The organism is Paenibacillus sp. TSA_86.1, from assembly GCF_052691815.1.
Window position 1 is genome coordinate 1 of record NZ_JBQZGE010000024.1, and the last position, 49104, is coordinate 49104.

The 49104-nt window shown below is 46.2% G+C and carries 46 protein-coding genes, 1 tRNA gene, 1 other RNA gene and 1 riboswitch; of the genes, 12 read left to right on the top strand and 36 right to left on the bottom strand.

Annotated elements, in window-relative coordinates; translation table 11 throughout:
* Positions 1 to 356: 356 nt before the first annotated feature.
* From ACUTVW_RS25945 to rpoE, 14 genes are all read right to left on the bottom strand, one after another.
* Complete coding sequence (locus ACUTVW_RS25945; protein WP_445648371.1) at positions 357 to 626, bottom strand: pro-sigmaK processing inhibitor BofA family protein; 270 nt, start codon at positions 624 to 626, stop codon at positions 357 to 359.
* Between the two features lie 48 nt (positions 627 to 674).
* The gene (locus tag ACUTVW_RS25950) at positions 675 to 950 is read right to left on the bottom strand and encodes a DUF2508 family protein (protein WP_445648372.1); all 276 of its coding nucleotides are present in this window, start codon (positions 948 to 950) and stop codon (positions 675 to 677) included.
* 197 nt (positions 951 to 1147) lie between these two features.
* Positions 1148 to 1747, bottom strand: coding sequence for a recombination mediator RecR (gene recR, locus ACUTVW_RS25955; protein WP_434748544.1), 600 nt, complete (start codon positions 1745 to 1747; stop codon positions 1148 to 1150).
* 35 nt (positions 1748 to 1782) lie between these two features.
* On the bottom strand, positions 1783 to 2094 hold the full coding sequence (locus ACUTVW_RS25960) for a YbaB/EbfC family nucleoid-associated protein (RefSeq protein ID WP_366291911.1): 312 nt from the start codon (positions 2092 to 2094) through the stop codon (positions 1783 to 1785).
* Between the two features lie 61 nt (positions 2095 to 2155).
* The gene (gene dnaX, locus ACUTVW_RS25965) at positions 2156 to 3901 is read right to left on the bottom strand and encodes a DNA polymerase III subunit gamma/tau (protein WP_445648373.1); all 1746 of its coding nucleotides are present in this window, start codon (positions 3899 to 3901) and stop codon (positions 2156 to 2158) included.
* Positions 3902 to 4077: 176 nt separating this feature from the next.
* Positions 4078 to 4345, bottom strand: an RNA gene (ffs, locus tag ACUTVW_RS25970) — signal recognition particle sRNA large type.
* Between the two features lie 151 nt (positions 4346 to 4496).
* Positions 4497 to 4694: a 50S ribosomal protein L31 gene (rpmE, locus tag ACUTVW_RS25975; protein WP_017691286.1), complete on the bottom strand. Its 198-nt coding sequence runs from the start codon at positions 4692 to 4694 to the stop codon at positions 4497 to 4499.
* A gap of 103 nt (positions 4695 to 4797) precedes the next feature.
* Positions 4798 to 6072, bottom strand: a complete 1275-nt coding sequence (locus tag ACUTVW_RS25980) for a radical SAM protein (protein ID WP_445648374.1) — start codon at positions 6070 to 6072, stop codon at positions 4798 to 4800.
* 133 nt (positions 6073 to 6205) lie between these two features.
* Complete coding sequence (rho, locus tag ACUTVW_RS25985) at positions 6206 to 7531, bottom strand: transcription termination factor Rho (RefSeq protein ID WP_434748547.1); 1326 nt, start codon at positions 7529 to 7531, stop codon at positions 6206 to 6208.
* 497 nt (positions 7532 to 8028) lie between these two features.
* On the bottom strand, positions 8029 to 9282 hold the full coding sequence (locus ACUTVW_RS25990; RefSeq protein WP_445648375.1) for a UDP-N-acetylglucosamine 1-carboxyvinyltransferase: 1254 nt from the start codon (positions 9280 to 9282) through the stop codon (positions 8029 to 8031).
* A gap of 147 nt (positions 9283 to 9429) precedes the next feature.
* On the bottom strand, positions 9430 to 10284 hold the full coding sequence (fba, locus tag ACUTVW_RS25995) for a class II fructose-1,6-bisphosphate aldolase (protein WP_434748549.1): 855 nt from the start codon (positions 10282 to 10284) through the stop codon (positions 9430 to 9432).
* Positions 10285 to 10545: 261 nt separating this feature from the next.
* A complete protein-coding gene (locus tag ACUTVW_RS26000; RefSeq protein WP_090924863.1) occupies positions 10546 to 10932 on the bottom strand; it encodes a response regulator in 387 nt (128 codons plus the stop codon).
* A 225-nt stretch (positions 10933 to 11157) separates the two neighbouring features.
* The gene (locus ACUTVW_RS26005; protein WP_445648376.1) at positions 11158 to 12762 is read right to left on the bottom strand and encodes a CTP synthase; all 1605 of its coding nucleotides are present in this window, start codon (positions 12760 to 12762) and stop codon (positions 11158 to 11160) included.
* A 492-nt stretch (positions 12763 to 13254) separates the two neighbouring features.
* Complete coding sequence (gene rpoE / locus ACUTVW_RS26010) at positions 13255 to 13827, bottom strand: DNA-directed RNA polymerase subunit delta (RefSeq protein WP_445648377.1); 573 nt, start codon at positions 13825 to 13827, stop codon at positions 13255 to 13257.
* Between the two features lie 479 nt (positions 13828 to 14306).
* Here rpoE and ACUTVW_RS26015 point away from each other — a divergent pair, with 479 nt between their 5' ends.
* The gene (locus ACUTVW_RS26015; protein WP_445648378.1) at positions 14307 to 15461 is read left to right on the top strand and encodes a S8 family peptidase; all 1155 of its coding nucleotides are present in this window, start codon (positions 14307 to 14309) and stop codon (positions 15459 to 15461) included.
* Positions 15462 to 15652: 191 nt separating this feature from the next.
* On the opposite strand, the gene argS is transcribed toward ACUTVW_RS26015, so the two are convergent.
* From argS to ACUTVW_RS26040, 5 genes are all read right to left on the bottom strand, one after another.
* The gene (gene argS, locus ACUTVW_RS26020) at positions 15653 to 17332 is read right to left on the bottom strand and encodes an arginine--tRNA ligase (RefSeq protein WP_445648379.1); all 1680 of its coding nucleotides are present in this window, start codon (positions 17330 to 17332) and stop codon (positions 15653 to 15655) included.
* A complete protein-coding gene (locus tag ACUTVW_RS26025; protein ID WP_445648380.1) occupies positions 17329 to 17754 on the bottom strand; it encodes a DUF1934 domain-containing protein in 426 nt (141 codons plus the stop codon). The genes argS and ACUTVW_RS26025 overlap by 4 nt, the downstream gene beginning before the upstream one ends.
* A gap of 401 nt (positions 17755 to 18155) precedes the next feature.
* Positions 18156 to 18458 (bottom strand): DUF6171 family protein, encoded by a 303-nt coding sequence (locus ACUTVW_RS26030; protein WP_445648381.1) that lies wholly within the window; start codon positions 18456 to 18458, stop codon positions 18156 to 18158.
* A 3-nt stretch (positions 18459 to 18461) separates the two neighbouring features.
* The gene (locus tag ACUTVW_RS26035; RefSeq protein ID WP_445648382.1) at positions 18462 to 19943 is read right to left on the bottom strand and encodes an alpha-N-arabinofuranosidase; all 1482 of its coding nucleotides are present in this window, start codon (positions 19941 to 19943) and stop codon (positions 18462 to 18464) included.
* A gap of 215 nt (positions 19944 to 20158) precedes the next feature.
* Positions 20159 to 21361, bottom strand: coding sequence for a WD40/YVTN/BNR-like repeat-containing protein (locus tag ACUTVW_RS26040; protein ID WP_445648383.1), 1203 nt, complete (start codon positions 21359 to 21361; stop codon positions 20159 to 20161).
* 325 nt (positions 21362 to 21686) lie between these two features.
* On the opposite strand from ACUTVW_RS26040, the gene ACUTVW_RS26045 reads away from it, so the two are divergent.
* Positions 21687 to 21818, top strand: a complete 132-nt coding sequence (locus tag ACUTVW_RS26045) for a hypothetical protein (protein ID WP_445648384.1) — start codon at positions 21687 to 21689, stop codon at positions 21816 to 21818.
* A gap of 391 nt (positions 21819 to 22209) precedes the next feature.
* Here ACUTVW_RS26045 and speB read toward each other — a convergent pair whose 3' ends face one another.
* Together speB and speE are read right to left on the bottom strand one after the other, a co-directional pair.
* Positions 22210 to 23079, bottom strand: coding sequence for an agmatinase (gene speB / locus ACUTVW_RS26050; protein WP_434748559.1), 870 nt, complete (start codon positions 23077 to 23079; stop codon positions 22210 to 22212).
* Positions 23080 to 23093: 14 nt separating this feature from the next.
* The gene (gene speE, locus ACUTVW_RS26055; RefSeq protein WP_445648385.1) at positions 23094 to 23921 is read right to left on the bottom strand and encodes a polyamine aminopropyltransferase; all 828 of its coding nucleotides are present in this window, start codon (positions 23919 to 23921) and stop codon (positions 23094 to 23096) included.
* A gap of 259 nt (positions 23922 to 24180) precedes the next feature.
* On the opposite strand from speE, the gene ACUTVW_RS26060 reads away from it, so the two are divergent.
* On the top strand, positions 24181 to 26259 hold the full coding sequence (locus tag ACUTVW_RS26060) for a transglycosylase domain-containing protein (protein ID WP_445648386.1): 2079 nt from the start codon (positions 24181 to 24183) through the stop codon (positions 26257 to 26259).
* Between the two features lie 188 nt (positions 26260 to 26447).
* Here ACUTVW_RS26060 and ACUTVW_RS26065 read toward each other — a convergent pair whose 3' ends face one another.
* A complete protein-coding gene (locus tag ACUTVW_RS26065) occupies positions 26448 to 26951 on the bottom strand; it encodes a YwhD family protein (protein WP_445648387.1) in 504 nt (167 codons plus the stop codon).
* A 101-nt stretch (positions 26952 to 27052) separates the two neighbouring features.
* Between ACUTVW_RS26065 and ACUTVW_RS26070 the strand changes: the two genes are divergently transcribed.
* From ACUTVW_RS26070 to ACUTVW_RS26090, 5 genes are all read left to right on the top strand, one after another.
* Positions 27053 to 29044, top strand: a complete 1992-nt coding sequence (locus tag ACUTVW_RS26070) for a M1 family metallopeptidase (protein WP_445648388.1) — start codon at positions 27053 to 27055, stop codon at positions 29042 to 29044.
* Positions 29045 to 29054: 10 nt separating this feature from the next.
* Positions 29055 to 29909: a hypothetical protein gene (locus ACUTVW_RS26075; protein ID WP_445648389.1), complete on the top strand. Its 855-nt coding sequence runs from the start codon at positions 29055 to 29057 to the stop codon at positions 29907 to 29909.
* 283 nt (positions 29910 to 30192) lie between these two features.
* Positions 30193 to 30330: riboswitch (cyclic di-AMP (ydaO/yuaA leader) on the top strand.
* A 3-nt stretch (positions 30331 to 30333) separates the two neighbouring features.
* On the top strand, positions 30334 to 30804 hold the full coding sequence (locus ACUTVW_RS26080) for a C40 family peptidase (protein WP_445648390.1): 471 nt from the start codon (positions 30334 to 30336) through the stop codon (positions 30802 to 30804).
* A gap of 369 nt (positions 30805 to 31173) precedes the next feature.
* Complete coding sequence (locus tag ACUTVW_RS26085) at positions 31174 to 31671, top strand: GNAT family N-acetyltransferase (RefSeq protein ID WP_445648391.1); 498 nt, start codon at positions 31174 to 31176, stop codon at positions 31669 to 31671.
* A gap of 148 nt (positions 31672 to 31819) precedes the next feature.
* Positions 31820 to 32176 carry a c-type cytochrome gene (locus ACUTVW_RS26090; RefSeq protein WP_445648392.1) on the top strand — a complete coding sequence of 119 codons (357 nt, stop codon included), beginning with the start codon at positions 31820 to 31822 and terminating at the stop codon, positions 32174 to 32176.
* A gap of 110 nt (positions 32177 to 32286) precedes the next feature.
* Here ACUTVW_RS26090 and ACUTVW_RS26095 read toward each other — a convergent pair whose 3' ends face one another.
* On the bottom strand, positions 32287 to 32583 hold the full coding sequence (locus ACUTVW_RS26095; RefSeq protein WP_445648393.1) for a 4a-hydroxytetrahydrobiopterin dehydratase: 297 nt from the start codon (positions 32581 to 32583) through the stop codon (positions 32287 to 32289).
* A gap of 215 nt (positions 32584 to 32798) precedes the next feature.
* The gene (locus ACUTVW_RS26100) at positions 32799 to 33092 is read right to left on the bottom strand and encodes a hypothetical protein (protein ID WP_445648394.1); all 294 of its coding nucleotides are present in this window, start codon (positions 33090 to 33092) and stop codon (positions 32799 to 32801) included.
* Between the two features lie 234 nt (positions 33093 to 33326).
* On the opposite strand from ACUTVW_RS26100, the gene motA reads away from it, so the two are divergent.
* Together motA and motB are read left to right on the top strand one after the other, a co-directional pair.
* Positions 33327 to 34127: a flagellar motor stator protein MotA gene (motA, locus tag ACUTVW_RS26105; RefSeq protein ID WP_445648407.1), complete on the top strand. Its 801-nt coding sequence runs from the start codon at positions 33327 to 33329 to the stop codon at positions 34125 to 34127.
* On the top strand, positions 34114 to 34932 hold the full coding sequence (gene motB / locus ACUTVW_RS26110; protein WP_445648395.1) for a flagellar motor protein MotB: 819 nt from the start codon (positions 34114 to 34116) through the stop codon (positions 34930 to 34932). The genes motA and motB overlap by 14 nt, the downstream gene beginning before the upstream one ends.
* Before the next feature lie 195 nt (positions 34933 to 35127).
* Here the strand turns inward: motB and rluF are convergent, their stop codons facing one another.
* Both rluF and ACUTVW_RS26120 read right to left on the bottom strand, forming a co-directional pair.
* The gene (rluF, locus tag ACUTVW_RS26115; protein ID WP_445648396.1) at positions 35128 to 35829 is read right to left on the bottom strand and encodes a 23S rRNA pseudouridine(2604) synthase RluF; all 702 of its coding nucleotides are present in this window, start codon (positions 35827 to 35829) and stop codon (positions 35128 to 35130) included.
* An 18-nt stretch (positions 35830 to 35847) separates the two neighbouring features.
* Positions 35848 to 38193 (bottom strand): PAS domain S-box protein, encoded by a 2346-nt coding sequence (locus ACUTVW_RS26120; RefSeq protein WP_445648397.1) that lies wholly within the window; start codon positions 38191 to 38193, stop codon positions 35848 to 35850.
* Positions 38194 to 38524: 331 nt separating this feature from the next.
* Here ACUTVW_RS26120 and tadA point away from each other — a divergent pair, with 331 nt between their 5' ends.
* Entirely contained in the window at positions 38525 to 39025 is a 501-nt protein-coding gene (tadA, locus tag ACUTVW_RS26125; RefSeq protein ID WP_445648398.1) for a tRNA adenosine(34) deaminase TadA, read from the top strand.
* A gap of 59 nt (positions 39026 to 39084) precedes the next feature.
* Positions 39085 to 39657: a GNAT family N-acetyltransferase gene (locus ACUTVW_RS26130; protein ID WP_445648399.1), complete on the top strand. Its 573-nt coding sequence runs from the start codon at positions 39085 to 39087 to the stop codon at positions 39655 to 39657.
* Positions 39658 to 39770: 113 nt separating this feature from the next.
* Here the strand turns inward: ACUTVW_RS26130 and ACUTVW_RS26135 are convergent, their stop codons facing one another.
* The 10 genes from ACUTVW_RS26135 to guaB form a co-directional block, all read right to left on the bottom strand.
* Positions 39771 to 40865 (bottom strand): hypothetical protein, encoded by a 1095-nt coding sequence (locus ACUTVW_RS26135; protein WP_445648400.1) that lies wholly within the window; start codon positions 40863 to 40865, stop codon positions 39771 to 39773.
* 267 nt (positions 40866 to 41132) lie between these two features.
* A complete protein-coding gene (locus tag ACUTVW_RS26140) occupies positions 41133 to 41285 on the bottom strand; it encodes a small acid-soluble spore protein P (RefSeq protein ID WP_445648401.1) in 153 nt (50 codons plus the stop codon).
* 24 nt (positions 41286 to 41309) lie between these two features.
* Positions 41310 to 41486, bottom strand: a complete 177-nt coding sequence (locus tag ACUTVW_RS26145) for a hypothetical protein (protein ID WP_445648402.1) — start codon at positions 41484 to 41486, stop codon at positions 41310 to 41312.
* Positions 41487 to 41509: 23 nt separating this feature from the next.
* Positions 41510 to 41851, bottom strand: a complete 342-nt coding sequence (locus tag ACUTVW_RS26150; RefSeq protein ID WP_434748577.1) for a hypothetical protein — start codon at positions 41849 to 41851, stop codon at positions 41510 to 41512.
* Positions 41852 to 41989: 138 nt separating this feature from the next.
* A tRNA-Ser gene (locus ACUTVW_RS26155) sits at positions 41990 to 42078 on the bottom strand.
* 204 nt (positions 42079 to 42282) lie between these two features.
* Positions 42283 to 43566 carry a serine--tRNA ligase gene (gene serS, locus ACUTVW_RS26160; protein WP_445648403.1) on the bottom strand — a complete coding sequence of 428 codons (1284 nt, stop codon included), beginning with the start codon at positions 43564 to 43566 and terminating at the stop codon, positions 42283 to 42285.
* Between the two features lie 278 nt (positions 43567 to 43844).
* Positions 43845 to 44435, bottom strand: a complete 591-nt coding sequence (pdxT, locus tag ACUTVW_RS26165) for a pyridoxal 5'-phosphate synthase glutaminase subunit PdxT (RefSeq protein ID WP_445648404.1) — start codon at positions 44433 to 44435, stop codon at positions 43845 to 43847.
* 18 nt (positions 44436 to 44453) lie between these two features.
* Positions 44454 to 45335: a pyridoxal 5'-phosphate synthase lyase subunit PdxS gene (gene pdxS / locus ACUTVW_RS26170; RefSeq protein ID WP_062329598.1), complete on the bottom strand. Its 882-nt coding sequence runs from the start codon at positions 45333 to 45335 to the stop codon at positions 44454 to 44456.
* A 182-nt stretch (positions 45336 to 45517) separates the two neighbouring features.
* On the bottom strand, positions 45518 to 46909 hold the full coding sequence (locus ACUTVW_RS26175) for a D-alanyl-D-alanine carboxypeptidase family protein (protein ID WP_445648405.1): 1392 nt from the start codon (positions 46907 to 46909) through the stop codon (positions 45518 to 45520).
* Positions 46910 to 47324: 415 nt separating this feature from the next.
* Positions 47325 to 48782, bottom strand: a complete 1458-nt coding sequence (gene guaB, locus ACUTVW_RS26180; protein WP_445648406.1) for an IMP dehydrogenase — start codon at positions 48780 to 48782, stop codon at positions 47325 to 47327.
* Positions 48783 to 49104 lie beyond the last annotated feature (322 nt).

Sequence of the window (49104 nt, forward strand, 5' to 3'; positions counted from 1 at the left end):
CTCCAATAAAGTATTGAAAAGAGCGATAAGCTCATTTTGAATCTGACGAGATAAAAAATCTCTTTTGTGCTCTAGTCGATCCAAGCCAAGGCTTGTCTCATACTTTCGCGTTCATTCTGCAAGCAGAATGCTTACTCACTCGTTGTTCAGTTTTCAAAGATCAAACTTGTTTTTTGTCACCATTTTGTCTCAGCGGCGACTTTTATAATATATCATACTCTGTTTGTTTCGGTCAAGATTTTTTTGAAATTATTTTTCAAAATTCGCAGTGAACTTTGTTCGTTTCAAGTAAAGCCTGTAACCAAGCAAGCAAAGCAACGAGATATAATGTACCATATATGTTTCCCAATAGTCAACTACCCAAACAAAGAAAACTTCAACCCTAACAATAGACCCACGCCAGGTAGACCTAAAACAGTTACCGTACCTACCGTTACAGGGTTTAATGGGATATACAATCCCGTTACCCAACCAGAGTAATTTACAATGTAGATTCCGGCAGCAGCCAATACCAGATGAATTCCGATCGATGTAAAGATGGATAATCCTATTCGTTTTCTAAACAAAACAATGACTAGCGCCAACAAAGATGCCACCAATATACTTCCCAGAACAATGCTCTTCATAATCATCACCTCCAACTGTAAAATGAAACACCCTTTATACACACCGCACTAAATGCTAACCCCTTGCTTCGTAGTAGCCATATCCAGCCCAATTAACCTTTTCGCCCGTTTTAAGTGAATTTGATATTTCCTCTCTGCCGCTTCAAGCACATAGATGGCATAATCAATCTCGTCCTCTCCCAGCGCGTCTTCAAACTGTCTCATCGCGCGTTCCCACTCCTGCTTAGCCTTCTGTACATCAACATAAATCTGCTCCGCCTCCAAATCCGCTAACTCTCTTTCCCGTTTCTCCCCCAGCCTTTGCGTTTTACGCCACATCAACATAAATCCCCCTCCTTTTCTTCCACACAGCACATTCTCATACATATCAAGAAGGGGACAAACTTAGAACTCGGACTTCTGTTTTTAACGCAAAAAAAAGAGAGAGCTCGCGGCTCTCCCCTTTAGTTACAATCGATTTGCACATTTAGTTTTTTCAAAAGAAATTACATCCTTATCACGCTGAAAGACAACAATGACCTTTAGCGCATTTCCCTGCGACCTTCCAACGCTTTCGAGAGTGTAACCTCATCCGCATACTCCAGATCTCCGCCCACAGGCAGTCCATGGGCAATACGGGTCACACTAATCTCAAATGGACGCACAAGACGGGAAATGTACATCGCTGTAGCCTCACCCTCAATATTCGGGTTCGTCGCCAGAATCAATTCTTTAACCCGTTCATCGCTCAAACGCGTCAACAGTTCTTTCAAACGTATATCATCCGGACCGACTCCCTCCATCGGAGAGATTGCCCCCTGCAATACATGATAGTATCCATCGAATTCCTTGGTGCGTTCCATAGCCACCAAATCTTTCGAATCTTGAACTACACAGATGACAGAACCGTCTCTCGACTTATCCTGACAAATCCGGCAAGGGTCCGTATCCGTAATATTACAACACACAGAACAATAATGAAGATTACGCTTCACACTGACGAGTGCTTTGGCAAAATCAATAACGTCATCTTCCTTCATGTTAAGCACATGAAAAGCTAAACGCGCCGCCGTCTTTGGGCCCACCCCCGGAAGACGGGTGAAGGCATCAATCAGCTTGGCTATCGGTTCAGGATAATACAATCGGTTGTGTCTCCTTTGGACAGGATCAAGTTAAATTAAAATAACCCCGGAATATTCATGCCGCCTGTAAATTTGCCCATATCCTTATTAGCAATCTCATCTGCTTTGGCCATAGCATCATTAACGGCGGTCATCACAAGATCTTGAAGCATTTCAACATCTTCTGGGTCTACCGCTTCAGGCTTGATGGTAATGGAGAGCAGTTTTTTATGTCCATTTACTTCAGCTGTTACAACTCCACCGCCAGAAGTCCCTTGGACTGTTTTGTCCGCAAGCTCCTCCTGCGCTTTCAACATCTGCTCCTGCATTTTCTTCACTTGTTTCATCATTTGGTTCATGTTATTCATATCCGTCATCTCCTTTATTGTGGTTATCTCAACTTATACACACTACATTTATTTCATTACACTACTCTTTAATGACTACAAGATCCTCGCCAAATAACTGAATAGCTTCATCAATCCAAGGCTGCTTATCGCCTGAAGCACCATCTTCATGCTCAGGTTCAAGCTTAAAATCCTCCTTTGGCGTCTCAGAAGCTCCTTCCATCGCGCCAGTCCAATCTCTGAGCATCATCGTCACAAGTCGCGCCTGACGCCCGAGCTGTTCGGAAAGCACCCGCTCAATGACATCACGATTCGCCTGCTTCTCTGTTGTTTCACGATGGATGTTGTTTTTGAAAGCGACCAGTACATTGTCTTCGAGCAGCGAAACCGGCTCTCCATCCATAAACCAGGCATGAACCGTAACCTTCTCTTCTTTAACACGCTGAAGAATCTGGCTCCACTTTTTGCTGATCTCCGCGAACTCCGGAGACCCTTTGCGCGCAATATATTGATCCAAATTTGCCGGCAGCTTCACCGGGGTGTTAGCCCTGGACATTGGTGCGCGTGTTGCTGGTCGAGCAGGAGCACTTGAAGCCCCCTCTCCACCCGGCAAACCGCTTTTGAGCGCCCGGTCAAGCTTCTTCTCGAGCTCGGTTAGCTGTTGCTTCAGCCGATTGATCTCTCCGGCATCAGCTTGTGCTGATGAAGATGTTGCCCCAACTGATACAGCCGCTCCACCTGAAGCCGGGATACTACACAGTTTAAGCAGAGCCACCTCAAATAATGTCTGCGGTTGAACTGCATATTTCATCTCACTCTGGTACCGATTCAGCGTATCGATCATCTGGAACAACTGTTCCTTCGTGAAAGATTCCGCCATATCTCGAAACGATTCCGGATTCAGCACTCGATCCGTCAGCTTGTCCGCATCCGGTACCATCTTAATCATCAGCAGATCCCGGAAGTAATAGAGCAGATTCTCCATGCACTTGTCCGCACTTTTACCCTCATGCATAAAGCCTTCAATCATCTGTAAAATATGACCGACATCTCCTTTGAGCAAGGAGGCCGCGAGCTTGGCAAATTGCTCCGAGGCAATACCACCGGTCATATCCATAACCTGCTGATACGTTACTCGCCCATCGGTAAATGAAGAGATTTGATCCAGAACGCTGAGCGCATCCCTCATCCCCCCATCAGATAAACGGGCAATGTACTGTAATGCATCGTGATCCGCTTCCATACCTTCCTGTTCACAGATCAAAGTCAGTCTAGCTGTCTGCTCCTCCAGGGATACTCGGCGAAAGTCAAATCGCTGACAGCGCGATATAATGGTAGCCGGCAAACGATGTGGTTCTGTCGTTGCCAAAATAAACATCACATGCGGCGGCGGTTCCTCCAATGTTTTGAGTAAAGCATTGAACGCCTCTGTCGTCAACATGTGTACTTCATCAATAATATAAACCTTCTGCCGGACTTCGGTTGGGGCATATTTCACCTTTTCCCGAAGATCACGGATCTCCTCGACGCCCCGATTGGAGGCAGCATCAATCTCCTGCACATCCATGACAGCGCCGTTCGTAATTCGGCGGCAAGCCTCACATTCGTTACAGGGCTCAGTTGCAGGTCCGCGTTCACAGTTTACAGCTTTGGCCAATATTTTGGCCGCGCTTGTCTTCCCCGTCCCTCGGGGCCCGCTAAACAAATAGGCATGGGAAGTCCGCTGCTCACGAATCGCGTTCTGCAAGGTCTGAATAATATGTTGTTGTCCCACCATATCCTGAAACGACTGAGGACGCCACGCCCGGTATAACGCGATATGCTCCATGATGCGTTACCTTCCTTCCACTTCGCATTCGAGTCCGTTGTCGTCACCCCATTATACTATATTCCAGGATGAATCCAAACTTTATCTGACACATTTCATGCGCTGTTTTTTAACATATCAAAAAAGACCCCTGCACTCATACTGCTGCAAAGGTCTCTACATTTTAAAAGATTAAGCCGTGCACCTGCTATCGATATTTGCGATCCAAGCGGCACCCCTGAACAATAGCTCGGGCTAGGCAACCCTCCGGCACAAGAGTGATCTCACTTATGGCTGCTTCCTTCCGGACCTGACCAGGTTCATGAGTACTCATTGCGGAGGACCCAACCGTCAACACCACGTTCAGGGACCAAACCTCACATCGACAAAACCTCTAACAGGAATTCAACCTCGCTATAGCGGATTGCGAGTTACAGGGCACCGCTACCTCCCCGTCTAGCACGGTAAGAAATAGTATAACGTAAGGCAGTCCAAAATGCAACCGGCCGGAACCTGGAAATGATACACCTCTCTGTATAAGTAACTAAAAACCCCTGCCGAAATAGCAGGGGTGATTGAGATACAATAATTAGACAATCCACAAGAAATTGTGCTATTAGATTCCGTATTTCTTTTTGAAACGATCTACACGGCCGCCAACATCGATAAACTTCTGTTTACCTGTGAAGAACGGGTGGCACGCGGAGCAAATCTCTACACGAAGTCCGTCTTTAACCGAACCAGTCTCAAAAGTATTACCGCATGCGCAGGATACTTGACCAATCGTGTAATTAGGATGAATTGCTTCTTTCATTACCTTTCACCTCTTTCCGCCCTGAGCCTCAAGCGGACCCAGAGTAAATGGCACAACACAGCAGATTATAACACGGCCTAAACCCTGTTGCAATCTAATTCATTCAAGAGGTGATCAGCTTTTTGGGACGAGCCATCCCTGCCGGTGGAACATGAGTATATGACCCAATGACAACATCAGGCAGCTCTTCAGCAAAGATCTCCAGCATCTGTTTCATACCCAGAATATCACCCTGTGCCGGGGGAATCAATCCAAGATAACTCTCGGGGTCAATATTCAAATTGCGCATCTGGATCAAACGAAGATTTGTACGGCGGGCAAACTCAACCATTGCCTCAATCTCTTCCTCACGATCGGTTACACCCGGGAAGATTAGATAGTTGATGGATGTGTATACGCCCTGCTCCGCAGCATACTTCATGGATTTCTCTACATTAGCCAGAGTGTATCCACGTGGTTTGTAATATGCGTTGTAATGATCATCCAGTGCACTGATCGTACTTACACGCATCAGATCAAGGCCTGCGTCCACAATGCCGCGGATATGATCATTCAAACCAGCATTAGTGTTGATGTTGATATACCCCATATCCGTAATGGAGCGCACTTCCCGAATAGCCTCGATAATCAGCTTGGCCTGTGTGGAAGGCTCTCCTTCACATCCCTGTCCGAAACTAATAATGGATTCCGGTGTTTTGAGATGCTCCAGCATTACTTCAACGATCTCATCCACACGTGGGCGGAAATTCATCCGTGTCTGCGGTGATACAAAACCACTGTCATCCGGCTGTTCGGAGATACAACCGAAACAGCCAGCATTACAAGAATACGATACAGGAACGCCGCCTTCCCAGCGGTTCAAGAACGTGTTGGAAGAAGTAAGACACTCATATCCAAGTGCACAATTGGACAGGTGGGTGTACAAACGATTTTCCGGGTACTTTTCGGTAAACCGTTTCACACCGGAACGTACATCGTCACGATCACAGTTCATCGGGTTCCATTTCTCGGGAATATCGGATTGAGAAGCGGTAACGTAGAATCCCCCATCTTTCCATACGACGGCCGAATAACCGAACAAAGGCAGCTTGTATTCCTTATCTGTTTTCACGTAACCGGGCAAACACAGGCGTGTGAATCCTTGCGGCAACAATGCGCCTACGGCCTGTGTATCACTTGGCAGCGGTAGCATCTCGCCCGTATCCGGGTCCATACCAATCGGCCGGGTACTCGGAAGCCCAACCAATGTTGCGCCTTCCGGCAGAGGAATCAACTCATCCTCCATAATCTCCACGATCATATCTCCACTGCGGGCAAGCCCGTAAAGGGAAGGATGATCAAATACATTACCTTTTTCATCTGCGTATACTAAATACATGATGTTCTCCTCACATATATTGGGTTAAACCTAACGACGATTGTATTATCATGCGGCTACATTGCAGGTCAGCCGCGAGTGGTATTACAAATTATCCATGGTCCCATGTGGTAACGGGATGCAAAGAAAAACGTTAATTCGACGTTCCCGATGTAGCCGTTTGTCTCGGGGAGCGACGAGTAGTTGTTGTTCCTGCATTGCTGGAAGGACTGTTACCAGCCGCATCAAACGCAGCCAGGAACTCGGCATTCGTTTTACTGTTCCGCAGTTTCTTCAGGAAACCTTCAACGAAGTCATGCGAATCATTCATATTTTTACGAATGGCCCAGATCGTATCCAGCTCTTCTTTGCTAAGCAGTACCTCTTCACGGCGTGTACCGGAACGGCGAATATCGATGGCAGGGAAAATACGGCGTTCAGCCAATTTGCGATCCAGATGAAGCTCCATGTTTCCCGTACCTTTAAATTCTTCATAAATGATGTCATCCATACGTGATCCGGTATCAATCAGCGCAGTCGCCAAAATGGTCAAGCTGCCGCCTTCCTCCACATTACGAGCAGAACCGAAAAAACGCTTCGGACGATGGAATGCCGCCGGATCAATACCACCGCTTAATGTACGTCCAGATGGCGGAATCACCAGGTTATATGCCCGAGCCAGACGTGTAATGCTGTCCAGCAGAATAACGACATCCTTTTTGGCCTCAACCAAACGCAGGGCACGCTCTAGTACCAGTTCTGCTACCTTGATATGGTTTTCTGGCAACTCATCAAACGTGGAAGCCACAACTTCCCCTTTTACCGAACGAGACATATCCGTTACTTCCTCTGGACGTTCATCAATCAACAGGACAAAAAGTTCAATTTCGGGATTGTTAGTTGAGATGCTGTTGGCAATTTCTTTGAGGAGAAGGGTTTTACCGGCTTTGGGAGGTGCTACGATCAATCCACGCTGTCCCAAACCTACCGGGGCAAGCACATCCATGATACGTGTGGATAAATGGCTCGGGGATGTTTCAAGAACCAGTTTTTTCTGCGGGTACAGTGGTGTTAATGCCGGGAAGTGAAGTCTCTCTGCAGCCGCCGATGGATTCTCACCATTCACAGCGTTGACTTGCAACAAACCGAAATATCTTTCATTTTCCTTTGGCGTCCGGCATTTACCCGACACAAGGTCACCCGTTCTTAGATCAAACTTGCGAATCTGCGAGGCCGAAATATAGATATCTTCTGTACTTGGCAGATAGTTAATTGGCCTCAAGAAGCCGTAACCTTCTGGCAAAATCTCAAGCACACCTTGCATAAACATTAAACCACTTTGTTCCGCTTGTGCACGGAGTATAGCAAATATTAATTCTTTCTTTTTAAGGGTCCCGTAATAAGGAATCTGGTATTTTTTCGCCAGCTTATATAGGTCCGTTAATTTCATTTCTTCTAAATCGGCAATCTGTAGATCCATATAATAACCACCTATTCAATTAATGAGTCCGTGAAATGGATAGTTTCGTTAGCTATACAAGCTATAGAGCGCAGTTCATACCCACAATCTCTTCTGTCCATTGTACGGAATGTAACCGTTAAAATGCAAATACTTGTCTTGGTGTGTAAGTTTCCGGGTGGAATGGCCATAACATGGCATGATCCGCTAATGAGTGAACTCCTAACATGGGGCGATCGATCCGGGAAGACCGGCTATGGCGCGCAGGTTCAAACAAATCCGGGGATTGGAGAAAGGGAATGATTTTCAAAAAAAATATACGGAATGATGTTCATAAAGCCTTATGATGTTTATTTCAAAAAAAGACCCTCCGGAACAAGAACTTGTTACAGTCCATCATATCCGGAAGAGACTTTAAAATCCATTAGAATAGTTTACCCAATTCTATTAAAGGATATGCAGCACCATTATAAACACGCTTCAAGCGAGATGTATACGATGCTGCTCCCATGAAACTGTTATTCGGTTTCCCGCCACACGTCCGCACCAAGCAAACGCAGATTGGTCACCAAGTGATCGTAACCACGATCAATAAATTCAACACCCGTCACCTCGGTAACACCCTCACTGACGGTAAGCCCAGCAATGACCAATGCCGCGCCGGCACGAAGATCAGATGCTTTCACTTTAGCAGCATTCAGTGCACTGCCTTCAATAATGGCTGATCGGCCTTCTACACGAATCTTGGCACCCATACGAACCAGCTCAGGCACATGTTTGAACCGATTGCTGTATACAAAATCGCTGAGTACACTCACACCCGTTGCCTGAGTTAAGACACTAGTCATTGGTGACTGAAGGTCGGTTGGGAATCCTGGGTATACCAGTGCTTTCACATCAACATGACTGTACTTCGGCTGTCCAATAACACGAATGCTTTCGTCCAGTTCCTCGATACTCACTCCCATCTCCAGCAACTTGGCTGTTAAAGCCTCGAGATGTTTAGGAATGACATTATCAATGAGTACATCCCCGCGCGTCGCCGCTGCGGCGATCATATACGTACCCGCCTGAATTCGGTCGGGAATGATGGAGTGACGACAGCCCTTAAGCTCCGAAACCCCTTCGATTCGGATCGTTTCCGTACCCGCACCCTTGATGCTGGCACCCATGGAATTCAAAAGTGTTGCTACATCTATAATCTCAGGCTCTTTAGCCGCATTTTCAATAATTGTAGAGCCTTTGGCACGAGTGGCCGCCAGCATAATGTTGATGGTTGCACCAACACTGCTTACATCAAGATATATTTTAGCTCCGCGCAGCTCTTTGGCATGCAGATGGATGGAGCCATGTTCATTGGTTACTGTCGCGCCAAGCGCTTCGAACCCTTTGATATGTTGATCAATCGGACGAGGCTCAAAATTACAACCTCCAGGTAAACCTATTGTTGCTTCTTTAAAACGTCCAAGCAGTGCCCCCATCATATAATACGAAGCACGAAGCTTCTTCACGGGACCGTTCGGCATGGGAATTGATTTAATATTGGAAGGATCGATTTTCATCTGACTGCCTTCCCAAGTTACACGCGCTCCAAGTTCCTCCAAAATTTCCGCATAAACTGCCACGTCACTGAGTAACGGCAAGTTATCCAACACGACCTCTGACTCGGCAAGCAATGCTGCAGGAATAAGTGCAATGGCGCTGTTTTTGGCGCCGCTTATAGTTACAGTTCCCTGTAACGGACGTCCGCCGCTAATCATCAATTTTTCCATAAAGCTTAATGTCCCCCTACGTGTTTTGCAGCCGATGAACGGCAATACGTGCTGATGGCTAACGATGTAGAAATAAGGTGTGAAAATGGAAAGACACCGGCTAGGCGGTGTTCTTCCATTTCACAGTATGGAACTCGTAAAGATAAATTACGCTTTGTTGTTGGAACCGAACTCACGAATCTTACCTTTAACCGTTTCTTTAATTGCTTCGCGGCCTGGTACGATGAATGTACGTGGATCGTAAGCATCCGGTTTAGCAGCAAGCACTTCACGAACTACTTTTGCAAAAGCAATTTGGTTCTCAGTGTTTACGTTAATTTTGGATGTTCCCAGGGAGATTGCTTTATCGATATCGTGTTTAGGAATACCTGTACCACCGTGCAATACGAGTGGAACTTGTACCGCGTCACGAACTTCTTCCATTTCTTTGAAGCCCAGGTTAGGCTCACCATGGTAAGGACCATGTACGGAACCAAGAGCTGGTGCCAATGTGTCGATACCCGTTTCTTTAACGATACGGATACACTCGTTCAGGTCAGCATACATGATACCGCCAATAACGTCGTCTTCTTGTCCGCCTACAGTACCTACTTCAGCTTCTACAGAAACGCCTTTAGCGTGAGCATATTCAACTACTTTTTTAGTCATTTCGATGTTCTCATCGATAGAATGATGCGAACCGTCGATCATAACGGATGTAAATCCAGCATCGATCGCTTCTTTACATTTGTCGAAGCTTGAACCGTGATCCAGGTGGATCGCAACAGGTACGGAAATTTTCATGTCGTGAATGAGTCCTTCTACCATCTTAACTACAGTGTAGAAGCCACCGATATGACGCGCTGCACCTTCGGATACACCCAGGATTACTGGGGATTTTTCTTCTTCAGCGGCAGCAAGAATCGCTTGAGTCCACTCAAGGTTATTGATGTTGTATTGACCAACTGCATATTTTCCTTCAAGTGCTTTGTTCAACATGTCTGTCATAGATACTAATGGCATGGTTTCAATCCTCCTAGGGGTTTGGGTTGTGTCTATGGTTTTTAGCCGAAATCACATACGGGCTTATTATACCACATCCCATATCAAATACTAAACAAGCATTTGCAAAAATGCTGTGCTTTGCAGCACAGTTTTCAGAGATACGGCATGATGACGTCACCATTTTCAATATTCCCTACAGAAACAGGTGAAATACCCCATTTTCTCATGATTACACACAGACTGGTGAATGACTAAAAAAAAATCCTGTGTCTACAGGATTTAGCTGCACTTGTTCGCTGCACCATTGCGGAGTTGCATATTAACAGCCACACGCATCTCATCAATATCAAACGGTTTCGTAAAATGCATAAGCGCACCAAGATCGGTAGCTTCCTTAATCATGTCAAGTTCTCCATACGCCGTCATCATAATTACCTTGATATCCGGGTCAATCTCCTTGATATGCTTCAGTATTTCAAGCCCATCCATCCCCGGAATTTTCATGTCCAGCAAAACCAGATCCGGCTTATCCTTATTGACGATTTCGAGCGCAATTTTGCCGTTCGCCGCCTGAAATGTGTTATACCCTTCGCTGCTGAATACTTCCATCAGTAGAATCCGAATACCATTTTGGTCATCGACAATCAGAACTTTTTTCTCTTCCACGCTGTAACCTCCTAGAATTAGGAAAGCATATACACATTGTATCTGGATAACTATCCCATAGTCGTCATGATAAGTATTCTACCTCTTCCATTTAAATCCTCCTGTGATCTCAAATTGACAAAATATAATTCAGTCCACTTTTTTCCAAAATAAAAGGATGTTTCAGCCGCTTACCAGCAGCTAGAAACACCCTTCAATGCTTAATTTTTGAACAAACGGATTACTTTATTTCTCTGCATTCTCCAGAGAAGCTTTTACGAACTCACGGAACAATGGCTGCGGACGATTTGGACGGGAAGTGAATTCCGGGTGGAACTGCACTGCCAGGAACCAAGGGTGTCCCGGAAGTTCCACAATCTCAACCAGACGTCCGTCCGGTGAAGTACCGGAAATGACAAGACCCGCTTTTTCAATCGCTTCACGATATTCGTTATTGAACTCGTACCGGTGACGATGTCTTTCATATACCAATTCATCATCATAACAAGCCATCGCCAAAGAACCTTCCTGAAGCTTACAAGGGTACAGCCCCAGACGCATGGTTCCGCCCAGATTTTCGATATCTTTCTGTTCAGGCAACAGATCGATAACCGGGAATTCAGTAGCCGGGTTGATCTCGGAACTGTTTGCACCGTTCAATCCAACGATGGAACGCGCATATTCAATGACGGAAACTTGCATACCAAGGCAAATCCCGAAGAACGGAATATTCTTCTCACGAGCATAACGGATCGCAGATACCTTACCTTCAATACCTCTGTCACCAAAACCTCCAGGAATGAGAATTCCGCCAATGCCGTGAAGCAGGTCGCCTACGTTTTCGTCGGTAACATCCTCAGAATGAATCCAGCGAATTTTCACATCCGCATTGGAGGCAAAGCCTGCATGAGACAATGATTCAACAACACTCAGATAAGCATCATGCAGCGCTACATATTTACCAACGATGGCAATCTCAACTGTACGCTCCAACTTGTTGATCCGATCAACCAGCCCTTCCCACTCGCTCATATCCGGTGCAGGAGTAGTCAGTTTAAGGTGGTTTACCACGATCTCATCCAGACCTTCTTCGCGAAGGTTGAGCGGTACTTCATACAACGTGCTCGCATCGCGGCATTCTACTACAGCATTTTCATCGATATCACAGAAGAGTGCGATTTTGGCTTTCATGTCCTTGGACAACTCATACTCTGTACGGCAAACGATAACGTTTGGCTGGATACCAATACTCCGCAATTCCTTAACACTATGTTGTGTTGGTTTTGTTTTTACTTCGCCAGCAGCTTTGATATATGGAATCAGCGTAACGTGAATGTACATCACGTTGTCACGCCCTACATCACTCTTAATCTGACGGATCGCTTCCAGGAATGGCAAGCTTTCGATATCGCCCACCGTGCCGCCAATCTCTGTAATAACGACATCCGAACCCGCTTCACGCCCAGCGCGGAATACACGCTCTTTAATCTCGTTGGTGATGTGCGGAATGACTTGAACTGTACCGCCCAGATACTCTCCGCGACGCTCTTTGCTGATAACGGAAGAGTACACTTTACCTGTCGTGACATTGCTGTTTTTGGAGAGGTTGATATCGATAAAACGTTCGTAGTGACCAAGGTCAAGATCCGTTTCTGCACCATCATCTGTTACGAATACCTCACCATGCTGATAAGGACTCATCGTTCCCGGGTCAATGTTGATGTATGGATCGAATTTTTGAATCGTTACCTTGAGTCCTCTGTTCTTCAGCAGTCTGCCCAGCGAGGCTGCCGTAATCCCTTTGCCCAGGGAGGACACAACTCCGCCCGTCACGAAAATATACTTTGTCACTGTTATTACCCTCCTAATATAAGTACAGAAATTCAGGCGATATATGGTGTTATCGTAACCCGTTTCCCAGGTAATCATCGTTAAAAAGAGCAATGGCAGAAATTAACTGCATCTGCAAACTGCTCTTTCCACCGAAGACGGCTTGAACTGCACATCGTTCCTGACAAAAATAATGCAAACTTTCCGGGAGCCTTCATCCACGCTTGTCCCCAAACCGATCATTGCTTAAGGGTCCCATTTTCTTGTTTGAACATACAAAAAAACAGGCCGAAAAGGGTTGGCCGGGAACAGTCGGAAAAGTAATCGTTTGACATCATTCTGTCTCTAAAAATACAAAAAGAAAGTACTCCCGCAGGACGGGGCACTTTCTCTAAAAAACATAAATATATTCTCGCTCATTCATAAGCCCATGCAATAGTTTACCCGTTACCCCGCCTGCTGTCAAGGCTGACTGTCGGGGAAAAACGGGTAAATGTTAGACACCAAAAAAGACTACCCTTTATCGGAATCGTCAGCAAATTCGTCCTCGTCTTCGGACTCTTCATCGTCTTCATCGAGGTCTTCATCTTCCAGATCGTCATCTTCAACCAAAACTTCTTCTTCGCTGTCGTCTTCGTCAAAGATATCATCTTCATCTTCATCTTCGTCTTCATCTTCGTCTTGATTGTCTTCTGTGGTGTCGAAGTCTTCATCGCTGTTGTAGCTGTCTTCCTCTTCACCAAAGTCTTCGTCTTCCAGATCATCATCTTCATCGTTGATGATACGCGGACGCTTCGCACCCGTCATGGAATCTTCCGATCCAGCAACCGGATACCAGCGTTTCAATCCCCACAGACTTGTACCGACGCATGCAAAACGGCCATCGATATTAATTTCAGTATACAGCTGGGCAATATACTCGTTGATCTCTTCATCCGTCATTCCGCGCTGCTTCGCTACCTCATTCATCAAATCCCGGTAGTAATACGGCGTGTTGGCCGCTTTCAGCACCATAAAGGCAAGATCCACCAAAGGGATCTCTCTCACCTTTTCTTTATCAATTTTCAAATTGAGTGAGGTACTCACTGAAGACACTTCCTCTCACACATAATTCACTTTATATCCCCTGCAAACTGGAACGTTACGTATAACATATCCATTAACAAACCTAAGTAAAACCTATTTAGCGTTAAAAAGCAAGTTTTTCTGTAAGCATGTCCCATATTTACACACCATATTTTTATCCATATCCCGATCCACTCATTTCAATGGACAAAATGAACATAAGACAACTAATAACAATGGTGATCTCTAGAAAAAGCTAAACAGAAATCATATGTAAAAGACGGAGTCCCCTCCGCCTTCTGACTGTATACCCTTGTAGGATTGCTCCTCACCAGGTTCCCCGCAAGAGCCCTCTAGCTCTCCATCCATCATATGTACCTGCGCCTGTTTTGACACGAAGAGAATGTGTTTTTGTAAAAAAAGGGCAAGTTCCCCATGCGCCGGGATGAACGCATTCATAGAATACCTCAGCATGTTCATCCCGAAGGGGGCAGCCCATAATGGACTATACCGGTTTATTACATCAGTTGATTGACGGAATGAGATGCCCCGCGCCTGAACACGGGGGACGTTATCTGATTCGGTTCACCAAACCGCAGCAATACGAGGCCTGTCTCGTTGAGTTATCCCGAATGCGCAATGAATTTAGCGATCTGGGAGGCGTTCGGGCCTCCCGGCTTGCCAGAACCCTCATTGCCCCTATACAAAGCCCGGAAATGTTGTATCGTTACGGAGATGACATCACGGTAGAGGAAGACAGCCCTGTCTCACTTCATTCGACTGCTCTCCACAACAAACCAAGTACGCCTCAAGGTGTTCCTTGGGGAGTGAAACAGATTCGTGCCCCCAAAGTATGGTCTGTTTCAACTGGACACCGGATCAAAATCGGTGTTATTGATACAGGAGCTGATTACCACCATCCTGATCTGCGTTATTCCCTTGCCCGTGGCATCAATCTCCTGAACCGAAGCCTGCTTCCCCATGATGACAACGGACATGGTACTCATATTGCGGGCACGATCGCCGCTGCGAACAGCACGGAAGGAATGATCGGTGTTGCCCCGCGTGCTTTGATCTACCCGGTCAAAGCATTTGATCACAACGGATCTGCTTATGTTTCCGACATCGTACTTGGCATTGACTGGTGTGTACGCAACAAGGTCAATATTATCAATATGAGTTTTGGTATGAAAACACGCAGTAAATCTTTGCTTGATGTGGTCAACCGCGCATATCATGCCGGTATCGTCATCGTAGCCTCGTCAGGAAATGACGGCAAACGCCGCAGTATCGATTACCCTGCTCGATATCCGCAGACCATCTCTGTCGGTGCAACCGACAAAAACAGACGTATTGCTTCATTCAGCAATCGTGGGGCTTATGTGGATGTCTATGCCCCTGGCGATAAAATTGTGTCCTCCTGGGTGCAAGGCAAGCACCATGAGATGAGCGGCACATCCATGGCAACCTCCCATGTCAGCGGCGCAATTGCCCTACTGCTCGCCAGACATCCCGGCTTGTCTCCGGCCGAGATCAAGTTGCTCGTGAAGCGCGCGACAGTTCCGCTGCGTGCCCGCAAAAGCACCACCGCGAAGAGCAAAATCCGCGGTGGCGAGATTGACGCCCTCAAGCTGATGCAGGAGGGCGGGGGATAAGCCGGCGGGCGCTGCAAGCCGCCGGCGCCTGTGCTGCTGCGCAATGGATGCCGGCAGATGCCGGGCATGCCTTGCGCAGCAGGCACAAAAAAGTCTCCATGCCCCGCGCGCAAGCAGCTGCTTGCGCGGGGCATGGAGACTTTTTTGTGCCTTCGGCCAATCGGCATGATGCTGCCGCGTGGCCGAAGGGGTTACATTTTGTCTGGTGCGGATACGCCCACCAGACGGAGCGCTGTCGCGATGACGGTGCGAACGGCACCGATCAGCGCCAGGCGCGCCTGGGTCTGCTGCGCGTCTTCCGTAATGACGCGCTCAGCCCGGTAGTAACTATGGAACAGGGATGCCAGTTCGTAGACATAACGAACGATGCGGTGCGGCGCATAACCTGTAGCAGCTGCCGCAATCTCTTCAGGCAACTCGCCCATTTTGCGAAGGAGGTCATACTCGTGCTCTGTTGTCAGCTTAGACAGATCAATCTGTGCCAGCGGCAGCAGCTCGATGCCTTGCTCTTCGGCTTGACGATACACACTGCACACGCGCGCATGTGCATATTGCACATAGAACACAGGATTTTCATTGGATGTCGAAATCGCCAGATCCATGTCAAAGTCCAGATGGGAGTCCATGCTGCGCATCGTGAAGAAATAACGGATGGCATCAATGCCCACTTCATCCATCAAGTCTTCCATCGTTACCGCTTTACCCGTACGTTTGGACATTTTCACTTTCTCGCCGTTCTGGAACAGACTGACCATCTGCGCAATCAAGACAACCAGTTTGTCCGGATCGTTACCCAGCGCTTGCATTGCTGCCTTCATACGCGGGATATATCCGTGGTGGTCCGCTCCCCATATGTTGATCATCGTGTCATAACCACGGGAGTATTTATCGCGGTGATACGCAATATCTGGTGTCAGGTAAGTATACGTACCGTCGTTTTTGATCAGTACGCGCTCCTTGTCATCACCATATTGCATCGTTTTCAGCCAGGTTGCGCCATCTTTTTCATAAATTTCGTTGCGATCACGCAGCTCGTCCAGCACACGAAGCACTTCACCGTTATCATACAGTGATGTTTCGCTGAACCAGATATCAAAATTCACACGGAAACGATTCAGGTCACGTTTGATCTTGTCCAGTTCTTTCTCCAGACCATAGTCACGGAAATACGCCGCGCGATCCCCTGGATGCATGGACAGCAAGCTGTCTCCTTTTTCAGCAACCAATTCCTTCGCAAACCCCTTAATGTCTTCGCCGTGGTAGCCATCTTCCGGCATTTCAGCATCTTGACCAAGCTCTTGCAAGTAACGCGCTTCAATAGAACGCGCCAGGTTAAACACCTGGTTCCCTGCATCATTAATGTAATATTCACGTGTTACATCATAACCTGCGTAATCGAGAATGTTGCACAATGCATCCCCTACAGCTGCACCACGGGCATGACCCAAATGCAGACTGCCTGTCGGGTTGGCACTAACAAACTCCATCTCAACCTTTTTCCCAGCTCCAACATCGATTTTCCCGTAATTCTCGCCTTGCTCATGTACCAAGTTAAGAACGGGATAGAGATAGCTCTTGTCCAATTTAAAGTTGATGAATCCAGGTCCGGCAATCTCCGCCTTCTCAATTCCGGCTTCTGCAAGATTCAGGTTAGCAATGATCTCCTCAGCAATCTGACGAGGGTTACGCTTGGCAATCTTGGTCAACTGCATCGCTGCATTCGTAGCCAGGTCGCCATGTGACTTCTCGCGAGGAACTTCAAGTGTAATTGCTGGAACTTCCTCTCGTGTTACAATACCGGCTGCCACAATCGCGTTGCCGATGGCTGTACTTACCCGTTCGTTAATGGTGTCTAGTGGATTACGTGTCATGAATTTGGTTCCTCCTGTATATGCAAACTAATCGCAAAATGTCCGGCTTCTTCATCAAAGCGGTAAAAGTCGTAGCTCCACGCTGCGCGTGCGCTTAATCCCTGAATGGAAAGTTCCAGCTTCTGTGTATGCGTGGACAGGGCAAACGACATATATGGTGAACGGTAGAAACCCGGAAGCTTACGGTTCAATTCGAACGTCTGCTCCGATTCCACCTCACCATGACGTATAATCTTGATGGATTGTCCGCCCAGCTTCAATGTTGTACGGGTCATGCCTCCCTCGGGTCCTGCCTGTGGTTCTTCGTAACGGACATACAAGTATGTCCCCTTGGCCACGGCTTCGCCCTGCATTTCCTGCAGTACATCTTCCCCTTCATAACGGCTGTGCAGCCGGATCTGAACCGGTCGCATCTTCGACATGAATGTTAACCTCCATTATATTCGAGGCGACGCAAAATCAGGATGGCCGGTGAGAACAGCCCTTCCTGAATGATTGTGTCGCTATACACGCTCATATTCCGAATAACTTACTCCTCTACACTCTACTGTATAACTATATCCAGTTCACCCGCTCAATTCAAATCCAATTTCAGAGTTTTTTGTTACGGCATCAAAAAGAAGAGCCGCACCGGTATCGTGCAGCCCTCCCTCACTTCGCATCTATCTCATTAGCTCGCTTCGTTCTCTTGCTATGTTGCTTTATTCATTTTGTTAGCTTCGTTCGTTAAGCTTGCTCTCTTACTTCATTATAAGGAAACGTTTTTAGGCGATATAAAATAATACGCGTTTACCCGGATTTACACGGAAACGCTTCATTCGTATCATGCCCACTGTGATGCATATGGATAAGGACATGTAGACTCGGCCAGTTTAGCACGTACGGGCACCAGACAGCCGCAATGACGGCACGTTGTTCCGTACTGCAGACCCGGACAGGCTGAGCAGATGGCAAGGCGGCGCTCATACTCATCGTCTTCTACCGTTGCACGTGAGCGTGCAGCAATCTCCACCAACCGGGCCATTTTGGCATCGCTGATGTGAATATCATATTGCTGGTTGCAGCCCTTACATGGTTCATCTCTTACCACACTTAGCCGTTGTTGTTCAAAACCTGAGGACTTCATGACTTAGCCCTTTACAGCAACCACACCAACGGAAGCCGGAGGTAACACAAAACGTAATTGATTACTCTCCAGAACAAGTCTCTCCCAATCTACAAGCTGTACCTGATCAGGCTGTTCGAATGTATTAAATGCCCCAAAATCAGCATGATGGAGAAGCTGCCCCGACACACTCGCTGCCTGACCTGCCTCTAGCTCGCATACCACTTCAAGCTCATCCGTATGACTCAGATTACACGCCGTCACATGAATAACCCCGTCTTTGTTGCGGGATGCAGACAAACTAAGCTGCGGAATCGTCTCTTCTCCAAACGTATATCCCGGGCTCTCATAACTGAGATCCAGCCGCTGCGCATCCATATGAACCTGATACATATCGAACACATGGTACGTAGGTGTCAGAATCATTTTGTCCCCTTCCGTGAACACAAGGGATTGCAGCACGTTCACGATCTGAGCCAGATTGGCCATCTGTACCCTTTTATTATGCTGATTGAAAATGTTCAGGTTCACTGCTGCAAGCACAGCATCCCTCATTGTGTTCTGCTGGTAGAGGAAGCCGGGATTGGTTCCCGGTTCTACGTTGTACCATGTTCCCCATTCGTCTACGATAATGCCAACTCTACCTTCCGGATCATATTTGTCCATGATCTCGGAGTGCTTCACAAGCAATTCATCCATAAACAGCGTTTTCTTCAATGTGGTAAACCATTCAGCCTCTCCAAAACCGGTAGCGTTCCCCTTGTCTTCCCACACACCTGTTGGAATCGTGTAATAATGAAGACTGATCCCATCCATGAAACGGCCAGCTTCTCGCATCAACACTTCCATCCACTCATAGTTGCTGTCGTTAGGGCCACATGCAATTTTATAAACTTGATTCCCTGAATAATTACGTACATATGTAGTGTAACGGCGATATTCATCCGCATAATACTCCGGGCGCATGTTGCCGCCGCAGCCCCAGTTCTCATTGCCCACGCCAAAATACTTCAGCTTCCACGGTTCTTCACGGCCGTTCTGCTTCCGCCAGTTCGCCATGGGAGACTCACCGTCAAACGTAATGTACTCCACCCATTCTTGCATTTCCTGTACAGTTCCACTGCCAAGGTTACCGCTGATATACGGCTCTGTATCAAGCAGTTCACATAATCTCATGAATTCATGTGTACCGAAGTGATTGTTCTCTTCCACGCCGCCCCAGTGTGTATTGACCATGCGTGCACGCTTGCTTTTGGGACCCACGCCATCTTTCCAGTGATACTCATCCGCAAAACAACCGCCCGGCCAGCGAAGCACGGGAATGTTCAACTTCTGAAGCGCCGTAAGCACATCGTTCCGAATTCCTTCCGTATTCGGAATAGGTGAGTCTTCTCCTACCCATAATCCTCCGTAAATACAACGTCCCAAATGCTCGGAAAAGTGACCATATATATTACGATTTATTAATCCTTTATCTGAATCAGACCTTAAAATAACATTAACCATTATTCCAACCTCCTTGAAATATGTTGTCACCGCTTACAATAACCTGTTTCGAGACAGGTTTCAACCCTTTTATTTCCTAAAGAAAAAGCCCTTTTCCATATTTAATCTCAGGAAAAGGGCTTATTTGTGGCTATATCACTCCGATCCACGCAAAAATTTCATATGAATCGGTTATATATTGAATTTATACATTTGTTATTTCAACCCAAAATTCTTTACTCCTGATCTGAGTGGAATGAAATTTTGGATAACCATGTCATTCCACCATCTGTTGTCTCATAAACAGAAGGTGTATTCCCACTTGTCACAACAAGCCAGCCAGTCTTAGCTGCCGGGAACGAGATACGGGAGCTGGTTCCTGGCGCTTTCAGATCGATATTTTTCCACGTGGAACCTGCATCAAAGGAACGTCCGATTCCAATCTTGTCCGCTGCAGGTGAGCCAGCCGAGAGGTAGGCAGTTTGGTTGCCAATCAGTGCCATGTTGCCCGGATGTCCACCAGGATTAGCCGGGCCGCTCCCTTTCCCCTCCATATTGGCGCCCGGTGCCGGCCCCGCTCCTGCTGTCGATTGAGCAAAAACCTGTCTCCAGTGCTTTCCTTGATCACCACTTGCATAGAGAGAGTAGGATTGCTGGGACATCCCTGCGTCTCCATATAGGATAGCCCATACTTGAGAGCCGCTCGCATACAGGTCAGCTCCGTTCCATGTAGCTGATTTAACCACAAGAGTCATAGTCCAGGTCTTGCCTCCATCACTCGTCTTCTCAAGCTTATAGCCCGATCCAGGTACAACTACAACAGCATATCCCAGCTTGTCTGTAGTGAACGCAGCAGCCCTCGTGTTGGCTGGCGTAGCTATTTCACTCCATGTCACACCGCCATCGGCAGTTCGATACGCACCGTTATAGGTGTACCCGTAGCCCGTATTTTTATCCATAAAATCAATTTGCTTGAATGTTGGAACACCCGGAGTGTCAAGTCTTTTCCAGTGTGAACCCCCGTCTTCCGTGCGAATGAGATATGTTGCAGAAGAATTTTTCGTTCCTGCAAGTGCATAGCCGTTAACATTGTCCGGAAAGTTCAACTGTTTGAATTGCCACTGCCCGGTATAGATAGGTTGCCAGGTACAGCCTGCATTGGAGGTACCGATCAGGAACCCTTGACCTGCAGCTCGTCCAGTGTTCGGAGTCAAAAAGTCGATATCCGTGAATTGTAGCTTCTGCTCTTCCACGCCACTGCCCTTTTTCAATTCTGATGTCAGTCCATGATCCCTTTTGCCACATGTTGCGGATGAAGATGCTGCGCTGGCATCAGGTAACGTATGTGCTAGCCCCATTCCCCATGTCAGAGAGAGTGATAAGGCTATTGTACCAACCCGCTTCCATGTTTTGGTGTTCTTGATTGTGTTCATTCTCATCGGTAACACCTCCTTCTATCGTTTTACCCCAAATCGCGCATCATAACGTAACAATTCAGGTAAACGCAGATGACAATTTTGCAAGAAAAAAACCACCTTTACCCATGATGGAGTTCATCTGGTTAAAAGTGGTGCTGCAATAAATGATGTAACCCGGTATATATTCATAGACCGAGTGTTTATATTTTTGATAAACGATCTCAACATACATCTATTATATGATAGAGAGGTGGGAACGTATGTGCTATAATTAGAGGTATGGACTTTTGATTGAGTGTGGATGTTTTCTGATCACGGCGTTGCAGTCCGAAAGGGGGTGACGTCGATGGTCAAACTTGTGGCGTTGCTTGATGTAATCCGGTGGATTGCTGCGATCCTCAGCATTGTGCTGAGTGGACGAAGGCTTTACCGTTGGTTGCGCAAAAAGCTTCGGAACAAGCGAAAACCCACCTCATAAGGTTGCACGCCTGACGGTGGGTTTCGCTTGAAAAGCAATATTTAATTCTTGCACGCCGTGGCACTCCACAGCCTTTCGGGTCCTAAGAGTCATTATCGCGCCAACGATAATGACTCTTTATTTAGTATATGGTCGAACCCGCAGACCCTATACTTCACGACCACAATATATTAATTAATATATTACTAACACTTCTGTTTCCAGTATAACATAGCCGAAATCATAAGTTAAGTTAACTTAACTTAAACTTCCAACCTAGCATAATTCATTTTTATCGGCCACCATCCTGCTATAAAAACAAAAACTCGCCTGCACAGATGTTCACATCTGCACAGACGAGGATTTCATACTCGCTTTATACGTTTAGGTGTATTCAGTATTGCAAAAATATTTACTTCACGAACCCAAGCAGCATTTCACGAATCAACTTGGCAGCCACAATCTGTGTCTGTTGCGTCGGGTCATAGATCGGTGCTACTTCCACCAAGTCACAGCCCACAACGTTCACATCCGATCCAGCGATCATGTGAACAGCTTCAAGCAGCTCTTTGGAAGTGATGCCGCCTGCTTCTGCCGTTCCGGTACCCGGCGCAGCAGATGGATCAAGCACGTCAATATCGATGGTTACATAAACCGGACGATTGCCCATTTTCGGCAGAGCTTCCTTCATTGGAGCCGCTACTTCAAACGGGTAGAAGTTAATATTCTCGCGACCATACTGGAATTCCTCACGGGAACCGGAACGGATACCGAATTGATAGATATTTTGACCGCCCATCAGCTCAGCTGCTTTGCGCACAGGTGTTGAGTGAGACAGGGGCTCACCTTCATAGTTTTCACGAAGGTCTGCATGTGCATCAATGTGGATCAGGATCAGGTCCGGATATTTCTTGTACATCTGTTGGATCACCGGCCAAGTCACCAGATGCTCGCCGCCAAGGCCGATTGGGAACTTGTCATCTGCCAGCAGGCTGCCAATGTATTCATGGATAACCTCGAGGCTGCGTCCTGCGTTGCCGAATGGCAAAAGCAGATCTCCAGCATCAAAATAGGTCATATCCACGATGCTTTTATCCAGATACGGGCTGTACTCTTCAAGTCCAACCGATGCCTGACGGATATGAGCCGGGCCGAAACGGGAACCCGGGCGGAAGCTGACAGTGTAGTCCATCGGCATGCCGTAGATGACCGCTTTCGAATTTTCATAATCCTCAGAGCTACAAATAAATACGTTTCCTGAATAAGCTTGATCCAGTTTCATTCTTCATTTCCCCTTTATTTCGTTAAATCTTCCACGAATTTTGGAAGTACAAATGCCGCTTTGTGCAGACGCGGAGAGTAATATTTCGTATCCATCTCCGGAATTTGAGTCTCGTCCACCTTAAGTGGATCATGCCTTTTGCTGCCCATGGTAAATGTCCATAGACCACTTGGGTAGGTTGGAATATTACAGCCGTACACATGTACGATCGGGAAGATTTCTTTGACGTCTTTGTTCACCTTCTGGATCAGATCCGCCTTAAACCAAGGGTTGTCCGTCTGGGCAACGAAGATTCCGTCTTCTTTGAGTGCTTCATAGATCCCCTGGTAGAATCCGCGCTCAAAAAGCGGAGCAGCCGGGCCTACAGGTTCTGTAGAGTCTACGATAATGACATCGTACTCATCTTTATGTTCAATAATATGCATGTAACCATCGTTAACGAGCACTTCAACGTTCGGCTCATCGAGCTTGCCGGCAATTTCAGGCAAATACGTTTTGGAATGTTCAATCACTTTACCGTCGATTTCGACGAGAACTGCTTTTTCTACAGCCTCATGTTTGATGACTTCTCGGATTACACCGCCGTCACCACCGCCAACCACCAGCACTTTTTTCGGATCAGGGTGAGTATTCAAGGCTGGATGTGCCGCCATTTCATGATATACAAACTCGTCCTTAACCGTTGTCATCACCATGCCGTCTAATACAAGCATGTTGCCGAATTCTTCGGTTTCAACCATTGCAAGGTCCTGAAAATCCGTTTGCTCCGTGACGTAAGTCTGTTTAATCTTAGCGGTTATTCCGAACACAGGGGTCTGCTTTTCTGTAAACCACAATTCCATGATCGCTACCTTCTCTCCGTAAAAGTAATGAGTGATCATTTTAAAATGCATAATCACTGGTTTGTTCGGCCACACATGCTTTAGTATGTTGTACCGAACCCTACCTTTTCATTACCCTTTTGCATTATACGCGATAGACGATTCAACTGTAAAACGGTTTTCAGGCGAAAATGGACTATAATTTGTTCACTTCGCAGACCCATTGAATATCCCGGTTACTCCAGTCCCATACTGGAAAGAAAAGAGAGGAGCCCGTTCCATGAACAAGTCCAATACCCAGACCCGCAAACGCGGGTTCCGTATACTCCAAATCATCAAATATCTATCCATACTTACGGCGCTCGGCCTGATTGCCACAGCTGCTATTTTGGTATATCTATATGCAACCAGCCTGCCCCTCGCCGACTCCGACCGAAACTCCAGACTGTTAGACAGTCAGGGTGAGGTCATCGCCACCTTCTCTGCTGGCGGCAAGGAGTCAATCCCGGTTCAACTGCAGGAAATTACCCCGGATTTGGTGAACGCCACACTGGCCGTAGAGGATCGCAAATTTCGGCAGCATTTCGGCTTCGACATTCAGGGCATGGGGCGGGCAGTTCTCGTCAATATTCAGCACATGCGGATGTCTCAAGGAGCAAGTACACTGACCCAACAGCTAGCACGAAATCTCTACCTGTCCCATGAGAAAACATGGACACGTAAAGCCAAAGAAGCGATGTATACCGCACAGCTTGAGATGAAGTATAGCAAAGATGAAATTTTGCAGATGTACCTGAATGAAATCTATTACGGTCACGGTGCTTATGGCATCGAAGCAGCTGCGCAGATGTATTTTGGCAAATCAGCCAAGCAGCTCGATCTGGCAGAAAGCGCTATGCTCGCAGGTATCCCGAAGGGGCCGACTTATTATTCACCCTATAACCATATGAAAAATGCCAAGGATCGGCAGAAGATCGTGCTAAAAGCCATGGTTGAAATGGGGAACATTACGCCCAAGCAAGCAGATACCGCTTATGAAGAGATGCTGAAATTCAAACCGGAGGGCGAGCGTAAGACGGTGGAACATGCCCCTTATTTTCGTGACTATATTCGAAATCTTGCGGTGAAGGAGCTGGGCATCAGCGAAGCGATGCTGGATCATGGCGGGCTGAACATCTACACCACGCTGGATTTACGTGTACAGAAGGCTGCGGAAATAGCCGTTGCCAAAGGGATGGATGCCAAAAGCGAGCTTGAAACGGCTCTCGTCTCCATCGATCCGCGCACCGGATACATTAAAGCTATGGTTGGCGGCAAAAACTACCGTACCAATCAGATTAACCATGTGCTGGCAACCACACGTCAGCCGGGATCAGCCTTTAAACCGATTATGTATCTGGCTGCGCTGGAATCCAAACAACTTACCAGTGCATCCATTTTCAACAGCCAGCCTACGCTGTTTCATTATGATAATGATCGCAAAACTTACAAACCCGGCAACTTCGGTGATAAATACCTGGGCGAGATCGATCTTCGGCAAGCCATCGCTGCGTCCGATAATATCTATGCCGTGAACACCATCATGAAGATTGGCCCTGAACAAGTCGTGAGCATGGCTCAACATCTCGGCATCACAAGTAAACTGAGCCCGGTGCCTTCTCTTGCACTCGGCACTTCGCCTGTCAGTCCGCTGGAGATGGCTTCTGCCTTTTCTGTTATTGCTGCTGGAGGACAACGGACGCCGCCTATAGCTATTTTACAAGTAACGGATGCGGCTGGCCGGATGCTGTATGAATCCCCTCAGACCCAAACAGAAACGGTGGTTGAACCGGCAGCAGCCTATGTATTAACCCGTTTGATGGAGAGTGTCTTTGAGAACGGAGGCACGGGCAATCGGGTATCTTCCACAATTAAACGCCCGGTAGCGGGCAAAACGGGAACGACGAATACCGATGCCTGGCTGGTCGGATTTACCCCTGAACTGTCCACCGCCGTATGGGTGGGTTACGATCAGGGCAAAGCGATCTCGACATCCGATGGTCGCCGCGCCGCCCCAATTTTCGCCGAGTTTACAGAACATGCCCTTGCCAGCGTACCGCCCAAGATCTTCTCCGTACCTGATCAGGTCGTGAGTGTCTACATTAACCCAGGAACCGGAAAACTTGCAGGCAATGGCTGTGAAGAGAAGCGGCTGGAAGTGTTTATACACGGAACGGAACCTACGGAGGTGTGCCGGGGCGAGGCGGAGAAACTGGATGCCGCGCAAGATGAAAAAGCTCGTGAGGCACAGAATCAAAAAGGAGTTCAAGAGCAGAAACATTCCTGGTGGCGTGATTTCAAACGCTGGTGGGTGGAGTGACGCATATACGTGATGACTTGTTTGCGTCATGAAGCCTTATATAATAATGATGCCATTTACTAAATGGACCATCTTATAAATATACAGATGAGTGTATAGAGGCTTCGCCACATCATCACTTAGATACGAAGCAAGCCCCGAACCCAGAACTCTGGATCGGGGCTTGCTTCGCTTTGTTCCCTTTTACCCTAGGCAAGTGCCTCTTTCAATTCATCCGGTGATGCATTCCACCACTCTTCATTATGGGAGATCAGTAGAGTCTTCAGCGCTGCTCTGTCTTCTGGCCCCAGTTCATCCAGCATAAATCGGCGTTTCATCGCATAATCCATCCGGTTGACGTGATCCGCAAGCAACTTCCATCCCCGCTTGGCTTCCGTATCAATCCACATCTCACATGCCGTTGCTCCGCCATACAACTGTCCTTGCTCTGTACGATCTACAGCGACCCATACCAACCATACTTGGCGTCCATTTGGAACATCTTCACGATTGGTTGAAAATTTGATGCCCCGTTCCACTTTACTCTTCGCGTGCATTGCACCAACGTCGATTTTAGCTTCACCCTGATCAATGATGACTGGTGAGAGGTTGTTCAGATCAATGGAACCTGCACCGAAGCCTTTATGTTTGCTCTTAGCACTAACGATATTCAAGGCAATCTGTTTCTTGCCGTTTTGCTCATTTTGGTCCATGTTCATAGCCTCCAAGAGTTGATATAAATATTTTAACTAATAATCAGCCCATTGCAAACATATACATGCTGTAGATGCTTGTCAACGGGAGGTATTTAACGATGATTCCACGACGCGCCAAGAGCTGGCTCACTGTATCCCTGGCCTTGTGTTTGCTTGCCGGAGGGATATGGATCACACTCGGTTACAATCGCTCCACTCCATCTGAATTATCTACACTCGCTCCGGAATCGGGCAAGCCCCATGCCAAAGCAGGAGTAACTACCCCTCCGGAAAGTGTACAATCTCCTTCAGCTGAGGTGTTCAGCAACCGTGTGGTGGAATACCACATGGATGTGAAGCTGACGGAGGGGAATGTACTGCAAGGCACACAGACGATAACCTGGACTCATCCAGGTAAGAAAACCGTGAACGAGCTTTATTTTCATATGTACCCTAATGCGTTCTCCTCTGCAGATACTACATTTATGAAGGAATCTGGCGGTAAGCTTCGCGGAGATGTCATGCCGACAAACGGATACGGCTCCATGAAGTTTATCGAGATGCAGACGGAGGATGGGCTTTCTCTGCTGCACCGGATGCAGTATGTACAGCCCGACGACGGGAACATCAAAGATAAAACGCTGATCAAGGTGCGTCTGCCAAAGCCCGTTAAAGGCGGCGAGAGCATCACAATCCGCACCAAATTCGAAGTCAATTTACCGAAAATTTTCGCACGAATGGGCAAAACGGATGATTTTGTTATGGCAGGCCAGTGGTTTCCTAAACTCAGTGCTTACGAGCCTATCGGAAGGCGAGGCCGTACGATGGAAGGCTGGAACCTTCACCAGTATCATGGCAATTCGGAGTTCTATGCTGACTTCGGTATCTACAGTGTACGTATTCGGGTACCTGAAACATACAAGGTGGCAGCAACCGGATTTCCAACGCAGCAGGCGGTCTTGAAGAATGGCGAGAAAGTGTATCAATTTTATGCCGATGATGTACATGATTTCGCTTGGGCGGCCTCTCCTGATTTTGTTTACGCAGAGGAACCCTTCTCAGCCCCTAATGTGCCCGGCGTACGTATCAAACTATACCTGGACCCGGCACACCAGGATTTGAAAGATCGTTACCTCTTCGCTGCCAAAGCCGCATTGACGAATTACAGCAAGTGGTTCGGCCCTTACCCTTATGCAACTTTATCCATCGTTGTCCCGCCAAAAGTGGCAAACGGCGCCGGAGGTATGGAGTATCCGACATTAATTACAGCCTTTGGAGCAGATGATACAACACCGGGTTATGATCTGGAGCGCACGGTTGTGCATGAGATCGGACATCAATACTTCTACGGCATGGTTGCAAGCAATGAATTCGAAGAGGCCTGGCTTGATGAGGGCTTCACCTCCTACGCAGAAGACAAACTAATGGAGCAGGAATACGGACTCATTCCGAACTTGCCTGTACAATCAGGTCTGGTCACATCCCCCGCTCCTTTGACACAGCCTTCGTGGAAGTTTGACTCGCAGAATCAATATGCGTCCAACGTATATACCCGAGGCAAGCTCGTACTTCTCGGCATCGAACAGCAAGTCGGAGCGAAAAAAATGGAACGCATTCTTTCAACCTATGTCAACAAGTATCGCTTTAAACATCCGACAACGGCTGATTTTCAGAAGGTAGTCGAGCAAGTGACCCGTACCTCCTGGGCTAATTACTTTGAACAGTATGTCTACAGCAACGGCATGGCCGATTTTGCTGTGGAGAAGATCAACGTTTCTTCTATAGAGAAGGACGGCCAAAAAATGTACGAGTCCTCTGTCACCATTGCCAAAAAGGGCAGTGATTTCCCGAAGGTTCCCGTTCGGATCGGTTTTCAGGACGGCCATACCTTAACGAAGCAATGGAACGGACAGGAGGATCGCATTACCTATAAACTCACCTACACTTCTCCTGTCTCTTGGGCTATGACCGACCCTTTGTATGATATTGTGCTGGAAAATCGACATATGAACAATTTCCTGAGAACCGGACTGGATGAACGAGTCAAATCCCGCTGGAACATGAGTGCTACGAAACTAATTGAAGCCATATTCGGAGGTCTGTCATGGTGAGGTGGAGACAGTGAAAGCAAAAATTCGTGAAGGCTGGTTTCTCGTCCGTCAGCATATGTTCATTGCCGCACTCTTATTTATCTATCAATTAATCTGGGGATATTTTATCTATCGGTTGGTTCAATCGGCTGTCGTCCCCTTGCTGCTTCGTTATCCAACAGATGATGTCGGAGAACTGAGTACACTTTTATTCAAAATGGAAAGTCAGCTAAGTCTGTCCGGCCCTGAGGTTCAGCGATATTTATGGATCTTGGGTGGCATGTTGCTGCTTCGCCTGCTGATTAGCCCACTCATTCAAGCAGGTCTGCTCTACTCCCTTCAACATTTCAATTCCACAGAAGAGCGTATTCCTTTTATTCGAGGCATTAAAAAGTTATGGAAACCGATGCTGCTGCTGCACACCATACGTACAGTACTCATCTTCCTCCCTGCGTACTGGCTCGTACCCAGGCTGTATCCAACATTAATGGATAGTTTTCATTCTCTCCATTTGTTACTTCCCGGCATTCCATATGCAGCAGGCTGGATCATCTATGGCTGGATTGTACATCATGCCATGCTCTATATGCAGTTTGGCATCACGGACCCGGAAGGAGAAGGCCGTATTCAGGGCACGTTCAAAGGATTGTGGATTGCTTTGCGCCGTATCTTCGCTGTCACCAGCATCGCGCTAATGTTGGGAGCTGTTCATTTACTTGTCTTTGGTGCATTCACATCTGCCTCTTGGTTCCTGACAGGACTATCCGGACTGATCCTGCAACAAACGTATCCGCTTGCCCGAAGCCTGCTCAGTATGTGGAAAGTATGTAGTCATTTCCGCTTGTGGCAGTCCACATCCATCAAGAATGAGAGTCATATAAGCTGAACTACAGATTTATATAAATCGCTTACAAAATGAAAGATTGTTACCATCTCATGCTTAACATTTCATCCATTATTGCGTATAAATACGCAAACCTCGACCTTCCCCCGTCAAAGGTCGAGGTTTTTTTTGCTAATTTTGCTGCTAAACGTTGCCAAAGTACTAAGCCTCTGGTACAATAAGCGCAGTGAGTTTTTAGTAACAACTTTGTAATCTTTAAATCCTTATTTGTAACAACTTTAAATTAAATCCTTAAAATTAAATTTTCTTTTCTTTATCAGGTGCATAACTAGCATAGCCAAATTCCTGGCACCTGGGAAGCGGGGGAACCAGTTATGGGTGAATTGATCTTGAAACAGAGGGATCATAGGGGACCTTCAACCGAATCCTTAAGCTAACCTCGCAGGCGTTGGAAGGGGTATACCACTTGTTTAAGAAGAAATTGACCGCAGCAGTACTTAGCCTCACATTTGCATTATCACTTGGTGCAGGCAGCGCATTTGCAGATTCTAAGATGGATAAAGTCATCGATTCAGCAATAGGAACTACATACAAAAGCGGAGGAACAACACTTGACGGTTTCGACTGCTCCGGGTTTACACGGTATGTATTCGACAAATTAGGTATTGATTTGGCTCGCCAATCCAGCTCCCAATTCGACATGGGTGACTCTGTATCTCGCATGGAGATGAGACCTGGAGATTTAGTCTTCTTCAACACTACAGGTAAAGGTGTGTCTCACGTAGGCATTTTTGTAGGAAGCGGTAAGTTTGCACATTCTTCTTCTTCCAAAGGTGTAACGATCAGTTCATTGAGTGAAAATTACTGGGCTAATCGCTACGTTGGCGCAAAACGGATTATGAGCACGGACGCGTATGAGTCAGTGGCCCTTGACTAGGGACGAGCTTTAATCAACATCATGCTGGAACCATAAACTATACTGTAACGAAATACGAAGCATAAACAGAACCGCCCGGTACATTCTCCGCAGGAATGTATCCGGCGGTTTTTTTGTGCTTCCAATCCTGTGGCTACAGATGCTGCAAATCAAGTTATCTACCTGAACCAAAAAGGTCAGCTTACTTCGTTTGTCCGTGCCCTTATTCCTTGCCCTTATGATGTTTTTACCCAACCTGTTATAATATAAACGGAATGGCACGGACTTTTGTTTCATTTTCTTTCTGATCATTGAAAATTTACCAAATACACGGCTCTTTTGTAGAGCGGACAAAGAACAGGTAACGGAGAGAGGAGCATGCACTGTTATATGAAAAATGAAGCACCTTTGACGTTTCGTGTGGTACCTATGCAGGAAGAACATGCAGAACTCATATGCAGCTGGAACTATGATCCACCATACAATATCTACAGCTGGCTGCCTTGGGAACAGATGAAAGCACTGGAAGTCGAATTTGGAGATACACAGCTAAGGCAGGAACAATATGCAATTATCCTGGATCAACATGACCAGGTTTATGGATTCGCACAATATTTTCCGCTCCAGAACGTAACACGTATTGGTCTCGGAATGCACCCTGAGCAGTGCGGTCAAGGCCGTGGCACCACTTTCGTAGCTGCCATCGTGCAAGAGGCGATTCGCCGCAATCCTTCCAATGAGATTGATCTTGAAGTACTTACCTGGAACCACCGTGCCATTCAAGTTTACCTGAAGAGTGGATTTGCCATCCAGGATACATATGAGCGCCAAACTCCAAGTGGTTTGAAGCCCTTTCATTGCATGGTTTATGAGGGCCCACGAGAGTAATTTGGAATTGGAATGGTTTCAATTTATCTCTCATTTGTGATTAGTTCAAAAAATTACCACAAAATGCTATGATGTAACGACAGCTTCCGTTATAATGATAGGGATAGTTTGGGTTAGATGATCTTTCATTCTGGAGGGGACATAAGGGATGCACAAATGGATCATGAGCGGGGTATTTTTTGCAGCATGTGCTTTGGCTATTATTTTAATGTTTACGCTTCCAGGTAAAGAGGAAGTAGCTAAGGAAGCCAAACCAACCATGCCTGAAGTCACTATGGATGCTGGACAGGCTGAAACACTGGTGAAAGCCAACTGTATTTCCTGTCACGGCGATCAGCTTCAAGGCGGAGTTGGCCCGGCTCTCGCAAACATTGGCAGCAAGGACGATGTCGAGAAAATCTATTCCACCATTGTCAAAGGTAAAGGCGGTATGCCTTCTTTCAAAGGCAAACTGCAAGATGAAGAGATTGCGCACATCGCCATGTGGTTAGCAGAGAAGAAATAAGTGTTCTTGCGTGCGTAAGGTATCAAAGAGGCTCTTGTTCTCCCACCCGGGAAACAAGAGCCTCTTTGATGTTCGTTACAACATCATCCTGCAGATGACATCGCAGCAGGTTATTCCATTCTCATTTTCTCAAAAGCTTCGTTGTACTGCCCTGCTTCCTTAATATCTACCGATGTAATGCCACCTTCATCCCAAGACGTAAGACGCAGTGTAACCGTTGTATAGTCAATAGTAATAAAAGGGTGATGATTGAATGCTTCCGAGATCGCAGCGACCTCGTCAACGAATGCAATCCCTTTCATATAGTTAGAAAACAAAAATTTGCGGACAATCCACCGTCCCTCTTCCAGTTCCCAGCCTTCAAGCCTTCCCAGATGAGCTTCGACTTCCTCTTGCGTAAAAACCATGCGTTATCTTCCTCCCCATATGATGAGCCATCGCGGACTTGAATCCACATGACCATCGACACCTTCGCATGCTGCCCACACAGCTTTAAAGGCAGGCCACCGCCCTGCAGCGCCTTTTTACATGAGTATCATCTTACCACGTCAAAGCGCCAAAATCCATAGAACAGACGGCTCAGCGCATTGAAGGGCAAGGTCTTGTTGTCACTACCATTGTTTTAAATTAAAGGGACAAATGTTAATTCTTCTTCTCCAATTAAAATATGAATCCGGTGCTGATCCTTATCATGGATTACAACGCCGCTACCAACGGGGATCACCGACTCCTCCCCAAGTCCATAGAACAAGTCCTCTGCCAGGGCCTCGTCCACTTCAAGCTGTTCCGTTTCTCCCAGTCTCCCCCACTCTTCCGCATCCATTTCAAAAAAAACATACCGATCGGGGATCCGTGCAATTGCCACTGTCAAATCTGTCAAAATTCCTTCATAATCCCGTCCATGCTTTACGCCCATTGGCTTTTCACTCCTATTCGGCCCCTAAGGAGCGGATATGATCTTATTATACCTGAAAATAACACTTAAAAAAAAAGGCCTTCTGGTCGATAAATACTATACATGACCGTTTCAAACGTTTCGGCAGCCATGGAGGCGGCCAAACATGCAACGGATTTCGGCAGAACGTTCGTCTGGAAGCCCGAATTCTGCCGCTTGAATGGATTCAATTTTATCTCATGGATGAGGTGTATGATGAACATTTCAACAATTATTGGACTAGTTTTTGGGCTGGTCTCCCTTGTACTGGGTATGTTCCTGAAGGGCGCACCCTTAATCAATCTGGTTAACAATCCAGCAGCCTACGTTATTATTTTTGTGGGTACGGCAGGAACTATCTTTATCGCATTCCCGATGTCTGAAGTTAAAAAAATCCCTAAGCTTTTCGGAATTTTATTCAAAAATCAAGTTCTTATTGATCGAGTATCTCTGATCGGCACATTTATGGACTGGGCTTCCACTACCCGTCGTGAAGGTTTGCTTGCACTGGAGTCAAAAGTAGAAGAGATTGATGATCAATTCCTTCGTGGCGGTATGCGGATGATTATTGACGGCAACGATCAGGAATTTGTAAGTGATGTTCTCATGGAAGACATTCATGCTACAGAGGAGCGTCATCGTACCGGTGCCTTGATCTTCGCTCAGGCGGGGATGTATGCACCAACACTCGGGGTTCTTGGTGCCGTAGTAGGTCTGATCGCGGCACTCGCCGACCTCAGTGACATGGCGAAGCTCTCTCATGCCATTGCAGCCGCATTTATTGCCACCCTTCTTGGTATCTTTAGTGGTTACGTGTTGTGGCACCCGATGTCCAACAAGCTGAAGCGGATGTCCAAGAAAGAGATGGAAATCAAGTTGATGATGGTTGAAGGGCTCTTGTCTATCCAATCCGGTGTATCTACCATTGCCATCAACCAAAAGTTATCCGTATTCCTGACACCTTCCGAACGTAAACAACTGGAAGAGAAGGAGGGATCATCAGGTGAAAAAGGCTAAAAAGCATGAACCGCATGAAGAACATATCGATGAGAGCTGGTTACTTCCTTATTCCGACTTAATGACCTTGCTGCTCGCTTTGTTTATTACCCTGTTCTCTATGAGTTCACTTGATGCTGCCAAATTTAAGGAAATGGCCTCGGCACTAAGCAGTGCCCTCAATGGAGGCTCCGGCGTTCTGGAACACTCCTCCATGAATCCGACCGAACCCGGCACAGATCTCGGTAAGAACAAAGAGATTCCGAAGGAAATCACGAAGAAGACACCTGCCCAGATTACCGATGCCCAGATGGCTCAGAAGGAACAGGAGAATCTGGAGAAGCTGAAGAAGCGACTCGACAAGTATATTGCTCAGAACGGACTTTCAGACCAACTGAACACAAAGCTCAACCAGTCTGAACTTAAAGTTACCATTAGTGATAAGGCCTTGTTTTCCTCCGGACGAGCTGATGTGAAACCTGAGTCACGATCACTAGCCAAGGCGATCTCCAACATGCTACAGGAGTTCCCGGAGTATGAAATTGTCGTATCTGGTCATACAGATAATGTGCCCATATCGAATAATCAATATAAGGATAACTGGGATTTGAGTGCGGATCGTGCCTTGAATTTTCTAAAAATCCTGTTGCTGAACACCCGACTGGATCCTTCAAAATTCACGCCTAGTGGATATGGAGAGTATCATCCGATTGCCAGTAATGGCACAAACATCGGAAGAGCACAGAATCGGCGTGTAGAGGTGTCCATTATCCGGAAATACCAAAGCAACAATACCAATGTTAAGTCTGTTGGTGGAGGCAATTAGCAGCCTACAGCCATACATGAGTATAAGGCCGTTCTCCATGGAATTTAAGGGAGAGCGGTTTTTCTCATGTTTAAGACCCCTATCCTATCGCAACTTCCTGTATTCAGAACAAAAAGCATTGCCTCCCTTCAAGGGAAACAATGCTTTATTTCATTCACTTTAACATGGATCGAATCTGTGTCAGAATTTCATTCCTTATTCCAGCGAGTAGTCCAGCAAGCTGCCCAGTTCTGCCTTTTCGGCGGCTGTAAGCTCCCTCCATGACCCTGTCGCCTGTTCTCCAAGGTGAATGTTCATAATACGAATCCGTTTCAGCTTACGAACCTCGTAACCAAATGCACTGCACATCCGCCGGATCTGACGATTTTTCCCTTCCGTCAAAATAATCCGGAACACACGGTCTGTCATTCTGGTAACTGTACATGGCAGTGTCATTTCACCTAGAATCTTGACACCTGTACTCATGCCTCTGATAAAACTCGGTGTAATGGCTCGATCGACCGTAACGATATATTCCTTTTCATGGCGGCCTTCTGATCTCAAAACCCGATTAACGATATCACCATCATTCGTCATCAGAATCAAGCCTTCCGAATCTTTGTCCAAACGTCCGATCGGGAATATCCGTTCATGGTGACCTACAAAATCAACGATATTTCCTTGAATATGCTGCTCGGTGGTACTCGTGATGCCTACGGGTTTATTCAGCGCGATATATACATGTTTTTTCTTCTCGCTGATTGGCTTGCCGTTTATTCGAACATCATCGCCTTCTTCTGCTTGACTTCCGAGCTCTGCCTTGATGCCATTAATGGTCACCTGACCACTTTCGATCAACTTGTCGGCTGCTCGACGGGAGCAGTAGCCTGTCTCACTAATAAACTTATTAATACGCAAAAGGTCATCTCACCTCATCTAGTTCTCTTCGTCTGGTTGTTGTTCTTCCGCTCGTTGCTCCGTCTCCTGTAGCTGCGGGTGCAGTTCAGAAGCAGGCAGTTCTATAATAACCGTCGTTCCCCTATTCATCACACTCTTAATATCCATCATGCCCTTATGTGATTGAATAATGCGTTGACTGACCATAAGGCCGAGCCCTGTGCCGGATTCTTTATTCGTAAAGAACGGCTCCCCAAGCTTCGACATCATCTCTTCAGGTATACCGATGCCCTCATCCTTGATCTCGATTCTAACTCGCTTGCCAAGCTCATCGGACTTGGCCTTAAGCTTGATATGGATACTTCCTCCATGCGGCATAGCTTCCATACCATTTTTCAGCACATTGATAAATACTTGCTTCAACTGGTTCTCTTCACAGTGTACCATAGCCGAATCGGATGAGGCATGTAATACAAACTCTACCCCGTGCAGATGAGCCTGACTATCCAGCAACGAGATAACATCTCCAAGAATAAATCGTATATCCCGCTCCTGAAAATGAACTGCTTGCGGCTTCGCCAGAATTAGAAACTCGCCCACAATCAGGTTGATTCGATCCAGCTCGGATAACATCAGATCCAGATGACGATGATTAAGCTTATTACTTTCCTGCTGAAGTTGCAGGAAACCACGCAGCGTCGTAAGTGGATTACGAATCTCATGAGCAACACCAGCGGCCAGCTGCCCTACCGTTGTTAACTTCTCGGATCGTCTGAGCAGCTCTTCCATCCGATTACGGTTAGTAATATCCCTTGAAACACTGATGAGTGCTGTAATTTCTCCAGCCTCATCACGTACAGGCGCTGTACTTACACTGACATCAACCCGAGTCCCATCTTTTTTCATCCAGACCGTTTCGTTGGACGTAATCGACATGCCCTCAATAAGCTGCTCATGCTGCTTCTTCATTTCCTCTTCGGCCTCAGGAGGAATAATCTTCAGCAAACGTCCCTCCACCTCACGACTGCGAAAACCGTATAGTTGTTCGAATGCCCGATTGACCCGCAGCACTTTTCCTTCAAGGTCTGTTATATGAATTGCATCTGCAGTTTGATTAATGATAGACTCCAGATGCTCCTTAACGGCCCGATTCTCTTCATACATCTGTTTCAGACGGCTTGTATAGTGTCCCAGATTTCGAATCATGGCGTTAATCCGATTGGCGAGCTGTCCGAGTTCATCCTTACGTTTAATTTTCAAACGGAAATCAAAATGTCCATCCGCCACATCATTCACCTTGCCCAAGATCGATTGGATTGGACGTGTGATGTAACCAGCGAGCAAGTAACTACCAAAGATCACAATCTCCAGCAACACCAGAGATATGGAAGCATGGCTGACTAATTGCTCCGATACCATCGAGGATATTTGTTTGTAATCCATGACAATACTGATTACATAGGAAGACTCATTGGGTGTGAAAATTGGAATAAAACTCTTCAGAACCTTCTGATCATGTGTTTCGCTCACAAAGGATACATTCTGCCCTGTGCGGACGGCTCGCACCACGGCACGATGGTCTTCATCCACCGAACCATACTGATACGTACCGAAACGGATCGGCCTGTTATTCAGTTTACTAAAGTTAATATCTCTTCCGTCATCACTCATATCCGGGCTGGCAAACGTCAACGGATTGATACCTGTAATCTCCAGTATGGAAGGATTGACTTCACGGATCTTATTTAATATTTCATCCGGGCTAGAGATTTTCACATAGTCATCAACTTCAGTATTATTGTAGAAGGGATTAATTATGTAGTTTCTCTTTCCATCATGATAGTAACCCCAGATATCAACATCTGTAGGACTGGACGTCGAATATTCGAAACCATCTGACCAGAAATGATCCAGTTTCTGCCCTTGAGGGATCGTTACCTGTTGCTTCTCAAATAATTGCTGAAATGCCCGGTACCAGTACGTCATCGATTTCGTGGACAGACCAACCTCTCTCGGGTCAGAAGACCGGCTAACAACAATGTCATCATCCGTCTGCTCCAGGAGTGAGATATGTGACACACCTACTTCTTTGCTTAAACGAACCAGTTCTTCATTGGTAATATTTCTAATGTCTGGATCTAATTCTTTTGCTGCCGTCATAGAGGCAAGCCACAAATTATTGCCAATCTGCCTTTTTACATAATCTGCACTGTACTGATTTTGTTCGACAGAAATTGCGATTTGCTTCGCTGTGAGCACCATCTTGTTCTCACTATCCTGCCTCAGATTCTCTTCTGTAGTATAATAACTCAGTGCGATATTTAACACCAAAATAACGAGCACCGAGCACGACATAATCATGGATAATTTCGTTTTAATAGACAAATTCGTTGTTCACCTCTCGGCTTGTACCCTCTGGCGATATATGGCAAAACCTATATCCATCATAACGCTTGTATGACTATTTGAAAAGGATAATCGCCCTTTCCCCAAAAGTTACCGCTCAGGTTGAATGGGTCGAATATTGTTGTTTGTTTGCTTTTTATGATATGCAATGAAATTAATCACTCTATTTATCCACAAATCCACAGGCTTGTGGATAGTATGTTTATAACTGTGTGAGCAACTGTACGGTTATCCACAATTCTATCCACAACATGTTAACAACCCGAATACCTGTTCGCTGAATAAATCGTTTTGGAGGGAGTTTTATACCGTGAATGATCATTTTCTCCAGCCAGATTTCACAAATCTGACCGAGGAAGAACTGCATGAGTATTGGATGAGGCAGGCTATTGCAGAAGCCCAGAAAGCCGAAGCGCTCGGTGAAGTTCCTATAGGGGCTGTCATTGTACGTAACAATGAGATTATCGGCCGTGGGTATAATCTGCGCGAAACTACACTGGATTCTACAGCCCATGCAGAGATGGTAGCTATTCGTGAGGCCAGCAAAGTTATCGGAGCATGGCGCTTACTGGACTGTGCATTATATGTAACTCTTGAACCTTGTCCGATGTGTGCTGGTGCCATTGTGCAATCCAGAGTTCCACGCGTTATCTTTGGTACTGCTGATCCCAAGGCAGGCTGTGCAGGAACATTAATGAATTTACTTCAAGAACCCCGTTTCAACCATAGGACCGAGGTTATTCCAGATATTCTCCGACCCGAGTGCTCTACGATGCTGACCGCATTTTTCAGACAGTTGCGGAAGAAATGAGGAAATGATACACTAATCCATCAAAACAAAAAAATGAGTAAGAAAGGATGTCTGCTGCAATGGCAATAACACTATATGATACAGCTCATGGAATAAGTCTTCGGTTACTCACCACCCAGGATGCACAAGCCTATCTGGAATTAGTTCAGCTTACCCGTATCCCATATCAGGCCGTTGAGCCCGTGCGGGAGAATGATTTCTATACGCTTGAAACACAGACTCGGCGGATCGAAGATCGAGTACAGGCTGCTGATGAGGGTACAGGTTATCAGTTCGGGATTTTCACGATTGAGGATGACCTTCTCATAGGGCAAGTCAGTCTGAACAATGTAGTTCTTGGCGTTGCTAACTATGCAGATATGGGATACTTTATTCATCCTGACTATCAAGGCGGCGGGCGTATGACAGCAGCAGTCAAGCTGGCCGTAGCTTATGGCTTCCGCGCTCTGAAATTGAACCGGATACAGGCGGCTGTACTGCCCTCAAACCATGGCTCTAAGCGAGTACTGGAGAAGAATAAATTCCGGTCTGAGGGGATCGCTCGTAAATATTTGAAAATTAACGGTTTCTATCAAGATCATCACATCTTCGCTGTACTCGCTGAGGATTTGGAGGATGAATCTCAGCGCTAATTCATACAATGTACAGCCTTCGTTCTACATAATAAAAAAACCGACTGGGATTCAGGCGGGAGAAGTTCGTCCTCCCCGCTTGAATCCCAGTCGGTTTCATTAGGTTTCAGATGTTAGTTTCCGTAGGAGGAGTTCATCAGTTTCTCGAACTCTTCCATCGTAATTACATCATCGCCAGTAGGAATGTTGATCTTGAACTCTGGCTTTTCGTTAATTTTTGTGTACGTATTGGAGCCAGTGAACGCCAATTTCACTTCGTCTTTGGTATCTTCCGGTTTGATCAGCATGTCAGCGACCATTTTTTGATATACCGGGAAGTCATTTTTATCCAAAGCGAAATCGATGTTAAATGTATTGATTGTCAGAACGTCTTTCAATTTATCCAGATCTTTAGTCATCTTAGCCTGATCTGCTTCAGAGAATTTCAAATCCTTTTTTGCTTTGTCGATATCCGCTTGGCTTAGTTGCAGCATATCCCGATACTCTTCTTTGGAGACAATATCCATTACCTTAGGCAACGCTTTGTTAACCAGTACAGTAACAGCTTCTTTCACATTGTCATTATTTACGGAGAATTGTACAACCTGCTTCGCATCTACACTTTCAGGCAGCTTTGCATCTTTGGTATCGAGGTTTTTGAAAAATTTCGTCTGATCATACTCACCCAATACTGCATCCATAATTTCGTTGCTCAACTTTTGTGTTTTGGCAGCATCCAGTGCACCCGGATTAAACTCCGTACCCTCTTGCTCCGCCAGCTTTTTCAGATCAAATTCAATGAATTTGTTTACCATATTTTCCGGAATTGGCAGGAATGGAATGTTTGGCACCTTCACATACATTTTCTCTTTGGTCATTACCATAGGAATGTTAAAAGTCATGCCCATATCGCCTTTAAGTTCGATGCCAACGGTCATCTCTGTCTGCATTGGCTCGCTTTGATATACACCTGTAATATTCAGCTGTGCATCTTTCAGCATGCTCATAAACTGAGTCATGCTTGGATCCGTCTGAGATGCATCACCAGGTTTATAGCTTAACTCGTTAATTGTAAAATTTGAATTCATTTCATACGATGTTAATTTAGAAGCATTTGCTGCAGCGGTCTTTAATGCCTCTTTTGGTTCTTGCTTGCTACTACATGCTGTTAAGGCCAAAGATACGGTTAACAACAACGTAAGAAGAAGCGCCCCCATACGTTTAGTCATTTCTTTCTCTCCTCTCGTGATAACCCCAAAAAAATAGTTCAATATCAATGATATACCATCTCAGCAGATACTGAAACCTAATTTGGGAAAATTGTGATTTTTACTCTTTAAAATGGCTACAAAGACCTATGTCAGGCACATGATGTTTTGACTGCTAGTCTTTCCATATGTATGAATACGCAAAAGCCCCTTGTTTGGTAACAAGGGACTTTTGAATTTCACGATTTTTGATATATGACGCTCGCCTTATGCAGTATATCCTCTAGGTTATCCCTCTGGATTCAGATGATCCACATGGTTCTGGTTCTTCACCTTTTTGGAGCCAGACAATGGCTCCTGCAATGAAGAGTGTTTGGATGAATGATGCTGCTTATGGGTCTCCTGAGCTTCCGGTACAGGAATTGCTTTCGGTTTACTCATATACGTGCCTCCTCATCATAAAGTTTAGGAATGAGATGGGTCTCTATCTTCCGTTTTATCATGATTTAATGCATCCTGATGGCGGCGATCATTGGAATCTTGCTGTATTTGCTGCGCATGATGACCGTTAACTACAGTCTGTTCGAGATCTTCAATAACATTTTGCAGGTTTTTGTCTATGCCCGACTTGGCTTTAGTCATACCGTTCGACTCCTTTTGTTCGGCTAGGATTTCGTTATGGATTGCAAGGACTGGGCACATTCATGAATATGTCTGGTGTAATCATGCGCCAGCTCCTGAATCGGTTCTGTACGCTCATCCGTTGCTCGCCCGTCCCGTTCGACGTCGACCAGCTCTACACGAACCTCACGGGAATCCACATATTGGCATTTAAAATCAAATGAATACATTTCATGACCTGCCGTCGCAATGTGTATGCGTATCGCCTGGTTATCAGCCTCATCAGCCATCACCTGTGCCTGATCACCCACATTCAGGACTTGGGGCAAACGATCCTGCCATGCACCTACAAGTTCGTTCTGTTCGATGTTTAGCTCGCGGTTCATCTTCACCACCTCCACTTCTATAACGTGCGGAAATGATGTTGTTTTTATACATACTAAGTTTACGCCCTTGTTGTGTTCAAAATTTAATCAAAAAAGGATCCGAGCATTATCGCTCGAATCCTTGTTATAAGTGTGGTATGGCGGAGAGGGTGGGATTCGAACCCACGTGGGCTTGCACCCTAACGGTTTTCAAGACCGCCCCGTTATGACCGCTTCGGTACCTCTCCAAAATATTAATTTATAAACTTGCCACGAAAAGTATCATACCATAGATCAATGGGACAGTGCAAGTTTTTTTTACTTTCTTTTTGATCACAAAAGGAAAACCAATTTCATCCAACACTCTAGTGCATCACCAATTCCGCCCGTCACCCCACAGATGACGGATGGAGTCAGATGATAAATATAACATTCTATTTCTTTTTCTGGCACTACTTGCGGCGAGCGATGACTTCAATCCCGCCCATATAAGAGCGTAACACTTCCGGAATAACCACAGTACCGTCTTCTTGCTGATAGTTCTCCAAGATCGCTGCTACTGTGCGTCCCACAGCCAGTCCTGAACCGTTCAGCGTGTGTACAAATTCAGGTTTCGCTTTAGGCTCCCTACGGAAACGAATATTGGCACGACGTGCTTGGAAGTCTTCACAGTTGGAGCAGGATGAGATTTCACGATACGTGTTGCTTTCTGGCAACCACACCTCAATATCATACGTTTTAGCTGAAGTGAAGCCCATATCTGCTGTACAGAGCGTCAACACACGGTAAGGCAAGCCCAGCAGCTGCAGCACGCGCTCTGCATTCTGTGTCATCTTCTCCAACTCGTCATAAGATGTCTCTGGTGTAGAAAGCTTAAGCAGCTCAACCTTGTTGAACTGATGCTGACGGATCAAGCCACGAGTATCGCGTCCAGCCGAACCGGCCTCTGAGCGGAAACATGAGCTGTATGCTACAAAATGCTTCGGCAGATCATCTGCATTCAAGATCTCTTCGCGGTGGTAGTTCGTTACCGGCACTTCTGCTGTTGGAATCAGATAATACTCTGTATCTCTAAGCTTAAACAGATCCTCTTCGAACTTCGGCAGTTGCCCCGTTCCAAACAAGCTGTCCCGATTCACAATGTATGGAGGCAAAATTTCTTCGTATCCATGCTGATCACTGTGCAAGTCCATCATGAAGTTAATCAAAGCACGCTCCAGACGCGCTCCAAGCCCTTTGTAGAAGGTAAAACGGGAACCTGTAACTTTGGCTGCCGCTTCAAAATCAAGGATGTCCAGCTCCTGTGCAATCTCCCAGTGCGCTTTTGGCGTGAAGGAGAATGACTTTGGTTCTTCCCAGCGGCGAACCTCAACATTATCATCTTCGGATGTACCTATAGGTACACTCTCATTAGGGATGTTAGGAATCGCCATCGTCAGATCATTAATTTTAACCTCAAGTTCACGTACTTCTTCATCCATCGCTTTAATGCGATCAGATACCTCGCGCATTTCAACAATAAGATCATCTGCGTTCTCACGATTCTTCTTCAGTCGTGCTACCTCTGCGGATACCGTGTTACGGCGACTCTTTAGATTCTCACTCTCCTGAAGTAATTCACGGCGCTTTGCATCCATCTCGGTAAATCCAGCAATCAGATCTAGCGATTTGCCGCGGTTGTTCAATGCTTCTTCTACTCGTGCATATTCATTCCGCAATATTTTAACATCAAGCACTACGTACCCCTCCTAATAAACCTACAATATCGAGCCTCGTGTCAGACTCATTCTCGAAACCTTCAATAGTGAGAACAATATATATATTATAACCTACTCCATACCAATAACCGAAAAAACAACCTATGTCCCCGGTGCTGCCCTCCGCCGCAATTCCCGCTATGCAGCAGTGACAAGCAACATGAGGCATCCGTTCAGATGCAGCTGCCACAGCAGCCTAGGAACAGATGCCGGGGAGTGATCCGATGACCGGGAGATCATAGGTTGTACATCATACGTTATTTTACTTCTTGCGAATGTTTATACTCTCTAACCATGTCTACAAAATAAGCATGCAGACGATAGTCATCTGTGAGCTCCGGATGATAGGAGCAAGCCAGCAGATGCCCTTGGCGAGCTGTCACAATCTCATCTTTGTACGTTGAGAGAACCTCGACCTGATCACCAACACTTTCAATTAACGGCGCACGTATAAATACAGCTCGCACCGTCTCATCAATACCTTTGACTGGCAGATCCGTCTCAAAGCTTTCTCTTTGTCGTCCAAATGCATTACGGGATACGGTCATATCCATAAGCTCCAGATGAGGTTCTTCCTGACCTTGAATGTGCTTCGCCATAACAATCAGACCTGCACAGGTGCCAAACACCGGCTTTCCTGCTTCAGAGAAGGCACGAATAGCCTCGTTGAATTCATACCTGCGCATAAGCTTCCCGATAGTGGTACTTTCTCCACCTGGCAGAATCAGGCCATCCAGTCCTTCTAACTGCTGGACTTGCTTGATTGCTATGCCTTCGGCTCCAGCACGTTCAATACTGCGTATATGCTCTGTAACAGCACCCTGAAGTGCCAAAACACCGATCTTCATCTGTTAATTCCCCTTCTCTTACCAGCCGCGATCCTGCATACGCTCGGAAGGTGCAAGTTTGGAAATTTCGATACCTTTCATTGGTGCTCCAAGATTTTTGGAAACTTCGGCAATCAATTTATAATCTGTGTAATGTGTTGTTGCTTCAACGATTGCACGAGCAAACTTCTCCGGGCTGTCGGACTTGAAAATACCCGATCCTACGAACACGCCGTCTGCTCCAAGGTGCATCATAAGCGCTGCATCTGCAGGAGTCGCTACTCCACCCGCTGCAAAGTTAACCACTGGCAATTTTCCGTTCTCATGTACATCAAGCAAAAGCTCGTATGCCACGCCAAGGTTCTTCGCTTCTGCATATAGCTCGTCCTTCGACATATTAGTTACTTTACGAATTTGACTGTTGATGAAACGCATATGACGTACCGCTTCAACAATATTGCCTGTTCCCGGCTCACCTTTCGTACGAATCATGGATGCTCCTTCACCAATTCGGCGAAGTGCTTCACCCAAATCCTTCGCTCCACATACAAACGGTACAGTGAACTCATGTTTATCAATATGGAATACTTCATCCGCAGGAGTCAGTACTTCACTCTCATCCAGGTAATCCACACCCAGTGATTCAAGCACTTTAGCTTCTACATAGTGACCAATACGTGCTTTGGCCATTACAGGGATCGTTACAACCTTCATCACTTCTTCAACAATCGTTGGATCAGCCATACGTGCCACGCCACCTGCTGCGCGAATATCGGAAGGAACACGCTCAAGTGCCATTACTGCTGTTGCACCTGCTGCTTCCGCAATTTTTGCTTGCTCAGCGTTCATGACATCCATGATAACGCCGCCTTTTTGCATTTCAGCCATACCTCTTTTAACGCGTGATGTTCCCGTTTCCATATTCCAAGCCCCCCGTAGTGTATGTGTTTTCTCCTCATTTTCAAGAAGCATGATTCTGCTTTTAATCCAATGGAAGAAACTTAGACTTTTATACTGTAATACGTAGAATTCTAACTTGATATTTTACCGGAAATTTTGTAAATATACAATCCACTCATAGAGTATTAGTTTGTATTTTTCGGTTAAAACAAGTTTTTGATTCCATCAAACAGATCAACGAAGAAGTCTTTGATCGCACGGAAGAAGAGACGGAACCATCCACCTTTTTCAGCCTCTTCGGCTGTAATCAGATTTACCGTTTTTTCCTGTGGTTCCATTCCCTCTGCTTGGTACGTGTAAGTTACCGTGCCAACCTTGGTGCCCGCTTTGATTGGCGCGACCAGTTTGTCTGCTTCGGTTACACTTGCTTTGAATGTTACATTCAGATTTTGAGTGCCTTTAGGGACAACAAAACTTACCGCATTATCTGTCACGACAGGAACTGTCGTCTCTTTCCCTTTTTTCAGGGGTACCGTTTCCCAGCCTTTAACTTTTGTTTTACCTGCAACAGCTTGTTTCACTTCAAAATGATCAAAACCATAGTCTAGCACCTTTTTAGTTTCTCTAAAACGTGCGGATTCTGAATCTGTACCCATCACCACGCTAATCAAACGCATGCCGTTACGCTCAGCTGTTCCCGTAAAGTTATTACCTGCATTGCTCGTATGGCCTGTTTTCATGCCATCCAGACCTTCATAGGCGTAGCTTTTGAAGTTGGTTATATTCTTATTCGCTTCCAGCATCCAGTTATAGTTGATAATTGGTGCTTTGTCGTTCGGACGGAATTTGTAGGACTGAATCGTTGTAAAATCTTTGTAGTCCGGATGATCTCTAACGATATATCTGCACAAAATAGCAGCATCCAAAGCAGACATCACCGTTTCCTTGTCTTCCGCTGGGCGGAATTCAGCTGGCATGTCCGCACGATCCAGACCGGTAGAGTTAATGAAATGGGTATCTTTCATGCCCATTCTCTTCGCTTCTTCGTTCATCATTTTTACAAATTCTGCTTCAGAACCCGCAACATACTCAGCCAATGCCACGGTAGCGTCATTTGCAGATCCAACAGCCATGGCGATATACAGGTCTTTTACCGTGTGTTTGTCACCTTCGGCCAAAAATATGCGTGACCCGATGCTTTTAGCTGCATTTTTACTAACTTCAACTACGGTATCCCAGCCAAACTTACCCTGTTTGACTTGTTCAGCAACAATATACTCTGTCATCATCTTGGTCATACTCGCTGGCGGCATCGCCTTATCCGCATCCATCGACAGTAAAACCTGGCCTGTGGAAGCTTCCATCAGAACTGCTGATCTCACCTCAAGTCCAAGTGAGTCAACTGAGGGAATGCTAGAAGCCTTAGCTGGCGTTTTAGTTGTTGTCGCGGCCGCTGTTAATACCTGACCGGAGTCCTTCGCGGCTGCCATCACAGGCATCACTGCGGACATGCACAGCATGTTAAGGAGCATAACCGACGCTACGCTCTTTTTGAGGATGTGACGTTTCTTCTTATTCATGTGTTTGGCTTTCAATGATGAATACTCCCTTCGATCTGAAGCTTTTGGATGATGCCTCAGCGCTGCTCAAGCAGCAATTTTCATAGTCCCTGTCAATGTGTCAATGGATGTGTAGTGGTCTGACTATATGCGCTGTATCGAAATGAGCAAGTTCTTTGCTCTAACGTCCACAATTGTCAATTCGCTCGCATCTTGCCAAATGCTTATGTAAAGGGCATTGGCTTCTCTTCTAACGGGATAAGCCAAATCTAGCTCACCTTAAATCAATACAATAAATCATTATGAATCATGTCAAAAAATCGCCGCAACGCCCAGATCCATCCTCGGACGGTCACCGCTTGTTCTATTCTATCACAGGGGTATCCGCAAAAAAAGACAAGCCGGGCGAAAAACGCCCGACTTGCCTTGGAAATCATTCACTCTCTTCGGATTACAACGAGTAGTTAGGTGCTTCTTTGGTAATCTGTACGTCATGCGGGTGGCTCTCGCGAAGACCAGCACCTGTAATACGGATAAAGCTTGTATCATTCCGTAATTGATCCAGATTGCTTGTTCCGCAATATCCCATACCTGAACGCAGACCACCGATCAACTGATGAATTGTATCAGACAAAGGACCTTTGTAAGCTACACGACCCTCAATACCTTCAGGCACCAGTTTTTTATCATCATCTTGGAAGTAACGATCTTTACTGCCTTGTTTCATTGCACTCATGGAACCCATACCACGGTACACTTTGAAACGACGGCCTTGATAAATCTCGGATTCACCTGGGCTCTCTTCCGTACCTGCGAACAAACTTCCCAACATGACTGCATGAGCGCCTGCTGCAATAGCCTTGGTGATCTCACCAGAGTATTTAATTCCACCATCAGCGATAATTGGTACACCGTACTCACGCGCTACAGTAGCACAGTCATATACGGCTGTAACTTGTGGAACACCAATTCCTGCAATAACACGAGTTGTACAAATGGAACCTGGGCCAATTCCGACTTTCACGACGGAAGCACCTGCTTCAATCAGATCACGAGTTGCTTCACCAGTCGCTACGTTACCTGCAACGATTGTCAGATCAGGGAAACGTTCACGAAGCTGACGAACCGCATCAATAATGTTGATATGGTGTCCATGTGCAGAGTCTACGGTAATTAAATCGACCCCAGCCTGCACTAGAGCATCTGCACGCTCAAATGTATCTTTGGATATACCAATCGCAGCTCCAACCAGAAGACGACCGTGTGCATCTTTAGCAGCTTTAGGAAACTGAATTGCTTTCTCAATATCTTTAATGGTGATGAGTCCTTTTAATGTGTTGGATTCATCTACCAATGGAAGTTTTTCAATCTTATGTTTCTGCAAGATACCCTCTGCCTCTTGCAGAGTTGTACCGACAGGAGCTGTAACCAGATTCTCACGAGTCATGACTTCACTGATCTTAATACCGTAATCATGAATAAAACGCAAGTCGCGATTCGTCAGGATACCCACGAGCTTCTGATCACCTTCAACAATAGGCACACCAGAAATCCGGTACTTCGCCATAACTTCTTCAGCATCAGACACCAGGTGGTCAGCCGTCAATGAGAATGGATTTGTAATAACTCCGCTCTCCGAGCGTTTAACACGATCCACTTCTTCAGCTTGTTGTTCAACCGACATATTTTTATGAATAATACCAATACCACCTTCACGTGCAATGGCAATCGCCAGTGTCGCTTCCGTAACGGTATCCATCCCCGCACTAATCAAAGGAATGTTCAGTTTGACGTTATCGCTCAAACGTACTGATACGTCTACTTCTTTTGGCAGTGTCTCGGATTTCCGCGGCACTAGCAATACATCGTCAAAGGTGAAGCCTTCTTTACCAAATTTATCTTCCCACACGCAAGTGTTCCTCCTTATGTTTGCTCAGCTTTACGGACCAAAACCCGAAGATTCCAGGCAGTATTGTATGCCGAAAATACGTTTTCTGAAAATATATTATTGTCCATCTTAGCAAAGCAATATTTAGAATGTCAAGGGAAACTCCTTGGAACTATCAGGTGTATTCCCTCTTGTACACAACTGTATTCCTTGGGTGGACATGCTCTGAAAATATAACAAAAATGCGCCCTTTCATTCAGATCGGTACGCATGCTTTCATTGTCTTTATAGTTTAAGTATTCCTTGATTGGCGACTTTTATGTTCGTCATTAATCTAATCAAC

Bases quoted from the DNA above. Each gene is read 5' to 3' on its own strand.
- ACUTVW_RS25945 (WP_445648371.1), bottom strand. From the start codon at position 626: ATGAAGAGCATTGTTCTGGGAAGTATATTGGTGGCATCTTTGTTGGCG.
- ACUTVW_RS25950 (WP_445648372.1), bottom strand. From the start codon at position 950: ATGTTGATGTGGCGTAAAACGCAAAGGCTGGGGGAGAAACGGGAAAGA.
- ACUTVW_RS25960 (WP_366291911.1), bottom strand. From the start codon at position 2,094: ATGAATAACATGAACCAAATGATGAAACAAGTGAAGAAAATGCAGGAG.
- dnaX (WP_445648373.1), bottom strand. From the start codon at position 3,901: ATGGAGCATATCGCGTTATACCGGGCGTGGCGTCCTCAGTCGTTTCAG.
- rpmE (WP_017691286.1), bottom strand. From the start codon at position 4,694: ATGAAAGAAGCAATTCATCCTAATTACACGATTGGTCAAGTATCCTGC.
- ACUTVW_RS25980 (WP_445648374.1), bottom strand. From the start codon at position 6,072: ATGTATTTAGTATACGCAGATGAAAAAGGTAATGTATTTGATCATCCT.
- rho (WP_434748547.1), bottom strand. From the start codon at position 7,531: ATGGATCTACAGATTGCCGATTTAGAAGAAATGAAATTAACGGACCTA.
- ACUTVW_RS25990 (WP_445648375.1), bottom strand. From the start codon at position 9,282: ATGGAAAAATTGATGATTAGCGGCGGACGTCCGTTACAGGGAACTGTA.
- fba (WP_434748549.1), bottom strand. From the start codon at position 10,284: ATGCCATTAGTATCTATGACAGACATGTTGAACAAAGCACTTGAAGGA.
- ACUTVW_RS26015 (WP_445648378.1), top strand. From the start codon at position 14,307: ATGGACTATACCGGTTTATTACATCAGTTGATTGACGGAATGAGATGC.
- argS (WP_445648379.1), bottom strand. From the start codon at position 17,332: ATGACACGTAATCCACTAGACACCATTAACGAACGGGTAAGTACAGCC.
- ACUTVW_RS26025 (WP_445648380.1), bottom strand. From the start codon at position 17,754: ATGTCGAAGATGCGACCGGTTCAGATCCGGCTGCACAGCCGTTATGAA.
- ACUTVW_RS26030 (WP_445648381.1), bottom strand. From the start codon at position 18,458: ATGAAGTCCTCAGGTTTTGAACAACAACGGCTAAGTGTGGTAAGAGAT.
- ACUTVW_RS26035 (WP_445648382.1), bottom strand. From the start codon at position 19,943: ATGGTTAATGTTATTTTAAGGTCTGATTCAGATAAAGGATTAATAAAT.
- ACUTVW_RS26040 (WP_445648383.1), bottom strand. From the start codon at position 21,361: ATGAGAATGAACACAATCAAGAACACCAAAACATGGAAGCGGGTTGGT.
- ACUTVW_RS26045 (WP_445648384.1), top strand. From the start codon at position 21,687: ATGGTCAAACTTGTGGCGTTGCTTGATGTAATCCGGTGGATTGCTGCG.
- speB (WP_434748559.1), bottom strand. From the start codon at position 23,079: ATGAAACTGGATCAAGCTTATTCAGGAAACGTATTTATTTGTAGCTCT.
- speE (WP_445648385.1), bottom strand. From the start codon at position 23,921: ATGGAATTGTGGTTTACAGAAAAGCAGACCCCTGTGTTCGGAATAACC.
- ACUTVW_RS26060 (WP_445648386.1), top strand. From the start codon at position 24,181: ATGAACAAGTCCAATACCCAGACCCGCAAACGCGGGTTCCGTATACTC.
- ACUTVW_RS26065 (WP_445648387.1), bottom strand. From the start codon at position 26,951: ATGGACCAAAATGAGCAAAACGGCAAGAAACAGATTGCCTTGAATATC.
- ACUTVW_RS26070 (WP_445648388.1), top strand. From the start codon at position 27,053: ATGATTCCACGACGCGCCAAGAGCTGGCTCACTGTATCCCTGGCCTTG.
- ACUTVW_RS26085 (WP_445648391.1), top strand. From the start codon at position 31,174: ATGAAAAATGAAGCACCTTTGACGTTTCGTGTGGTACCTATGCAGGAA.
- ACUTVW_RS26090 (WP_445648392.1), top strand. From the start codon at position 31,820: ATGCACAAATGGATCATGAGCGGGGTATTTTTTGCAGCATGTGCTTTG.
- ACUTVW_RS26095 (WP_445648393.1), bottom strand. From the start codon at position 32,583: ATGGTTTTTACGCAAGAGGAAGTCGAAGCTCATCTGGGAAGGCTTGAA.
- ACUTVW_RS26100 (WP_445648394.1), bottom strand. From the start codon at position 33,092: ATGGGCGTAAAGCATGGACGGGATTATGAAGGAATTTTGACAGATTTG.
- motA (WP_445648407.1), top strand. From the start codon at position 33,327: ATGAACATTTCAACAATTATTGGACTAGTTTTTGGGCTGGTCTCCCTT.
- ACUTVW_RS26130 (WP_445648399.1), top strand. From the start codon at position 39,085: ATGGCAATAACACTATATGATACAGCTCATGGAATAAGTCTTCGGTTA.
- ACUTVW_RS26135 (WP_445648400.1), bottom strand. From the start codon at position 40,865: ATGACTAAACGTATGGGGGCGCTTCTTCTTACGTTGTTGTTAACCGTA.
- ACUTVW_RS26140 (WP_445648401.1), bottom strand. From the start codon at position 41,285: ATGAGTAAACCGAAAGCAATTCCTGTACCGGAAGCTCAGGAGACCCAT.
- ACUTVW_RS26145 (WP_445648402.1), bottom strand. From the start codon at position 41,486: ATGACTAAAGCCAAGTCGGGCATAGACAAAAACCTGCAAAATGTTATT.
- ACUTVW_RS26150 (WP_434748577.1), bottom strand. From the start codon at position 41,851: ATGAACCGCGAGCTAAACATCGAACAGAACGAACTTGTAGGTGCATGG.
- pdxT (WP_445648404.1), bottom strand. From the start codon at position 44,435: ATGAAGATCGGTGTTTTGGCACTTCAGGGTGCTGTTACAGAGCATATA.
- pdxS (WP_062329598.1), bottom strand. From the start codon at position 45,335: ATGGAAACGGGAACATCACGCGTTAAAAGAGGTATGGCTGAAATGCAA.